The organism is Ponticaulis profundi (assembly GCF_042659465.1).
GTDB lineage: Bacteria > Pseudomonadota > Alphaproteobacteria > Caulobacterales > Hyphomonadaceae > Ponticaulis > Ponticaulis profundi.
The window spans coordinates 132,066-188,151 of record NZ_JBHSSW010000028.1 but is presented as its reverse complement, the minus strand read 5'-3'; the positions used below and the strand labels follow the sequence as shown (position 1 = coordinate 188,151).

General features: G+C 54.5%; 56 protein-coding genes and 1 other RNA gene (2 of these 57 only partly in view). 33 read left to right on the top strand and 24 right to left on the bottom strand.

Annotated features, from left to right (window positions below; translation table 11 throughout):
• The 3 genes from ruvC to ACFQDM_RS14670 form a co-directional block, all read right to left on the bottom strand.
• On the bottom strand, positions 1–26 hold the beginning of the coding sequence (ruvC, locus tag ACFQDM_RS14680; RefSeq protein WP_377380294.1) for a crossover junction endodeoxyribonuclease RuvC. It extends 475 nt beyond the left edge of the window; the window shows 26 of its 501 coding nt (coding positions 1–26); the start codon lies at positions 24–26; its stop codon lies off the left edge, out of view.
• A 110-nt stretch (positions 27–136) separates the two neighbouring features.
• Positions 137–427 (bottom strand): hypothetical protein, encoded by a 291-nt coding sequence (locus ACFQDM_RS14675; RefSeq protein WP_377380292.1) that lies wholly within the window; start codon positions 425–427, stop codon positions 137–139.
• 136 nt (positions 428–563) lie between these two features.
• On the bottom strand, positions 564–1,004 hold the full coding sequence (locus tag ACFQDM_RS14670; RefSeq protein ID WP_377380290.1) for a GNAT family N-acetyltransferase: 441 nt from the start codon (positions 1,002–1,004) through the stop codon (positions 564–566).
• A gap of 269 nt (positions 1,005–1,273) precedes the next feature.
• On the opposite strand from ACFQDM_RS14670, the gene ACFQDM_RS14665 reads away from it, so the two are divergent.
• Together ACFQDM_RS14665 and ACFQDM_RS14660 are read left to right on the top strand one after the other, a co-directional pair.
• On the top strand, positions 1,274–2,380 hold the full coding sequence (locus ACFQDM_RS14665) for a hypothetical protein (protein ID WP_377380288.1): 1,107 nt from the start codon (positions 1,274–1,276) through the stop codon (positions 2,378–2,380).
• Positions 2,381–2,458: 78 nt separating this feature from the next.
• Positions 2,459–3,382 (top strand): HNH endonuclease, encoded by a 924-nt coding sequence (locus tag ACFQDM_RS14660; RefSeq protein ID WP_377380286.1) that lies wholly within the window; start codon positions 2,459–2,461, stop codon positions 3,380–3,382.
• Between the two features lie 39 nt (positions 3,383–3,421).
• On the opposite strand, the gene typA is transcribed toward ACFQDM_RS14660, so the two are convergent.
• Positions 3,422–5,233 (bottom strand): translational GTPase TypA, encoded by a 1,812-nt coding sequence (gene typA / locus ACFQDM_RS14655; protein ID WP_377380284.1) that lies wholly within the window; start codon positions 5,231–5,233, stop codon positions 3,422–3,424.
• Between the two features lie 199 nt (positions 5,234–5,432).
• Here typA and ACFQDM_RS14650 point away from each other — a divergent pair, with 199 nt between their 5' ends.
• Both ACFQDM_RS14650 and ACFQDM_RS14645 read left to right on the top strand, forming a co-directional pair.
• On the top strand, positions 5,433–6,008 hold the full coding sequence (locus ACFQDM_RS14650) for a type 1 glutamine amidotransferase domain-containing protein (protein WP_377380282.1): 576 nt from the start codon (positions 5,433–5,435) through the stop codon (positions 6,006–6,008).
• A 108-nt stretch (positions 6,009–6,116) separates the two neighbouring features.
• A complete protein-coding gene (locus ACFQDM_RS14645) occupies positions 6,117–6,398 on the top strand; it encodes a metalloregulator ArsR/SmtB family transcription factor (RefSeq protein WP_377380280.1) in 282 nt (93 codons plus the stop codon).
• Positions 6,399–6,488: 90 nt separating this feature from the next.
• Here ACFQDM_RS14645 and ACFQDM_RS14640 read toward each other — a convergent pair whose 3' ends face one another.
• A complete protein-coding gene (locus ACFQDM_RS14640; protein WP_377380278.1) occupies positions 6,489–7,202 on the bottom strand; it encodes a dienelactone hydrolase family protein in 714 nt (237 codons plus the stop codon).
• Between the two features lie 186 nt (positions 7,203–7,388).
• On the opposite strand from ACFQDM_RS14640, the gene ACFQDM_RS14635 reads away from it, so the two are divergent.
• A complete protein-coding gene (locus ACFQDM_RS14635; protein ID WP_377380276.1) occupies positions 7,389–8,771 on the top strand; it encodes an NAD-dependent succinate-semialdehyde dehydrogenase in 1,383 nt (460 codons plus the stop codon).
• 57 nt (positions 8,772–8,828) lie between these two features.
• Here the strand turns inward: ACFQDM_RS14635 and ACFQDM_RS14630 are convergent, their stop codons facing one another.
• Positions 8,829–10,346: a S10 family peptidase gene (locus ACFQDM_RS14630; protein WP_377380274.1), complete on the bottom strand. Its 1,518-nt coding sequence runs from the start codon at positions 10,344–10,346 to the stop codon at positions 8,829–8,831.
• A gap of 182 nt (positions 10,347–10,528) precedes the next feature.
• Here ACFQDM_RS14630 and ACFQDM_RS14625 point away from each other — a divergent pair, with 182 nt between their 5' ends.
• The 6 genes from ACFQDM_RS14625 to ACFQDM_RS14600 all read left to right on the top strand — a co-directional run bounded on the left by ACFQDM_RS14625 (position 10,529) and on the right by ACFQDM_RS14600 (position 16,762).
• Complete coding sequence (locus tag ACFQDM_RS14625) at positions 10,529–13,366, top strand: helicase-related protein (RefSeq protein ID WP_377380272.1); 2,838 nt, start codon at positions 10,529–10,531, stop codon at positions 13,364–13,366.
• Positions 13,363–13,644: an RNA-binding S4 domain-containing protein gene (locus tag ACFQDM_RS14620; protein ID WP_377380270.1), complete on the top strand. Its 282-nt coding sequence runs from the start codon at positions 13,363–13,365 to the stop codon at positions 13,642–13,644. The genes ACFQDM_RS14625 and ACFQDM_RS14620 overlap by 4 nt, the downstream gene beginning before the upstream one ends.
• A gap of 54 nt (positions 13,645–13,698) precedes the next feature.
• Positions 13,699–14,157 (top strand): tellurite resistance TerB family protein, encoded by a 459-nt coding sequence (locus ACFQDM_RS14615; RefSeq protein WP_377380269.1) that lies wholly within the window; start codon positions 13,699–13,701, stop codon positions 14,155–14,157.
• A gap of 284 nt (positions 14,158–14,441) precedes the next feature.
• On the top strand, positions 14,442–14,783 hold the full coding sequence (gene fdxA / locus ACFQDM_RS14610; protein WP_377380267.1) for a ferredoxin FdxA: 342 nt from the start codon (positions 14,442–14,444) through the stop codon (positions 14,781–14,783).
• Between the two features lie 473 nt (positions 14,784–15,256).
• Positions 15,257–15,775, top strand: a complete 519-nt coding sequence (locus ACFQDM_RS14605; protein ID WP_377380266.1) for a CarD family transcriptional regulator — start codon at positions 15,257–15,259, stop codon at positions 15,773–15,775.
• A gap of 96 nt (positions 15,776–15,871) precedes the next feature.
• Positions 15,872–16,762 (top strand): RNA polymerase factor sigma-32, encoded by an 891-nt coding sequence (locus tag ACFQDM_RS14600; protein ID WP_377380264.1) that lies wholly within the window; start codon positions 15,872–15,874, stop codon positions 16,760–16,762.
• A gap of 3 nt (positions 16,763–16,765) precedes the next feature.
• Here the strand turns inward: ACFQDM_RS14600 and ACFQDM_RS14595 are convergent, their stop codons facing one another.
• Positions 16,766–17,506, bottom strand: coding sequence for a thermonuclease family protein (locus ACFQDM_RS14595; RefSeq protein WP_377380262.1), 741 nt, complete (start codon positions 17,504–17,506; stop codon positions 16,766–16,768).
• Positions 17,507–18,250, bottom strand: a complete 744-nt coding sequence (locus ACFQDM_RS14590) for a DUF6065 family protein (protein WP_377380260.1) — start codon at positions 18,248–18,250, stop codon at positions 17,507–17,509.
• Between the two features lie 74 nt (positions 18,251–18,324).
• Between ACFQDM_RS14590 and ACFQDM_RS14585 the strand changes: the two genes are divergently transcribed.
• The 5 genes from ACFQDM_RS14585 (at position 18,325) to ACFQDM_RS14565 (ending at position 21,043) form a co-directional block, all read left to right on the top strand.
• Complete coding sequence (locus tag ACFQDM_RS14585) at positions 18,325–18,825, top strand: prolyl-tRNA synthetase associated domain-containing protein (protein WP_377380259.1); 501 nt, start codon at positions 18,325–18,327, stop codon at positions 18,823–18,825.
• Positions 18,826–18,916: 91 nt separating this feature from the next.
• Positions 18,917–19,813, top strand: a complete 897-nt coding sequence (gene trxA, locus ACFQDM_RS14580) for a thioredoxin (RefSeq protein ID WP_377380257.1) — start codon at positions 18,917–18,919, stop codon at positions 19,811–19,813.
• Positions 19,814–19,869: 56 nt separating this feature from the next.
• Positions 19,870–20,529, top strand: coding sequence for an LON peptidase substrate-binding domain-containing protein (locus ACFQDM_RS14575; RefSeq protein ID WP_377380255.1), 660 nt, complete (start codon positions 19,870–19,872; stop codon positions 20,527–20,529).
• Positions 20,517–20,723 carry a Trm112 family protein gene (locus ACFQDM_RS14570; protein WP_377380253.1) on the top strand — a complete coding sequence of 69 codons (207 nt, stop codon included), beginning with the start codon at positions 20,517–20,519 and terminating at the stop codon, positions 20,721–20,723. The genes ACFQDM_RS14575 and ACFQDM_RS14570 overlap by 13 nt, the downstream gene beginning before the upstream one ends.
• The gene (locus ACFQDM_RS14565; RefSeq protein WP_377380251.1) at positions 20,720–21,043 is read left to right on the top strand and encodes a gamma-butyrobetaine hydroxylase-like domain-containing protein; all 324 of its coding nucleotides are present in this window, start codon (positions 20,720–20,722) and stop codon (positions 21,041–21,043) included. The genes ACFQDM_RS14570 and ACFQDM_RS14565 overlap by 4 nt, the downstream gene beginning before the upstream one ends.
• Here the strand turns inward: ACFQDM_RS14565 and ACFQDM_RS14560 are convergent.
• Both ACFQDM_RS14560 and phbB read right to left on the bottom strand, forming a co-directional pair.
• Complete coding sequence (locus ACFQDM_RS14560; RefSeq protein ID WP_377380249.1) at positions 21,040–21,768, bottom strand: DUF4908 domain-containing protein; 729 nt, start codon at positions 21,766–21,768, stop codon at positions 21,040–21,042. The two genes, ACFQDM_RS14565 and ACFQDM_RS14560, sit on opposite strands and share 4 nt — an antisense overlap.
• A gap of 112 nt (positions 21,769–21,880) precedes the next feature.
• Positions 21,881–22,606, bottom strand: coding sequence for an acetoacetyl-CoA reductase (gene phbB, locus ACFQDM_RS14555; protein WP_377380248.1), 726 nt, complete (start codon positions 22,604–22,606; stop codon positions 21,881–21,883).
• Between the two features lie 387 nt (positions 22,607–22,993).
• Here phbB and phaR point away from each other — a divergent pair, with 387 nt between their 5' ends.
• Positions 22,994–23,635, top strand: coding sequence for a polyhydroxyalkanoate synthesis repressor PhaR (gene phaR, locus ACFQDM_RS14550; protein WP_377380246.1), 642 nt, complete (start codon positions 22,994–22,996; stop codon positions 23,633–23,635).
• A gap of 54 nt (positions 23,636–23,689) precedes the next feature.
• On the opposite strand, the gene ACFQDM_RS14545 is transcribed toward phaR, so the two are convergent.
• The 4 genes from ACFQDM_RS14545 to ACFQDM_RS14530 form a co-directional block, all read right to left on the bottom strand.
• Entirely contained in the window at positions 23,690–24,385 is a 696-nt protein-coding gene (locus tag ACFQDM_RS14545) for a LolA family protein (RefSeq protein WP_377380244.1), read from the bottom strand.
• A 208-nt stretch (positions 24,386–24,593) separates the two neighbouring features.
• Complete coding sequence (locus ACFQDM_RS14540; RefSeq protein WP_377380242.1) at positions 24,594–24,995, bottom strand: hypothetical protein; 402 nt, start codon at positions 24,993–24,995, stop codon at positions 24,594–24,596.
• Positions 24,996–25,290: 295 nt separating this feature from the next.
• A complete protein-coding gene (locus ACFQDM_RS14535) occupies positions 25,291–27,732 on the bottom strand; it encodes a DNA translocase FtsK (protein ID WP_377380241.1) in 2,442 nt (813 codons plus the stop codon).
• 174 nt (positions 27,733–27,906) lie between these two features.
• Positions 27,907–29,214: an ammonium transporter gene (locus ACFQDM_RS14530; RefSeq protein ID WP_377380239.1), complete on the bottom strand. Its 1,308-nt coding sequence runs from the start codon at positions 29,212–29,214 to the stop codon at positions 27,907–27,909.
• Between the two features lie 231 nt (positions 29,215–29,445).
• Between ACFQDM_RS14530 and ACFQDM_RS14525 the strand changes: the two genes are divergently transcribed.
• Together ACFQDM_RS14525 and ACFQDM_RS14520 are read left to right on the top strand one after the other, a co-directional pair.
• Entirely contained in the window at positions 29,446–30,693 is a 1,248-nt protein-coding gene (locus ACFQDM_RS14525; RefSeq protein WP_377380237.1) for an FAD-dependent monooxygenase, read from the top strand.
• Positions 30,694–30,761: 68 nt separating this feature from the next.
• Complete coding sequence (locus tag ACFQDM_RS14520) at positions 30,762–31,604, top strand: GyrI-like domain-containing protein (RefSeq protein WP_377380235.1); 843 nt, start codon at positions 30,762–30,764, stop codon at positions 31,602–31,604.
• Here ACFQDM_RS14520 and ACFQDM_RS14515 read toward each other — a convergent pair.
• The 7 genes from ACFQDM_RS14515 to ACFQDM_RS14485 form a co-directional block, all read right to left on the bottom strand.
• Positions 31,601–32,452 (bottom strand): protein phosphatase 2C domain-containing protein, encoded by an 852-nt coding sequence (locus ACFQDM_RS14515; RefSeq protein ID WP_377380233.1) that lies wholly within the window; start codon positions 32,450–32,452, stop codon positions 31,601–31,603. The genes ACFQDM_RS14520 and ACFQDM_RS14515 overlap by 4 nt on opposite strands.
• Before the next feature lie 5 nt (positions 32,453–32,457).
• Complete coding sequence (locus ACFQDM_RS14510) at positions 32,458–33,207, bottom strand: YebC/PmpR family DNA-binding transcriptional regulator (protein ID WP_377380231.1); 750 nt, start codon at positions 33,205–33,207, stop codon at positions 32,458–32,460.
• 90 nt (positions 33,208–33,297) lie between these two features.
• On the bottom strand, positions 33,298–34,146 hold the full coding sequence (locus ACFQDM_RS14505; protein WP_377380229.1) for a DUF4328 domain-containing protein: 849 nt from the start codon (positions 34,144–34,146) through the stop codon (positions 33,298–33,300).
• 57 nt (positions 34,147–34,203) lie between these two features.
• Positions 34,204–35,022: a TIGR00282 family metallophosphoesterase gene (locus tag ACFQDM_RS14500; protein ID WP_377380227.1), complete on the bottom strand. Its 819-nt coding sequence runs from the start codon at positions 35,020–35,022 to the stop codon at positions 34,204–34,206.
• 88 nt (positions 35,023–35,110) lie between these two features.
• Positions 35,111–35,692, bottom strand: coding sequence for a 5-formyltetrahydrofolate cyclo-ligase (locus tag ACFQDM_RS14495; protein ID WP_377380225.1), 582 nt, complete (start codon positions 35,690–35,692; stop codon positions 35,111–35,113).
• A gap of 30 nt (positions 35,693–35,722) precedes the next feature.
• Positions 35,723–35,884: non-coding RNA, 6S RNA (ssrS, locus tag ACFQDM_RS14490), on the bottom strand.
• A 58-nt stretch (positions 35,885–35,942) separates the two neighbouring features.
• Complete coding sequence (locus ACFQDM_RS14485; RefSeq protein WP_377380223.1) at positions 35,943–36,926, bottom strand: zinc transporter ZntB; 984 nt, start codon at positions 36,924–36,926, stop codon at positions 35,943–35,945.
• Positions 36,927–36,996: 70 nt separating this feature from the next.
• On the opposite strand from ACFQDM_RS14485, the gene ACFQDM_RS14480 reads away from it, so the two are divergent.
• The 6 genes from ACFQDM_RS14480 (at position 36,997) to ACFQDM_RS14455 (ending at position 45,004) form a co-directional block, all read left to right on the top strand.
• Positions 36,997–39,384, top strand: coding sequence for a mechanosensitive ion channel domain-containing protein (locus tag ACFQDM_RS14480; RefSeq protein ID WP_377380221.1), 2,388 nt, complete (start codon positions 36,997–36,999; stop codon positions 39,382–39,384).
• Between the two features lie 337 nt (positions 39,385–39,721).
• Complete coding sequence (locus ACFQDM_RS14475) at positions 39,722–40,048, top strand: energy transducer TonB (protein ID WP_377380219.1); 327 nt, start codon at positions 39,722–39,724, stop codon at positions 40,046–40,048.
• A 149-nt stretch (positions 40,049–40,197) separates the two neighbouring features.
• Positions 40,198–42,237, top strand: coding sequence for a methyl-accepting chemotaxis protein (locus ACFQDM_RS14470; RefSeq protein WP_377380217.1), 2,040 nt, complete (start codon positions 40,198–40,200; stop codon positions 42,235–42,237).
• 208 nt (positions 42,238–42,445) lie between these two features.
• A complete protein-coding gene (locus tag ACFQDM_RS14465; protein ID WP_377380215.1) occupies positions 42,446–44,020 on the top strand; it encodes a flavin monoamine oxidase family protein in 1,575 nt (524 codons plus the stop codon).
• 8 nt (positions 44,021–44,028) lie between these two features.
• A complete protein-coding gene (locus ACFQDM_RS14460; protein ID WP_377380213.1) occupies positions 44,029–44,493 on the top strand; it encodes a c-type cytochrome in 465 nt (154 codons plus the stop codon).
• Between the two features lies 1 nt (position 44,494).
• A complete protein-coding gene (locus ACFQDM_RS14455) occupies positions 44,495–45,004 on the top strand; it encodes a RidA family protein (RefSeq protein WP_377380447.1) in 510 nt (169 codons plus the stop codon).
• A 14-nt stretch (positions 45,005–45,018) separates the two neighbouring features.
• Here ACFQDM_RS14455 and ACFQDM_RS14450 read toward each other — a convergent pair whose 3' ends face one another.
• Entirely contained in the window at positions 45,019–45,354 is a 336-nt protein-coding gene (locus tag ACFQDM_RS14450) for a cell division protein ZapA (RefSeq protein ID WP_377380211.1), read from the bottom strand.
• A 20-nt stretch (positions 45,355–45,374) separates the two neighbouring features.
• Positions 45,375–45,653 carry a DUF4164 family protein gene (locus ACFQDM_RS14445; protein WP_377380209.1) on the bottom strand — a complete coding sequence of 93 codons (279 nt, stop codon included), beginning with the start codon at positions 45,651–45,653 and terminating at the stop codon, positions 45,375–45,377.
• Positions 45,654–45,788: 135 nt separating this feature from the next.
• On the opposite strand from ACFQDM_RS14445, the gene tkt reads away from it, so the two are divergent.
• The 6 genes from tkt (at position 45,789) to ACFQDM_RS14415 (ending at position 54,100) form a co-directional block, all read left to right on the top strand.
• Entirely contained in the window at positions 45,789–47,768 is a 1,980-nt protein-coding gene (tkt, locus tag ACFQDM_RS14440) for a transketolase (protein ID WP_377380207.1), read from the top strand.
• Between the two features lie 312 nt (positions 47,769–48,080).
• Complete coding sequence (locus ACFQDM_RS14435; RefSeq protein ID WP_377380205.1) at positions 48,081–49,832, top strand: alpha/beta fold hydrolase; 1,752 nt, start codon at positions 48,081–48,083, stop codon at positions 49,830–49,832.
• A gap of 209 nt (positions 49,833–50,041) precedes the next feature.
• Entirely contained in the window at positions 50,042–51,049 is a 1,008-nt protein-coding gene (gap, locus tag ACFQDM_RS14430) for a type I glyceraldehyde-3-phosphate dehydrogenase (RefSeq protein ID WP_377380203.1), read from the top strand.
• A gap of 281 nt (positions 51,050–51,330) precedes the next feature.
• The gene (locus ACFQDM_RS14425; RefSeq protein WP_377380201.1) at positions 51,331–51,969 is read left to right on the top strand and encodes a class I SAM-dependent methyltransferase; all 639 of its coding nucleotides are present in this window, start codon (positions 51,331–51,333) and stop codon (positions 51,967–51,969) included.
• Entirely contained in the window at positions 51,969–53,171 is a 1,203-nt protein-coding gene (locus ACFQDM_RS14420; RefSeq protein WP_377380200.1) for a phosphoglycerate kinase, read from the top strand. The genes ACFQDM_RS14425 and ACFQDM_RS14420 overlap by 1 nt, the downstream gene beginning before the upstream one ends.
• Positions 53,172–53,206: 35 nt before the next feature.
• Entirely contained in the window at positions 53,207–54,100 is an 894-nt protein-coding gene (locus tag ACFQDM_RS14415; RefSeq protein ID WP_377380198.1) for a fructose bisphosphate aldolase, read from the top strand.
• A gap of 60 nt (positions 54,101–54,160) precedes the next feature.
• On the opposite strand, the gene ACFQDM_RS14410 is transcribed toward ACFQDM_RS14415, so the two are convergent.
• Positions 54,161–54,883: a hypothetical protein gene (locus ACFQDM_RS14410; protein WP_377380196.1), complete on the bottom strand. Its 723-nt coding sequence runs from the start codon at positions 54,881–54,883 to the stop codon at positions 54,161–54,163.
• Positions 54,884–55,100: 217 nt separating this feature from the next.
• On the opposite strand from ACFQDM_RS14410, the gene thiE reads away from it, so the two are divergent.
• Positions 55,101–55,766 (top strand): thiamine phosphate synthase, encoded by a 666-nt coding sequence (thiE, locus tag ACFQDM_RS14405; RefSeq protein WP_377380194.1) that lies wholly within the window; start codon positions 55,101–55,103, stop codon positions 55,764–55,766.
• Positions 55,763–56,086 carry the 5' portion of a YcgN family cysteine cluster protein gene (locus tag ACFQDM_RS14400; RefSeq protein WP_377380192.1) on the top strand. Its footprint extends 126 nt past the window's final position, so the window shows 324 of its 450 coding nt (coding positions 1–324); its start codon is at positions 55,763–55,765; the stop codon falls past the right edge of the window. The genes thiE and ACFQDM_RS14400 overlap by 4 nt, the downstream gene beginning before the upstream one ends.

Genomic DNA, 56,086 nt, shown 5'->3' with positions numbered 1-56,086 from the left:
CCGAGGATACGAAGAGGTGCTGCCATAAGCATGTTTCTGCGCCCGGAATGGTAAATTGCGACTTAATGTTTCTCGTTTTGTTCGCATGCCGGGTCAAGCTCGGAGCGCAATCGAATACCGATTTACCGGGGACTGATCAGGCGTGTGCCTTATTCATCGGGAAAAAGGCATAGCCTTCATCCTCAAAACTCGGTTCTTCCATTCGATAGATAAATTCGGGATAGATGCGGGGCGTCGGAAAACCAGCACGCGGCCGAGTATCGGCCCAGGGCTTGTCACGCATGACCATACGCACAGCCATCTGCTCAGCCTCTTCCATGGTTTCCGCCTCAACCTCACGTGAGGTGTGAAAGCCAAACAGCTTCCAACGACCATTCAGATGAAGCGCAAAATGCTCGCCTCTCATCATCACGCGATATACTGGCATGCTTTCCCCGGAATTTGAGCGCACATTTCGCGCGCAACCGAACCGATCCACTTCTATGCAACATCTGAGATGTAAAACAACCAATCAAGTCAGGCTTTGACTGATTTTCTGGTTACTGACGCTTATCCGGCTTCGTTTATGGGCCCGTCAAACGCCATTGAATGCCAAGGTTTGGTCCACCCGAAACGGTTTCTGTCCATCCCATGGCAGCATATGCGGCGAGCGCACCTGTGTTCTGCGTATCAAGATCAACCTGTAAAGGTCCGGACGACAAGGTCCGCCCCACATCCAGAAGACCACGCGCCACACCGCAAAAGCGCCAGTTCATATCCACGAACAGATGGGAGACATAACAACGCTCTGTCAGGAAAACGATAAACCCGATGACCCCCGCATCTTTCTCATGAGCGACAAGAACCGAGGAGTATTTCAGCGCATAACGCAATGTGTTGAGATCCGGCCCCGGCTCCGTTCGCCAAGGCAGCTCAGTGTGGCAGTCCAGAAAAACACGCTCAATCGCTGCACGGTCATTGCGCGAATGGGGCCTGATTTCCCAACCGGCCGAGGAGTGGGCCATAAGTGCCATAAATGGACGATATGACAGGAAAACTGTTTCGAAAAGGGCCTTTACGGGGTGTCGTTAAGGCAAGCAGAGCGCCTTTTGAGAAATAATTTCACAGCATATCGCACGACACCTTCCCCCAAACCGGGGAGGCGAACCGAATTGATTGGCAATAGCCTTAGGCAGCTGATTTCTTATAAAACCTGTTTGCAAAACAAATAGATAAGCACCTAAACTTGCGACCCTGGACTGCAGTTTTGCTCAGTAGTGGAGAACCTGTTTGCATGCCTAAAATGATCAAGGGAGCAGCCTTCGTCAGCTGCGCGATTTTTTTCCAATTCGCGCAGGCACAGGACAGCCCGCAGGTGCAGATTTTCAAGGCTTCAACGATTGCAAAAGCGGTTGATGAGCGCTGCGAAGTGCTGACCTACGGACAGTCCAGAGCGCTCGACTATCTGAACGATACAGTGTCGCAACTTCTGTCCCAACAGTTTGGCGGCGACGCGGTTAAGAGCACGCGCAGTCAGCTCATCAGCGAAGTTGAGGCCATGGGCGGGAGCTGCCTCCCCCGCGAAGGCAATGAAGGGCTGTGGGGCAATATCGATATTGCGCAGGTCATGGCAGACGCCGTTATTGCAGCGCCTGCCTCCATGCCGGCCGAGATTGAGAGCTGTAAAACCTTCGAGCACAGCCAGACCCCGATCACCCGCCAGGAGATGAGCGCAGCGAAAGCCGCGATCGACCCAAAATACGCAGCCTCGAGCTTCAAACCCATGTACGAACAAATGCGCGATTCCATCGTTGCCGACATCACCACCGGATGCTCAACGGAAGGCGTGTCGAAAATCCTGCAAGGAGTCTCGGGCTACACCTACCGGCAGTCCGCGATCAGCGATGAAGCAACGCCATTTGGGACCTGGCGAAACCGGGCCGAAATGTCGGATTTCTTCTCAGACTATTACCAGTTGGTAGCATATCGCACGGACGACTCTCCAAACGGCGAAACAGTTGTGCTCAATCTCAGAGCTAACGGAACCTTCAGCAATCACGGCAGCATGAAAATCAACCGGTCGGGCGAGTGGAAGGCAACTCTCTCCGGAAGCGTTGATACGCTACAGATCAAACCGAGCGGACAAGAGGGCTTTAACTTTACAAAAACCAGCCGCGAAGACGAAGGCGGCTTTCTTGGCGAAAGCCGGTTCACCCTGCCTGCTGAGGCGCGTGACGCATTGCTTGCCATGCCCGACGAAACAGAACTGGTTATGCTCTATCAGCCCCAGGGAGGTCGCTTCTATCAGTTTCTTAGCAGCGGAAGCGATCCGGGCAAGACGACCGTCGGTCTGTTGAAAAAAGCCATTGCCTGGTCTACCGCACCCCGCCCTGTGGAGTAGTACTTTCATCGCATCGTGGGACTTTACAGCTCCACATTCTTTCGTAGGTTGATTGTCGGGCGGAAGAGGACATCAGAGATGGTGAATGCGGTTTTGGTTCAGGGATCGCAATCTGACTATGATGATCAGCCCGGTATCTCCTATCATTTTCCAAAGCGCTATTTGCGCCGCATGGAGCAAACTGTCGGTGATTGGGTCGTGTTCTTTGCGCCCGTGAAAGACAACGGCTTTAGCAAAGATGGGCGCGGCGCTTACTATGCTGCGGCAAGAATTGATAGCATTGCCCGCGATCAAAAGCTGGATGAGCACTTTTATGCGTACTACACGCCCAACACTTACGCGAGTTTCGCCAGCGCGGTGCCAAGACAAATAGATGGCCGCTTTTTGGAGCCCTCCCTTCAAGGGCGAGACGGAAAGGCAAATTCTGGCGTTTCCCAGAATGCCGTGCGCCATATCCCGTTCGAGGCATTCCGCGAAATTCTAGCCCGCGGCTGGCGAGAAATCGAGATCGAACTGCCACGTTACGACCCAACAAACGATGTCCCCCACGGTTTGTCCGAGGCCGCCGCTGAATTCGAATTGGATTTCGAGCGACAGACGATCTCAGAACTTGTGAACCGCAAGGTTCGGGACGTTCGGTTCAGAGGCTCTGTCCTGTTAGCGTACGAGAAGCGTTGTGCTGTCACGGGCTGGCAGTTCGTAAATGGCGGAGGACGCGCTGAAGTCGAAGGCGCGCATATCAAGCCAGTTGCTCACCAGGGACCAGACACTATCGAAAACGGTTTAGCACTTTCAGGCACCGTGCATTGGATGTTTGACCGCGGCCTCATCTCAATCGCGGCAAATGATGAGATTCTTATTTCAAGGAAGGTGAACAATTCTGATGAAGTGCGGCGTATCATCAATCCAACTGGTAAGTTGATCCGACCAAAGCGACCAGAACATCAACCGCATCCAGCGTTTATTGCTTGGCATAGAGAACACTTCGGTTTTGCTGCTTAGCAATAAAAAAGGCGGGCCGAAGCCCGCCTTGAAAGCCTGTTAGCCTTCTTTTTTCTTCATGCGCTTACGCTCGTTCGGATCGAGATAGACCTTGCGCAGGCGAATGTTCTCCGGCGTGACTTCAACCAGTTCATCATCCTGAATATAGGCCAGCGCACGCTCGAGCGTGAGCTTCATTGGCGGCGTCAAACGCACGGCTTCATCGGTACCGGATGCACGGACGTTAGAGAGCTTCTTACCCTTCAGAACGTTCACTTCCAGGTCGTTGTCGCGTGAGTGCTCACCGACGATCATGCCGCCGTAAACCTTCTCGCCCGGATCGATCATGATCTTGCCGCGATCCTCAAGGTTCCACAGCGCAAATGCAACCGCATCGCCCTGCTCCATCGCGATCAGAACGCCTGTGTGACGGCCCGTGATCTTGCCCTTGTGAGGCTGATACTCAAAGAAGACGCGGTTCATGATGGCCGTGCCACGCGTATCGGACAGCAGCTCGCCTTGGTAACCGATCAGACCCCGTGTTGGCGCGTGGAAGACAAGACGTGTACGACCAACACCGGAAGGGCGCATCTCGACCATGTCTGCCTTACGCTCAGAAAGCTTCTGAACCACAGCGCCGGAGTGCTCATCATCGACGTCGATCACGACTTCTTCGACCGGCTCCAGCTTGTTGCCGTTCTCATCTTCCTTGAAGACAACCTGAGGACGGGACACACCCAGCTCAAAGCCTTCACGGCGCATGGTTTCAATCAGAACCGAAAGCTGAAGCTCGCCGCGGCCAGCCACTTCAAAGGCCTCAGCCTCCGTAGAGCGGGTCACTTTCAGAGCGACGTTACCTTCGGCCTCTTTCAAAAGGCGGTCCCAGATCATGCGGGACGTCACTTTGGAGCCTTCCGTACCGGCCAGCGGCGAGTCGTTCACGCGGAACGTCATGGCGATGGTCGGCGGATCAATCGGCTGAGCTTGCATCGGCTCGTCCACATCCAGCGCGCAGATCGTGTCAGCAACGGTTGCCTTGGTCAGACCAGAGATCGAAACGATGTCACCCGCAACGCCTTCTTCGATCGGGGTGCGCTCGAGTCCACGGAAAGCAAGCACCTTCGAAATCCGTCCCTGCTCAACCGTTTTGCCATCACGGGAGAGAGCCTTGATCGCCATGTTCGGTTTGACCGAACCGGATTCAACGCGCCCTGTGAGAATACGACCGAGGAAATTATCAGCGGAAATTGTGGTGGCCAGCAATTTGAATGGACCTTCGGAGACACGCGGCTCCGGAACGTGATCCATGACGAGCTGGAACAGCTTGTCCATATTGTCGCTTGGATTTTCATAATCGTCGCTCATCCAGCCATTCTTCGCCGATCCGTACAGGATCGGGAAATCAAGCTGCTCATCGTCAGCGTCCAGATTGGCGAACAGGTCGAAGACTTCATTGACAACTTCGTCCGGACGACGCTCTGGCTTGTCGATCTTGTTCAGCGCCACGATTGGACGCAAGCCAACTTTCAGAGCTTTCTGAACGACGAATTTCGTCTGTGGCATCGGACCTTCAGCCGCGTCGACCAGAACAATACAACCATCCACCATGTGCAGAATGCGCTCAACTTCGCCGCCGAAGTCGGCGTGGCCTGGCGTGTCCACAATGTTGATCCGGTGACCATTCCATTCGACAGATGTCGTTTTCGCCAGAATGGTGATGCCACGCTCTTTTTCCAGATCGTTGGAATCCATCATCCGGTCAGATGTTGCTTCGTTTTCGCGGAACGTGCCGGACTGTTTCAGCAGTTCATCAACCAGGGTCGTCTTGCCGTGGTCGACGTGCGCAATGATTGCGATATTTCGCATGGACATGATGTCAGAGCCTTGCGTGTGGGGAGATAAGTTGCGCCGCACATAAGCGAAAATGTCCCGCTTGGCTATGGCTGATCCGACTGGAAGCTGAATTCATGCGAATGTCGTCTCATTTATGTCGGAACACTTGAGCGATTTGCTTCGTTATTGCGGGTGACGGCGCTGCGACTGCAACGCCATCAAACGAAAGGAGTACCCCATGAGTAAACGAGCAGAAGGCAAGAAACTTGCCATCCTCGCCACAAACGGCTTCGAGCAAATCGAGCTGACATCGCCAAAGGACGCGATTCAAAACGCTGGGGGTCAGGCCTTTATTGTATCGCCGGAAAACGGACGCATTCAGGGCAATAACCACCGCGACCTCGGCGACTATTTCGATGTTGATACATCGCTCGACGACGCAAAAGCAGAAGATTATGACGCGCTGTTGATACCTGGCGGACTGTTCAGTCCGGATGCGCTTCGCACAAACCAGGCAGCGCTCGATTTCACATCGGCCTTCTTCGAGCAGAAAAAGCCGGTCTTTGCGATCTGTCACGGGCCACAGGTCCTGATTTCAGCAAACCTGGTCAATGGTCGCCATGTGACGTCGATTGAATCGGTGCAGCAGGACCTGAAAAATGCTGGCGCAAAGGTAACAGATTCACCGGTTGTGGTGGACAAGGGTCTTGTAACGTCCCGCAAGCCTGACGATCTGAGTCAGTTCAACGACAAGATCGTCGAAGAGATTTGTGAAGGCAAACACGATGGCCAACGTCAATCCGTCGCCGCATGAGCGCGGGTCCATCACCTGTCGACAACGACCTCTCAATCGGGGGGCGCCTCTCGGCGCCCCTTCTTTTATTTTGCTGAATTTCTAATTTTTCAGGTTGCGAATTATATCATGTCTGATGCGTTTAAAGCTCTGTCTCACCCCATTCGCCGCCAGATTCTTGGCTTGCTTAAAACAGACGCAAAATCGTCTGGCGACCTGACGGAGGCCTTCAGCGTAAGCTGGCCGACCATATCGAACCATCTCAGCGTGCTAAAAGAAGCACAGCTGGTGACGACTGAACGTCGCGGCACGACCATCCTTTATCATCTGAATCCATCAAAGATTGAACAGATCGGCTCGTGTCTGCTTGAACTGATTGGTCAGACCAAGGCGACATCAAAAGCAGGCTGAACCCCACACCGGTTTTCAGGCCTCCCAGCCATACAAAAAAGGCGTTACCCGCAAGCAACGCCTTCGAAATAGTATCATTTGCGTCACGGCTTAGCCAATGACTTCCTTCAGGAAATTTCCGAGTTCCGTCCAGCTACGCGCATCTGCCGACGGGCTGTACACAGTTCCGAAATCGGGATCATTTGCACCCTTGTTTGTGAAAGCGTGCATGGTGTTGCCATAAGCCACCAATTGCCAGTCCGCTTTCTTCTTCGTCATTTCATTGCAGACGCCAACCATGGCTTCCGGGTCAGCCATCGGGTCATCATACCCGTGCAAAATCAGAACCTTCGCCGTGATCTCTGTGTCATCAGGGAGATTATCAGCAGCCATGAACAGGCCGTGGAACGACGCCACACCAACGACATCCAATCCGGCACGCGCCTCGTCAAGCGCACACAGACCGCCGAAGCAATAACCGATGCCGACCGTCTTTTCCTTACCAATTCCGGTTTCTTTTTGCGCGGTCGCAATCGACGTTGCCAGGCGGCTCTGAAGCTTTGCGCGATCGGATGCCAGCGGGTTCATCAACGCCTGACATTCCTCAGTCGTTTCACCGCGCTCGCCCTTGCCATAAATGTCGTAGGCAAAGGCTGCATAGCCGAGACCAGACAGTCGATCACAAACTTCTCTCTCGTGATCGGACAGTCCACCCCATGCATGGCCAACCACCACCAGGCCGATCGGTGCGGCTTCGCCCGGAAGAGCGAGATAGCCTTCATAGGTTTTCTCGGAATCTGAATATTCAACGGTACGCGTGGCCATGTTGTGTGCCTCCCTCTGGCAAAAATTCCTCACCTCTCAGTTAGACCGGCCTTGAGGGTGTTTCAATGGCGAAAGCCCCCAGCTTCGGTAAACGCAAACGTGAAGAGCCATGCACAAAGTGAATGGAACATGACGTTTCCTCCTCTCGTTGAGTCCTCGTTGAACACGAGAAAACGAGAGAATGACATGAAGACCGAAATCGAAACCATCAATCCGGCTGATGGCAGCCAGCTCACAACTTATGAAATGATGAGTGACGACCAGATGAAGGCCGCGATCAACGCATGCCATGAAGCATTTCTGGAATGGCGCGAGCGCCCCCTCAAAGAGCGCGCTGAATTAATCGGAAAGATCGGCGAAGCACTCAGCGATGCCAAGGCCGAGCTGTCCGAACTCATGGTCAAGGAAATGGGGAAACTCTACAGCCAGGCCGAGGAAGAAATCGATCTGTGTGTCGGTATTTGCCAGTACACAGCAGAAAACGGACCGAAAGAACTCGAAGGTGAAGCCCGTGACATTCAGAACGGCGCGAAAGGCGAAATCGAGTATGCGCCCATCGGGGTCATTTACGGCATCCAACCGTGGAACTTCCCAGCTTATCAGGTCATCCGTTACTCGATCGCCAACCTGATGGCTGGCAATGGCGTACTTCTGAAACACGCCGAATCCGTCACCGGATCAGGTCTCAAATTGCAGGATATCTATCTAAAGGCAGGATTGCCTCAGAACCTCTTCAGTGTGCTGCGTATTACGCATGACCAGTCCGAGAAAGTCATCGAACATGATCTTGTACGCGGTGTGACACTGACCGGCTCCTCAGACGCAGGCCGCAAAATTGCCGAACAGGCTGGCCGCGTGCTGAAGAAAACCGTTCTCGAGCTGGGTTCCAACGACGCCTACCTCGTTCTTTCAGACGCCGATATCGATCTGGCCGTCGAAACCTCGGTCCAGGGCCGGATTTACAACAATGGTGAGACCTGTGTTGCCGCTAAACGATTTGTTGTCGTGAATGAGGTGTACGACGAGTTCGTCTCCAAGTTTGTCGCTGCCATGAAGGATCTGAAGATTGGCGATCCAATGGAGGATGGCGTCGATATCGGCCCTATGGCCCGCGCAGACCTTCGCGATACACTGCATGATCAGGTCCAGAAGAGTGTTGAAAAGGGCGCAAAAGTGCTCTGCGGTGGAGACATCCCAGAAAAGCCGGGCTTCTATTACCCAGCCACCGTGCTCACAGACGTCAGCGCCGGTCAGCCAGCCTATGACGATGAGCTTTTCGGTCCGGTGGCCTCTGTGATCCGCGCAAAGAATGATGAAGACGCGATGCGCATTGCCAATGACAGCCGCTTCGGACTTGGAGGTGGTATCTTCTCGCGCGATGTAGAGAAGGCAAAGGCGATGGCCAAAACGCATTTCGACACCGGCATGGTGTTCATTAACGGCTTTGGCCTTGCGACGCCGAGCATGCCGTTCGGCGGCGTCAAAAATTCCGGATATGGCCGCGAACATGGTGGATTTGGCATGAAGGAATTCGTCAACGCCAAATCAGTTTGCGTCATGGCCGCATAAAAATCTTAAAGAAAAGCCCGGCAAGTTCGCCGGGCTTTTTTTGATCAACAATCGATTTCACTCACCCTGAACGAAGGCGCGCATGTCTTCGCTCAACTGCTCAAGTGATCCAAGATCGAGATACATCATGTGACCGGCCGGATAATAGGTTTTGACCACACGATCCATTGGCACGCCCGGCGCCTGAAGGCTCAGCTCGGCCGCATAGAAGGGCGTTGCCTGGTCATAATAGCCTGAGGCCAACATGACCCGCATATCCTTGTTCTCACGCATGCCACGCGCAAGACCCGGCACTACATTCGTGTACCCAGGACCACCGGAACCGCCACCGTCGACGCTCTTCCATTTCATGTTCACGTCATAGGACAGGACCGTATAGTCACGATCCATTTTCACACCAAGTTGGCGCGTCATATAGTCGTTCATAGCGGCCGTGAACGCTGCGTCCATCGCATAGCCTGATGGGTCAGCTTCAGCCGTTTCACCAACGCCGTCTTCTTCTTCACCGGTATAGCGACCATCATACCGACCAACCGTCAGCCCCTGGTCGCGCAGTAATTCTTTCATATAACGCCCAACGCCGACACGCAGATTGGCGCGATCAGCATAGTCTTCAGACACCCCTGTAAAGGATGCAAACTCGCTGACAACGGCCGCTTCTTCATCCGCAGAAAGCCCCTGCCCCTTGATCAGCGCTGGCACGAGTTCATCAGACGCAAACGCGCGCGCATCGGCAATGAAGGCATCGAAATCGTTATTCCAGGCCGACCGATCGACGCGGTTGTGATACCAGGCGATCGCAGCCTGTGTCGGCATCAATCCAGCATAACCAAGCGCACCGCGCGCCGCTTCAAAGTCAAGTATTGCCGAAATCAGGATCACACCGTTGAAAGCGACATCATTATACCGGTCATTCAGTTCGGATACGAGCGCAGCGGCGCGGGTCGTACCATAGCTTTCTCCCGCCAGATATTTCGGGCTGGCCCAACGTTCGTTCTCTGTCAGCCAGCGACGAATAAAGCGACCAACCGATGCGGCATCTTCATCAACGCCCCAATGGTCTTCCCCTTTGCCATCCTCTAGCGGGCGCGAATAACCGGTTCCGACCGGGTCGATGAACACAAGATCGGCGACATCCAGCAAGGAATACTCATTGTTGATCACAGGATAAGGCGGTGCCCCGTCATCGGTCGGACTGTCCGTTGCCACATCGACACGCTTTGGGCCGATAACGCCCATATGAAGCCATAGAGACGCAGACCCCGGCCCACCATTAAAGACGAACATGACCGGTCGCTGAGACGGATCGGCAACATTCTTCTTCAGATACGAAAAGGAAAAAACAGACGCATTTGGCTGATCTTTGTCATTCAGCAGGAACGTCTCTCCGGCGACCACGTCATAGCTGATAGACTCACCATTCACCCGGGCGGTATCAGACGTCTCAAAGCGTGCAGGATCACCCGCCTCTGGTCCTGCTATCTCATCCTTCTTGCCAGCATCCTGAGCGAAAGCGCCAGCAGACAGCGACGCAACCGCCAGCGCTGCTCCAAGGGTCTTCATCCAGTTTTTCATCATGCATAGCCCGCTTGCTGTTATTCGATATTGTTTACCTGCGCCCTCATCTGCGCCTGGGTCAAGACGCTGAACATGAGAAGCCCCGCCTCACCAGTAATATCACTGCGGGTCTTGCCGATCTTCCATGACCTCGCTAGGGCTTGGCGCAGAACTGAACCCCCAGAGAAAGCCAGTTTCCAATGGGCAATCTGATTGCCGTCCTCGGCCCGACCAATACCGGCAAAACACACTACGCCCTCGAGCGCATGATGGCGCACCGGTCCGGCATGATCGGGCTGCCCTTGCGCCTTCTGGCACGCGAGATTTACGAAAAAGTCGTCGCCCAAAAAGGGGAAGCTGCCGTTGCCCTGGTCACGGGCGAAGAGCGTATCTGGCCAGAAAAAGCCCGCTATTTCATCGCGACCGTCGAAGCCATGCCACTCTCGCAGGAAGTGGACTTCATGGCAATCGACGAGATTCAGCTGGCCGCAGACCCGGATCGCGGGCACGTCTTTACGCATCGCATTTTGCATGCACGCGGAAATTCGGAAACACTTCTGCTTGGTTCTGAAACCATGCGACGTGCCCTGATAGAGCTCGGCCTGGATGTCTCAACTGACCATCGGGAGCGTTTTTCCGAGCTAACATATGTCGGCCCCATGAAGGCGACCAAACTTCCCAAGCGCTCTGCTATCGTGGCGTTTTCGGCAGAAGAAGTTTACGCGATCGCCGAGCTTCTGAAGCGCCAGAGGGGCGGATCTGCGGTCGTTATGGGCGCGCTGTCGCCCCGAACCCGCAACGCGCAGGTGGACCTTTATCAGTCCGGCGAGGTTGACTATCTGGTCGCCACTGACGCCATCGGCATGGGGCTGAATCTTGATGTCGAACACATCGCCTTCGCAAGCCGCGCTAAATTTGATGGACGTCGCCGCAGGCAACTGACCTCGGCAGAAGCCGGCCAGATTGCAGGTCGCGCAGGCCGCTTCCGCACAGACGGCACTTTTGGCGAAACAGGTGATTGTCCGCCTTTTGATGAAGACATGGTCCGGCGTATCGAAGCTCACAACTTTGAACCGCTAACATCGCTTCAATGGCGAAATTACGATCTCGACTATCGCTCGATCGACAATCTTTTGCTCACGCTTTCCAGGCCGAGCCCTGAGCGCATTCTGCGCCAAACGAGTGACGCACTGGACGAACTGACCTTGCGCCGTCTTGCCGAAGATCATGACGTCCGTGAAAAAACAACATCAGCATCTCGCGTGAAACGACTTTGGGATTTATGCTGTCTCCCGGACTTTCGTCGTTCGGGACCGGATGGCCATTTGCGGGTCGTTCAATCCCTGTTCGACGAGCTTGCTGATCCGGATGCGCGCCTGTCGTGTGACTGGATGGAAAAAGAGCTTTCCAAGCTTCGCGCGACCGAGGGAGACCTCGATGTCTTGCAAAACAGACTTGCCGCGATCAGAACCTGGACGTATGCCGCTAACCGCTCGGACTGGGTTGAGAAAGCAGAAATCTGGCGCGGCGCGGCGCGCGAAATCGAAGATTTGCTTTCAGATGCCCTCCACGAGCGACTGACGCAGAGATTTGTAGACAAACGGACCACAGCGCTGATGCGCGGCCTGAACGCTGGAGACACAATGGAAGCCGGTTTCGGAGATAACGGTGAGATCACAATCGAAGGCCACGTTGTTGGCAAGCTGGAAGGCCTTGTCTTTCAGCCCGTGACGGATGCCAAAACGATCGAGGGGAAAGCTGTCCGGAATGCGGCGCTTCAGGCCCTTCGCCCTATTCTCGCAAAACGTCTTCAGGACATCGCGACGGCGATGCCGCACGCCTTCAGTCTGAACGACTATGCGCAAGTCACTTTTGACGATCAACCGGTTGCACGGCTCACCAAGGGCCATGACTGGCTGTCACCTCGTGCCGAACTTATCGGCGCAGAAGACTCGCCGAATGATGCACGAGATCGCGCACGAAACCGCATTGATGAATGGCTGGCAGAACACACACAGAAGCAGCTGCCTGCTCTGACGGCGATGAAGAAACAGCTCAATACCATGGATCTGCCGGGCAATGCGCGCGGTCTGGCCTATCGGGTACTGGAAGCTGGCTCTGCGGTCGATCTGCGCGATGACGAGACACCTCCACGATTGACGCCGGAAGAACGCGAAGCGTTGAAAGGTTGGGGCATTCGCTCCGGACGTGTCGCGACCTATGCGCCGGAAACCACCAAACCGGCCCAACAGGCTTTCATCGCAAAACTCTTCTCGGTCTTCACGAGCGAAGAGCCCATGATTGCGCCGGCAGGCGCTGGCAGTTTCCCGATCGAACCTGGCTGGTCAGATCAGGCTCTGCACGCGCAGGGTTATCTTCGCTTTGGCCCACGCGCGATCCGCGCCGATCTGGCAGAGCGCCTTGCCTGGGAAATCGATAAGCGTCGTCGCGAAGCTGGAAAAAACCAATTCGAAATTCCAGCAGAGCTCGCGTCTGTGGTTTCCTGTCCAGGCGATGCGTTTCAGGAAGTGCTGAAATCCTATGGATTAGCTCCGGCTGAACATGACGCAGAAACCGGCGCTGTAAAGAACTGGCGCTTCAAGGCCCGCTCACGCCCGGAAGGAGCCCCACCACGCCACCCAAGACGCCCAAGACGCCCACAGGGCGAAGCGGGAGGTAATCGTCCCGAACGCGCGCGTCATGCTGACGGAAAGGGAGGCAAACGTCCGCCTCGTCAGGGCAAAGCTGGCCCAGGAAGCAAACCTCCTCAGCAACGCGCTGCCGAGCGCGCAGAGGCTCGCAAGAAAGATCCGGACAACCCGTTCGCTGCGCTCGCTTCCCTCTTGCCACCAGAGCCACCGCCTAAGTCGAAAAAGCCAAAGAAGGCCAAAAAGCCGAAGCCTGAGGCAAAGTCTGAAGAGGCAAAAGAAGCAACAGCGACGCCAGCCGTTGACATGTCACCGGAAACTCAGACGCAAGCACCGACGCAGGACACTACTGCTGTTGAGCCGAAAACTCAGGATGAGGACAAAGCTTGAGCGAGCCGGATCAGCGCCTGGACATCTGGCTCTGGCGCGCCCGGTTTTTCAAAACACGTACCGAAGCGGCAAAGCTTGTTAGCGATAAGGGCGTTCGCATTGATCGCACCGGCATGGTCCGAAAATCGAACAAACCCGGCGCAAGCGTTCAGATTGGTGATGTGCTGACATTCCGGAAAGCCGGTGAGGTTCGGACTGTACGCATTTTGGGCCTGCCGGAACGCAGAGGACCAGCCAGCGAAGCGCAGACACATTATCTCGACGAAGATGCAGACTGAGACTTGACCTTACCGTCCGCCTGAGGTGGCTTGAGGCAAATATAAGGACACACCATGTTGAATTGGCTGAAATCTTTGATGTCTCGCCCGGATGAAGATGTCGCTGAAACAGGACGGACTGACGACCCGAAAGTCGCAGCAGCTGCGCTTCTCGTTGAAACAGCGTTGAGCGATGGCATTTATGCCGACATTGAAGAAGCTCGAATCCTTCACGTGCTGACCAACACCTTCGCAATTGATGAAACCGAAGCACGTTCAATCCTGAGCGATGCCGAAGACCTGGCCGAACACGCTTCTGGCGCCCATCAGTATACCAAGATCGTGAAATCGCTGCCAGCAGATGCCTGCATCCGTTTCATCGAAGGGCTCTACTACGTTTCCTTTGCAGACGGAGAGAAATGCCCGATCGAAGACGCCTTTGTGCGCCATGTGGCATCACTTCTTCATGTAGAAGATCGCGACCGGGCAGAAGCGCGTCAACGTGCTGAAGAGAAATCTCAAACGGAAGCCTAATAGTCACCTTCTTTAGATAAACTGCGGCCACGCCTTACTGAGCCCCCCTTTTTTACAGCCGCCTTTGGCGCTATTGCCGGGGAGAATTCTTCAGTTGAGGCAGTGTGCTTAATCTGCTGAACAATTGGCGACAAAAATTAACCTGGTTTCAATTCGCGCAACGAATAAGACCATCCAACGAGTTTGCTCAGGCCGGCAGGAAACGGCATGCACGGCCTGCTGCCGCATTGACATTTGTGATCTTGCACGACATGTCGAACGCGCTGAGTTTCGGAGAAGTTTGAATGACATATATCGTCACCGACGCCTGTATTAAATGTAAATACATGGACTGTGTCGAAGTCTGTCCTGTTGATTGCTTTTATGAAGGCGAGAACTTCCTCGTCATTCACCCTGATGAATGTATCGACTGCGGCGTTTGTGAGCCCGAATGCCCGGTGGAAGCCATTGTTCCCGACACCGAAGACGAGCCGGATGGCAAGTGGCTGAAGATCAATTCCGAATATGCAGAGGTTTGGCCGAACATCACTGTGATGGGCGAGCCACCAGCTGATCGCGATAAATTCGCCGAGGAAAAAGGCAAGTTCGAGAAGTATTTCAGCCCGAAGCCGGGTAGCGGAAGCTAATCACCCACATAGCTTCAACAAGATATAGATAAGCGCGGCGCCCATCAGGAACAGCCGCGCTTTTTTGTGTCCTCTGTTGCTAATAGGCAGACGCACGACACACAGATCCGTCACTGCTACAGTCGTTAACGTTTCCCGGCTGTAAAAACCTCACAATTAGCCTGCATCGCAAAAAAATTACCAAGTATCCAATTTCTGATTAAAGAGCCGCTTCGCCATTCAGGCAAATCTACAGTAAAAATTTTCTGCTCGACTTCCTGTTTTTCTATATTAAAGAATAAGGCATCTTTCGCTGCTTGGTGCTGAATAGAAGGTTTTGCAACAAAACCTGTTCTTTAGCTCTTTTCTGTGCTATAAGCCCGTTTCGCGACTTGAAGCCTTAAAGAATCGTTAATCGCCGTCAACCATCCACTTGGTTGATGAGATTGAGGTTTTGAGCCGCTCTTTTCGTTGCGTTGAAAGGTAAAATAACAATGGTAAAACGTGCTCAAGACAAAAGTGCAGCGTTCGAGGTGGGCCAACATGTTGTGTATCCGGCGCATGGTGTCGGCACGATCACTGGTGTTGAAAAAGAATCCGTCGCTGGAATTGATCTTGAAGTCTACGTTGTTTCTTTCGAGCAGGACAAAATGATCCTTCGCGTTCCAACCGCCCGCGCAGCAGATTCCGGCATGCGCGCTCTGGCTGGCACGAAGCTGGTCGACGATGCCCTGAAAACTCTGGGCGGCCGCGCACGCGTTAAGCGCACCATGTGGAGCCGACGCGCCCAAGAGTATGAAGCGAAGATCAACTCAGGCGACCTGATTTCAATTGCAGAGGTTGTTCGCGATCTCCACCGTTTAGAAGATCAACCAGAACAGTCTTATTCTGAGCGCCAGCTCTATGAATCTGCACTCGACCGCATGGCGCGTGAACTTGCGGCGGTCGAAAACATTGATCGTGACGCTGCGATGGAGCGTCTGACAGTGTCTCTGGCGAAGAAAGCCGCATAGTCAGCTTTCAAAATTCAGCCTTCGAAGCGGGATAGAACTGATCCAGTTCTATCCCGTTTTCGTATGGACCTCCAAAGACGATAAGGAGGTCTGCACATGGTGTCTGGCAGTGTTGAGACTGCTGTTGCAGAAAAGCAATTTCTGAAGCGAGCCATGAGTTCGCCGCTACTCGAATCCGATATCGAGAAGAATCTGGCTCTTCGATGGCGTGATGAACAGGACGAAAAAGCTCTGCATGACCTGACATCTGCATATATTCGTCTCGTTGTATCGATGGCCTCCAAATTCCGCAATTATGGCCTGCCGATGAGTGATCTCATCCAGGAAGGCAATGTTGGCCTCATGCTCGCTGCATCGCGCTTTGACCCGGAAAGAGAAGTCCGCTTCTCGACGTATGCCTGCTGGTGGATCCGATCATCCATTCAGGATTACGTTCTTCGCAACTGGTCCATCGTCAGAACCGGCACAACAGCGGCACAGAAGTCCCTTTTCTTCAATCTGCGCAGGCTCAAGGCGCTCATCAATGACACAAGCGAAGCTGCAATCTCTCAGGAAAGCCTCGACTTCATCGCAACAGAACTCAACGTCAGCAAACGCGATGTCGAGCATATGAGCGCACGGATGTCGGCCAGCGATCGCTCCCTGAACGCGCCGATGACCCAGGATGGCGATAGCGGCGAGTGGATGGATACACTGCGCGATGAATCCGACACGCCTGAAGATCTCTATATGAACGAACACGACCGCCAGAAGCGTCATGCCTGGATCAGCGAAGCGCTCTCTTGCCTCAATCCACGCGAAATCATGATTATTGAGAAAAGACGGCTCTCCGAAAACACGATTACCCTCGAACGACTGGGCCAGCAGTTAGGTCTGTCAAAAGAACGGGTTCGTCAGATTGAACAGGCCGCTATGCTCAAGTTAAAGAAAGCACTGGTTGGCATTGTCGGCGACCCTGAAAAATCCGGGCTCGTCCCTTCGATCTGAACGTTAAAGGACGTTGCGGATGTTTTCCGCAGAATCCAGACGAAGTGTTTCACCGTTGAACCAGCCGCGATATTCCATCGTTGAGCCCTCACCATTGCGGCATTTATTCTCGCTGGCCGGAAACTGCACATTGATGCCGCGACGCTTCAACCGCGCAATACAGATGTTCTCCGACAATGTGGGGCGTGCGCTGACATCCTGAAGGATGACAAAGCGGTTCGCCTCAAGAACATCACCCATCGCGGCAATCGGGCTATCACCCGCCCACAAGCCTCGCTCTTCCAATCGCGCAGCCTCTTCATCTGCCCAGAGCTCTTCACTTCCGCCTGCGGTGTCGGGGTAAAGCCGAACCCAGGCATGTCCTGAACGGACCATGGCCTGATTGACCCAGATCTCACCGCCCTGCTCCTGCCGGACGTAGACCTGAGCGAGCGCACGGTCATAGCGGTCCCGCGTTAGTCCCGGATAAAGCAGGGAGACCTCACGCCCCAGAACGAGGTGCTCCAGTGCCTCTTTCGCCTCTTCTGCAAAAGGCATTTCTTCCCGACTACGATAGGCAAAGCTCGGCGCCTCAATGCTCACCATCCGGACGACCTGCCCGGTGTTCAGAGCGAATGTATCGCCATCCATTACGCGAACAACATATCCACGCTCGCCCTCGAGCCAGCCTGCTCGATCCGAGGCCCCGCATCCCGAAACAACCAACAGCCAGCAGACCGCCCATATGCAGGACAGTCCACGCACCTATTCTTTTTCGGAGATAGGCATTTTCAGGAGGCGTTTTGTTTTGTGATCGCTACTACCACTATCACCACCGGCGGTTTTTCCGCGCATATAGTGACGCTGCCAGCGATCGCGCATCGCTTCTGCCTCACGACTGGCAAGCCGGGTATTGAAGTCCGCCCGGCTATCGCGCCAGACCTCATACTCATGCTTGAGCTGCGAATGATCATCGAGCTGGCGGAGTGTTGGCTGCACATCCTCAAGGCGATGGTGTTCGACGAGCGTTATGAAGCAGAACGGCTCGTCCTTCTCAAACCGGACAATGCCCGGTCGCGTCATCTGCCAGTTCATCGTGAAGGGGAACGGCAACCAATCAGTCTCAACGAGGCCTGACAGACCAGAAATTCCATCCTTCGGCCAGTTAGGCGGCGCCGAGCAGGCAACAGCCCAACCTGGTGGCGTACGAAACAGATGCCCGGTATGCATGGTCACAATCCCATGACGGAAATGGCTGCCCGCAAAGGACCGGACCGCTTCAGTCCCCGCCGAGCTGCGCAGCTCAATTGCGTCCTCCATCATCTCACCTGACCATTCGATCTCAAGATCAATCGGACACAGAATTTCCCAGCCAGTCGAATTCGCCATCGTGAGTGGCAGGCAGCGATAAGGATGGCGGTCCATGAACTCATCCATCCAGGCGCGACGTGAACGGCCCGGCACAATTTCCGGCGCCACATCATAAATGCGATAACAATCGAGCTGCATGCCTTATCCGCCTCTTGCGATATCCCTCTCAGATCGTCTTAAACCTCGTTAGGAACACGAACAAGGCGCAGCTCATGACAATGCATTCAGATGATTTATTTGCTCTTTTTGAGGAACTGAACATCCCTGTCGTGACAAATCATCACGCACCCACCTTCACAGTTGAAGAGGGACGCGACCTCAAGGCCTCCATGCCGGGCGGGCATTCGAAGAACCTGTTCATGCGGGACAAAGCCGGTCAGATCGTTCTGATTTCCGCACATGCCGACGCAATACTGAAGCTCAACAAGCTCCACAAGGTCATCGGGACCGGGCGCCTGTCCTTTGCTCCTGCAGATCTGATGGAAGAGGTGCTCGGCGTTACACCGGGTTCAGTGACAGCCTTCGCGCTCGCCAATGAAACAGCAAAAAATGTTCGCTTCATTCTGGAGCGCACGCTCGCCGAAAGCGACCCGCTAAACTTTCATCCGCTGCGAAACGACATGACAACCACAATCGGGCGCGCTGACTTCGATCGCTTTCTGGCTCATACTGGCAGGACGCCGGAAGTCATTGATTTTTCGGCGTTGGTTTGAAAGAGAACTGGGCGTGTGAACTTGCCAATTTCAAGTTCAGCCCCATCTGAAAGCAAGACCGGGTGCTGCGCGCACCATAAGGGAGAGATGAATGGACCTCGGAACAAACCCAACGACAGATCTGATCACCGAAAGCACCGATCAGACATTCATGACGGATGTCGTCGAGGCTTCGAAGGATTCTGTGGTTCTGGTGGACTTTTGGGCGCCATGGTGCGGACCATGTAAACAGCTAACACCTGTGCTTGAGCGCGTCGTCCAACAGGCCGGCGGCAAGGTGAAGCTGGTCAAAATCAACATGGATGAAAACCAGGGTGTGGCAGGCCAGCTTGGCGTGCGATCCATTCCGGCCGTATTCGGTTTTGTCGACGGCCGCCCTGTCGATGCCTTCATGGGTGCCCTACCCGAACCTCAGGTCAAACAGTTCATTGACAAACTGATGTCCGGCACATCCGGCGCGAAACAGTTGGAAGAAGCCGTTGAGCAGGCTGGTGAGCTGTTCCGAAATGGCGATATTGGCGGCGCAGCGCAGATTTATGCTGCCGTCATCCGCGAAGATAATAGAAACATCCCGGCCATTGCCGGTCTTGCCCGCTGCTATCTGGCCAATGATGATGCTGACCGCGCACGCCAGACGCTCGACATGGTCCCGGAAGACATGCGCTCGCATCCGGAAGTCAAAGGCGTGTTGACAGCACTGGAACTGACGGCAGATAGTCCGGAGCCGGAAGAGTTCTCTGAACTCAAGGCCGCGACAGAAGCCAATCCAGACGACAAGGACGCCTGGTTCAAGCTGGCCGAAGCGCAGCTCGCAGCAAACCAGCACGATAACGCCTGCAACAGTCTGTTCGAGATTTTGTCCAAGGAACTCGACTGGAATGAAGGCGCTGCCAAAGAATTGCTGCTGAAACTCTTTGAAGCAGCTGGTCCGAAAGCGGAGGTAACGAAGAAAGGCCGTCGCCGCCTGTCTTCTCTGCTGTTTTCCTAGATCCCACAGCATCCTCCCCTAGATTGAAACGCAAACCCATGCGGGGAGGATGGCCTATGGCCCGATCCATTTACGAAAGCACGTCCGATCTACCGAAGTCTTTTCCGATTTTCCCGTTAGCTGGCGTTCTGCTTTTCCCGAGCGGCCTTCTACCACTGAACATATTCGAACCGCGCTATCTGAACATGCTGGATGACGCCATGGCCGGCGATGCCATGATTGGCATGGTTCAGAGCCTGGAAACAGGCCCGCGAGCGCATCCGGATATTGCACAAGTCGGCTGCCTTGGCCGCATCAGCAGTTATTCCGAAACAGAAGATGGACGATATCTGATCGCACTTGAAGGCATCTGCAGGTTCCGCATTACGCAGGAATTGCCGTTTGAGCGTCCATACCGTGAAGCCGAAGCAGACTGGTCGCCTTTCACACAAGATCTGAGCGCTCCGGATATGGAGCAGGTGCCGGGACGTGAGCAATTACTGAGCAGCCTGCAAACCTATCTGGAACGCAACCGCTTGCAAGCCGACTGGCGTGCCGCCGAAAATGCACCGCTCGAACAATTGATAAATTCACTTTGCGCAGCCTGCCCTTTTACCGTTATGGAAAAGCAAGCTTTGCTGGAAGCGCCGGATCTAAGGTCACGCGCTGAAAGCCTGATCACCCTTTTTCATATGGACCGGGACGGTCACGGAGGAAAACCCACATGGCTTCAGTAGATAATCAAGGCCTCGATCCACGCCTTCTGGAAGTTCTGGTCTGCCCGGTGACACGTGGCCCGCTGATTTATGATCCCGACGCCAAGGAGCTCGTGTCCCAGAAAGCAGGTCTCGCTTATCCAATCCGCGATGGCGTGCCCGTCATGCTGGCTGATGAAGCCCGCGAACTAGAGCCGAGTGAAGCACAGGCATGAGCCAGAAGATTGCTGAGCTACGATTTCAGCGCGAGGCCAGACAATTACGCCTTGTCTTTAAGGATATGACGACCGCTGACATTCCGTTTGAATTGCTGCGGCTGGATAGCCCATCTGCCGAAGTTCAGGGACATGGCGGCCAGCGCCCGACCATTCCAACCGGAAAAGAGACGATCGGAATTCTGGAAGCTACGCCGGTCGGACACTATGCGGTTCGCATCACCTTCGATGACGGACACGATTCTGGGCTCTTTACATGGACTTATCTAAAGGAATTGTCCGAGGAGCCTGAAGCCAGGCTCGCGCGCCTCAAAGCCTAGCTGCTGACCCTGTTGATCAGGAATCGGATCACACGATCTGAAGATGGGCGCCCAAAATAGCCTGACTTCGGGTCCACATAAATGGTCAGAACGCCCGCATCATTAAATTTGAAATCCGGCACATCACCGCGCAAAATCCGCACCTGGCGGACATTATCAGTGTGCTTTTCGGCTTTGACCATGGCTTTGGCGACAACACCGGCGGCATCCTGATACCATTTTGTTTCGGCCTCACCCGCGGGGAGCGCCTGAACCGAAATTTCCTTGCCGAGACGCAATGTAAGATACGCCGATAAGCGGCCTTCGAACCCCGCTTCTTCCGTATCCGGAGGAATGAGCGAAGCCGGTTTGACGTTCTCACGCGCGACAGGCTCACCACGCGGCGCATCCGCGTGGTAAAGAATCACTCCGCCAACCTCGGTCATGCGCAGGAACAAACGACCTGCATCATTCTTTAGGAATTCGTCACCACGTTGGCCGACGGTCGCCTTCAGTGCCCAGACTTCCTCGTCATTATCGAACTGCATATAGGCACGACTGCCGACACGTTCGAAGGTAAACCCTTCGCCAGCCAGATTCACATAACGGGCTGTACCGTTCTGAAAGTTGGGATTTACGCCAAAAAGCGGCGTCTGTTCGGTGGGCGCCTGCGCAGAAGCTGCCATTAAAGACAATGGCGCAAAAGCGATGGCCCCAGCAATCAATGCAGGGGCCAGTCTTAGCAATTTCACCCAAAAGATGTCTTTTCTCATCGTCTCAGTATGACCAATGAACTTGGCGGCAATAGGGCATCATAAAGATCAAGACAGCTATTGCCGGAAAAGACCTGATATAGGTTTAACTTGCGATATATTGTGCGCCGTTCACCGTCATGGTCGCGCCATTGACGAAAGCTGCCTCTTCACTTGCCAGATAAGCAACCATACTAGCGATCTCTTCGGCTTTACCAAGACGCCCAACCGGAATGGTAGAGATGATGCCTTCGAGCACTTCAGGCTTCACCGCCTGCAGCATTTCGGTGTCGATATAGCCCGGCGCAATCACATTAGACGTAATGCCCTTTTTGGCGCCCTCATAGGCAAGCGCGCGCGTAAAGCCGATCAGACCTGCCTTCGCCGCCGAATAGTTTGCCTGGGTGAACTGACCTTTCTGACCATTGATCGAAGAAATATTGATCACACGGCCGAAACCACGATCGCGCATGCCTTCCCAGACATTTCGGGTCATGTTGAAGGCAGAGTCGAGATCAACATTGATCACTTTCGACCAGGCTTCCTTGGACATTTTATGGAAAGGCGCATCCCAGGTGATGCCCGCATTGTTGACCAAAACCTCACACGGACCGAGGTCTGCCTCAATCTGTTTGATCCCTTCTGCGCAGGCATCGAAATCACCGACATCGAACTTGAAGCATTTGACACCGATCTCATCTGCGCAAAGCTTTGCGGCGTCATCATTCCCCGCATAGGTCGCAGCGACCTTATAGCCGTCTTTTGCCAGACGTTCGCTGATCGCACGTCCAATCCCTCGTGTACCACCGGTCACGATTGCTGTTTTACTCATGCTATTCTCCCCGAGCATGTACTTTATGTTAGGGCGCTATACCCAAGAAAGCTCTTATACGCTCCTGCACAAAAATGCGATGGAAATTGCAGATTTTTTCGCGCAGTCGCCTCAGGCTTCCCTTACGTCGATTAAGACGCATGATATCAGAAATGCAAGCACAGCGGGGCTTTTAGGATCTACACCTTTGGTGGTGCCTTGATTTCAGAGGATATTCGCATGCGCAGCACATACATGCGGTTTTTCCGGAATTGGTCTGGGAAATTGATATTTTGCTGCGGCAGCGAAAATGTGGTTTAAAGGGAATATCAAAATCTCGTTAGGATGAAATAAAACGAAGTCTTGGGAGGCCATCCTTCTAGACGAGAACAGAAAAGGCAATAAACGGTGGCGGACACATCAACACTTGATGAGCCAATCATTATAAAAAAATATGCGAATCGCAGGCTCTATGACACCTCTTCCAGCTCCTACGTCACGCTGGAACATCTGAGCGAACTGGTTCGTCAGGGGAAGGATTTCATCGTTCAGGATGCGAAGACCGGTGAAGATCTGACACGTACAGTTCTGACTCAGATCATTTTCGAGCAGGAAAACAAAGGCGGAAATGCACTGCCTCTGAACTTCCTGAGACAGGTTATCCGCTTTTACGGCGACAGCGTTTCATCAGCCCTGCCAACCTATCTGGATATGGCGATGAACAATTTCACCAAGAATCAGGAACGCTGGCGGGACCTCGTTTCGAACGGCATGGCCTCGAACCCGATGGCGTTGTTCGAGGAACAGGCGCGCCGGAATTTCGAAATGTTCGAACGCGGCATGAACCTCTTCACATCTGGTGTGCCATCACGCCCGCGCTCGGAAAGCGAAGACGCAGCACCATCGAGCGCCAGCCCGTCGACTGCCGCAAAGCCAAGCGCCAAAGAGACACCGCAGGAAACCGAGTCACTTGATACCCTGCGCAAACAAATGGCCGATATGCAGGCACAGCTGGCCAAGCTGACCAGCGGCTCACAAGACGACATCTGACAAGGAAAAGCCCGGCATTTGCCGGGCTTTTTTCTGTTCTCTGGAGCGCCGGGATTAGCGGCGGTCATCCTCGTCTTCTGGGTCTTCGACACGGAAGAGGCTCGGCAAGAGGCGCACGCCGGTTTCAGTATCAATCAGCTGAACCGTCGTCACAGCACCGTTCATATCAATGCTCTCCCACTGGCGCAGCTCATAGGTCGCTGGGTCGAAGAAAAGCTCCAGCTCACCTTCGGCATCGCCGGATTTGTCCGACATGCGGATCGCAACCAGACCACCCTTCTTCGAGACATCCAGAATATTGGCATGCGCTGCGAGATCTGTCTCACTGCGTAAAAGCATATTTAGCGGCGTGGAGGCGAGCGGAACGCGGTCGACCGTTTCCAGATCGCTGTCTTCAATAGCAACCGTTGTACCATCAGACACAATGAGCAGAGGGACCGGATCATCATACTCGAACCGCATGCGGCCCGGGCGGCTAAGATAGAAGTCACCCTGGCTGAACCGTCCTGCCTGGTCGATCTGTGTGAAGCGCCCCTGAGCGGTCTCAATCTTGCTGAGCCCCTTGTTCGCATTGGCGATAGCTTCGGTCACGTTGAGCGTACTCACGACCGCGGGCGGCTCCTGCGGTTCTGTCGCAGCCTGCGCCAGAACCGTCGGCGCGGGTTCGACCGTTTTACTCTGCGCCGCTGTGGTTGCGGCTGGCGCAAACAGCATGGCGCCTGAAATGATCCACTCAGTCAGATTAAACATGAGAGGCTCCTCTGTGGTTTACGCATTGTATGTAATGGCTGCGGGTAACAAGAATAGGGCCAGAGTTGGGCGCTTTGCCTCTATTTGTTGCCCTGCATTCAGCTTTCAGCAGCACCGCGTAAAGAAAAAGGCGCCTCATGAGAGACGCCAGATCTGAGTGCGAAGTCTGATAGCAAAAAGGGCAGTCACACGGACTGCCCTTTCTAAATTAGTTTGCGATATGCTCGGGCTGTTTCCAGCCGAATTTCGCCTCTTGATAATATGCGCGTTTCACGAGTTCGTGCGCCGCATAACCGTTCAACCAGCCAAGCACCACGATGAACGAGACTTCGAACAGAAGGAAGCCGAGCACCGTCATGCTGCCCGTGATAAAGGCACCAATGATCAGCATGTAAACCGGCAGCATCATGTAGAACGCCAGGTGACCAAAATAGCCACCAAGACGCGTCACAAGACGCCAGTCACCATCCTTCTGAAAGATGTGACTCTCATACAGGCAACGTTTTTCAACGAGCGTATCAGCAGGATTTGCGTCTTCGGGGACGGGGCCATTCCAGTCACTTTCGAACTGGCCGAAGTGCGCGTAATCCCAAAGGGACTTAATATTCATTTTCGCACTCCAAAAATTGTTATTTTTGTCTGTATTCGGACTATATCATAGTTATATGACCAAGTGCAATAGTCAGTTTCATGGTCTTTTTTCTTATTATTTTTCAATGGCTTGAAACTCTCTCCCCGGCATTTTTTACGAAATTCCTGCTCATTTATGTTTTGAGACAGTTTTGTAACGATCGTGTTACAATGCGCATAGGGCTGTCAAGTTCCCGACCAGGAGACAAAAAACACAAAAAAAGCAGGACGTGACACGCCCTGCTTTTTGAAGCCTCATCATTTGAGGTGTCGGATCAGTCTTCGTCAGGACGTTTTCGGAGGATTTCACGCTTACCGGCGTGGTTCGGCGCACTGATCACACCCTCATCTTCCATCTGTTCGATGAGAGATGCCGCGCGGTTATAACCAATCTTCAGTCGGCGCTGTACATAGCTCGTCGACGCGCGACCATCTCGCAGCACAACTGCGACGGCCTGCGCATATAGGTCAGCATCCTGGCCCCCACCATCACTGCCCAACATGGCATCCATCACCGGACTGTCAGAGGATTCATCCCGCTCTTCGGTGATCTCCGCCGAATAATCCGGCTCGCCAGTGGATTTGAGGTATTCGACGATATCGCCGACCTCCTCATCGCTGACAAACGGACCATGCAAACGCTGAACCTTGCCGCCACTCGCCATATAGAGAAGGTCACCCATACCAAGCAGCTGTTCCGCGCCCTGCTCACCCAGAATGGTTCGGGAGTCGATCTTTGACGAAACCGAATAGGACACACGAGTCGGGAAGTTCGCCTTGATCGTACCGGTGATAACGTCAACAGATGGACGCTGCGTCGCGGTGATAAGGTGGATACCAGCCGCACGCGCCATCTGAGCGAGCCGCTGAATACAGGCTTCAATCTCTTTACCGGCGACCATCATAAGGTCAGCCATCTCGTCGATCACAACAACAATCGCCGGCATTGGATCGAGGGGTATCTCTTCGGTCTCATAGACCGGACGGCCCGTATCAGCCTCAAAACCCGTCTGCACTTCGCGCGTCAGACGACCGCCCGTGCGGCGCAGTTCTTCGACCTTTTCGTTAAAGCCAGCCAGGTTCCGAACGCCCGCCTTAGACATCATCTCATAGCGGCTTTCCATCTCACGGACGGCCCATTTGAGCGCCGTGACGGCCTTCTTCGGATCAATCACAACCGGCGAAAGCAAATGTGGGACGCCTTCGTAAATGGAAAGTTCGAGCATTTTCGGGTCGACCATGATGAACCGGCACTTTTCTGGCGGCAGCTTGAACATCAATGACAGGATCATCGCGTTGATTCCAACCGACTTACCCGAGCCGGTCGTACCCGCGATCAACAGGTGGGGCATTTTTGCGAGATCGGCACAAACCGGCTCACCACCAATATCCTCACCAAGAGCAAGCGGCAGCGCCTGCTTGTTTGACGTGAAAGACGGGCTCTCAAGCAGTTTGCGCAGATACACGGTTTCGCGATGTTTGTTCGGGAGCTCGATACCAATGGCGTTCTTGCCCGGCACAACAGCGATACGAGCACTAATGGCGCTCATGGAACGCGCCACATCATCTGCCAGCGCGATAACGCGAGACGATTTCACACCCGCCGCAGGCTCAAGCTCAAACAGTGTTACGACTGGCCCCGGGCGCACATGAGTGATCCGACCTTTGACACCGAATTCATTCAGGATTCGCATCAGCTGATCTGCGCGTTCCAGCAACACATCCTCATCAACAGCGGATGAGCGTGGCGGCGGTGTTACAAGAAGGTCAAGTGACGGCAGCCCCTCCCCCATGGCCGCATTGCGGCTTGGTTTGCGAGGACGGGTCGCAGTTTTCTCTTCCGGCTCTGCCGGCTTGGTATGCGGGAAAAGGTCCGGTTGGCGCGGCTTGCTCTTTGCCTTCTCTGCCGTCGGCGCTTCAGGCTCTTTATACTCGAAATAGGAGAAATCATCATCCTTCGGACGCCCATCCTCGGTCACATAAGGATTAGATGCCTTTGGTGACGAACGAAGCGCGCCGGTTGCGCCATCCTTCAGCTTGTGGACGCCAGCAACCAGGCCCTGCCCCGCCATGCGGCCAAGCGGCCTCAATGGCCAGATCAATAGGCGGGCGAGTTTTTTCAGATTCACCCAAAGAAGATGACCGATCATCGCAAAATCGCGATTGCCCAGATTGGCCGCGTTGGAAATCAACAGAAAGCTTGCAATGCCGAGCGCAACGCCTGCAATGATGTTGGCGATCGGAATCTGCAGCGCAACGAATGGCAGGCGCGCAAGCGCAAAGATGACATCGCCGACAAGACCACCCAGCGACACACGAAGCGGCCAGTCGCTCGGGATCGGCCAGCTTGCAAGGCAAGCTGTCGCCGCGACAATACCGAGCGCACCAATCATCCATTTGTGTCCGTTCGGATGCCCGATCAGCAGCATTCGCTTAACCCCGCCAGACATGACGAGAAAAGCGAGCATGACGCCGCCCCAGCCGAGTAATTGGTGAAGGAGATCGGCGATGATGGCCCCAGCAGCACCAAACAGATTGCTAACCTCGAGATCCGTTGCCGCATTCCAGCTCGGATCCTGAGGTTGGTAGGTCAGAACAGCTCCGCACAGGAACACACCAAGCGCAAAAATGGCAAAGCCCGTCAGGATACGCCAGACAGGTTCAGTGGAGATGGAGCTCTGGTCAGAAGCAGATTGTGCAGGGTTGGCAGATGTCATTCTGGCATTCTCAATCGGCACGGTGGCGAAGTTTGGGCGACACTGAGTTTCACCCGCCATGCTTAATGAGCAGAAAACAGAAAGCAGAAATTTGCAGAAAAAATGCCATTATCTGTTAAAAAACCCCGAGCTGAAGCCAGCTCGGGGTTAATTGTTCGGGATGGGTAATCCGTCTTACTTGGTGAATTCCGGATAAGCTTCCAGACCAAGCTCGGCTTTGTCGATGCCTTCCAGCTCTTCTTCTTCAGAGCAGCGGATACCGATCGTGAACTTCAGGATCGCCCAGACGATGGCAGACGTGACGCAGACGAAGGCACCGATAGAAACGACACCAATGAACTGCCAGACAATATCGCCGCCATTCCAAGCGACAACGAGCGTACCGAAGATACCAGCGATGAGGTGAGCTGGGATCGCACCAACAACGTCGTCGATTTTCAGTTTGTCGAGCAGTGGTACGAAGAACACGATGATCGCGCCACCCACAGCACCGATGATGATCGCTTCCCAAAGCGCTGGAGCGAGCGGCTCAGCCGTGATCGCGACGAGGCCACCGATTGCGCCGTTAAAGACGATGGTCGGGTCCATTTTCTTGAAGACGAGCGGTGTGAGGATCGCCGCAGCAACAACACCACCAGCAGCAGCAAGGTTTGTGTTCGCAAAGATGATCGCCACTGCGTTGATGTCTTCAGCTGTGCCAGCTGCGAGCTGAGAGCCGCCGTTGAAGCCGAACCAACCGAGCCAGAGAATGAATGTACCAAGCGCTGCAAGCGGGATGTTGGAACCTGGCATTGGGTTTACTTTGCCATCAACATACTTGCCCGTACGTGGACCGAGGAAGAACGCACCAACCAGAGCAGCCCAGCCGCCTGTTGAGTGCACAAGCGTCGAACCAGCAAAGTCAGAGAAGCCATTCTCAGCCAGCCAGCCGCCGCCCCACTGCCAACTTGCCTGGATTGGGTAGATGAAGCCGGTCAGGACAGCAACGAAGATCATGAAAGGCAGGATCTTGATGCGTTCAGCCAGTGTACCAGAAACGATGGAGGCAGCGGTCGCCACGAACACCATCTGGAAATACCAGTCTGACGCTGGTGCATAACCCGCACCATCAAGAGCAGCACGATCGCCTTCACCCCAGACCGTCGGGAGCGAAAGCACACCCTCAATCGCCCAGCCATCCTTTGGATAAATCATGTGATAGCCGACGAGATACACCATGATACCGGCGATCGAGTACAGCATGACGTTCTTAACTGCCTGAGTCGCAGCGTTCTTGCCGCGAACAAGGCCGACTTCCAGCATGCAGAAACCTGCCGCCATGAACATTACGACCATGCCTGAAATCAGGAAGAGATAAGAGTTATCAACGTACGCGCCGACTTCTGACGCTTCCTGTGCGAAAGCCGCTCCCTGAAGGAGCAACCCGCTCAGAACGGCAAGGCCCGTCGATCGGCCCGCCCATTTCCAAACTGAGTTATTCATTTGTTTCCCCAATCTTTAATAATGGAGAAGCAGGCCCCCGGCCCACTTGCTCGGCCCCCAATCTGGCAAAGGCGGGTTCTGCATCGAAGTGTCTCATTTGTATCAGGACACGATGCTGCAAATCTGATCAACGCTTAAGCAGGCTGCGACAGAAACGCCCAAAACCGTTGCAACATTGGACCTTCGTCCAAGTTGGGTTAATCAGACACGAAAGAAATCCGGATCATTTCCATGAACACACGAAACGAAATTCTGGTTGTCGGTGGTGGCTCCAGCGGCGGCGTTCTCGCTATCCTTCTCTCAGAGCTCGGATTTGATGTCGCGCTGGTTGATACCCGCGATCCGAAACTGCCTTTCGAACCCGATAGCCGGGCTTTCGCAATCGTCCGGGGCGGATGGCATGTTCTGGAAGCGGCTGGTGTTGCAGATGCCCTGCTCGCAGATGCCGGCCCATTGCTCGGCATGGAAGCGCATGATCAGAACGGCGTTTTACCGCCAGCATTCTCCATGTTCGACACGACGGACCTACCACAGGCACGGCCAGGAGAGCCGCTTGGCTATATGATTGAAGTAGACCGCCTGAATCTCGCAATCCGTGATCGCGTCGAACAATGCGCCAATATCACACGCTATGCGCCAGACACGGTCAAACGGCTCGAATATACAAATCATGGAGTGCAGGTCGAACTAGACTCCGGCAATAGGATTGAAGCTGAACTTGTTGTCGGCGCGGATGGTGTCGGCTCCATGGTTCGCGAACTTGCCGACATACGTACGATTGGCTGGTCCTATGGTCAGGCCGTTGTCGCCGCGACGGTTCAATTAGAACAGCCCCATCACAGTCATGCGCGACAATGGTTTCAGGATGAGGGCCCTTTTGCCGTCCTTCCCCTCACCGGCAATCGCGGCAATCTCGCCTGGTTCCGCAAGGAAGAGGCCGGCATCGCGACAGCCAAACTTTCCCGCGAAGCACTGGAATCAGAAATCAACAAACGGTTTAGTCATCTAACTGGCCCCATGACCGTTCTGCGCGATCCACTCGCTTACCCATTACGATTGCGTATGGCCGAAAAGCTGATCGCCAATCGGATTGCGCTGGTGGGGGATGCGGTGCGACGCGTCAATCCACTGGCTGGGCAAGGCTTTAATCTCGGCCTGAAAGATGTGGCGGCGCTGACCGAAATTCTGATAGAGTCGCGCCGTGCCGGGCTATCGCTGGCCGACGGCGCACAGTTGGAAGCCTATCAGCAATGGCGCCGCTTTGATGGCGTAGCTACCGCGCTTGCGATGGACGGCATCAACCGCGTCTTTTCCAATGACAACAAACTGCTATCGCCTTTCAAGCGGCTGGCTCTGACCGTTGGAAACAAAGTCGACCCGCTTCGCAAGGCACTTGCGCGTCAAGCCAGCGCCGACCACCCGGGACTACCTGCACTCGTGCGAGGGGAACCATTGGGCAGGCTGCTGGAAACGGCCTGAGCAATTTCGATCAATATCGATGCGCTAAAGTGAGGTAGTCTGCTGTCGGCAGCTGACTGGAGCCCACAATGCACCTGACGAAAAAAGCTCTCTGGTTTCTAGAAAGTCATTTGCGAGAGTCAGTCTCGCTTGATGACGTAGCAAGCTTTGTCGGTGTATCTCGCTTTCATCTCATACGCACATTTGGGCTGACGCAAGGCCAAAGTGTCATGCGATACCATCGTGGCCGCCGTCTCACCGAGGCGGCACGCCAATTGAAGCATGGCAAAAACGATATTCTTTCGCTAGCTCTTGAGTATGGATACGCTTCACAACAAGCCTTCACCAGAGCGTTCAAAGATCAGTTCGGGATAACACCGGGGGCATTCCGAAAATCACCGGAGTTGAGCAAGCTACTGCTGGTCGAACCACGACACATGACCCCATCGCTGTCGGGAACGATTATGCCAAACCGTTTTGAAACGACTGATATCCTGAAACTGGCATGCATCAGCCAAGCTTACGATACGGGAACGGAGTTGGTGGGAATCCCCGACCAATGGCAAACCGCCATGTCTTATGCAAGTGCATTCCCATATCTGCTTTCGGGTCCCAGATATGGGGTCTGTGACATGAATGAAGAGACGGGGATCATGACGTACAGCTGCGGCTTCGCAATCGATAAAGGGATGGACATCCCGCCCGAGATGGACGCGCAGACCATTCAACCCGCCGAATACGCCGTATTCAGACACAACGGCCATGTATCACTTATCAGCGAAACCTTCGAAGCCATTTTTGAGCTATGGCTGCCGAATTCTCCCTATGAACCAACGGGGGCGCCTGAACTTGAGGTTTATTCTGAGGACTTTAACCCATTCAGTGAAACGGGTATTGTCGAAGTCTGGGTTCCCGTAAAGGAGAGAGTTTAAAAGGTTAAAAGAATTGCGCAGGCGTCATCAGCTGACTTGATGCGAATACTGGCGTCATGCTGTGCCTTGCGCTCATGCGTGCGCATTTCCTTCGCCAGCGCTTCAACGCCCGTTTCGATGGCGCGCTCGATCAAACTCTCCGGCGTGTAGAGCGCGTAAACATCGACCAGTCGATAAAGACCATCTGACATTAATAGCACATGCGTGTCCGGCATATTTGGGAAAGATGTAACATTCAGATGTGAAGCAATGTCAGGATTAAGCCCGAAAATCGGGTAGTTCTGAAGCGTGTTCTGCTGCGCACGGATACGGCGCAAACCATTCATCTTTTCGTCATCGGAAAGCGCGTTCAGCTCTTTGGACGTTTCCGACTCCCGTCCGTGCTGTTCTTCGTGAAGAACCGTCGAGACATTTCCGTCAGGCGTTCGTAGTATCGCCCCGCAATCGCCCATTCGAACGATGGTCGCGGTCTCACCGTCATTCCAGAACCAGATGCCCGACGCAATGGGCATGGCCGATTTGTCAGCTTTCGTCAGATCAACGCGTGAGGCTTTCTCGGCCTTGCGCCGCACGGCCAAAATGGCATCACGAAACAAATGCTCAAGGCTGTCAAAACTGGCAGGTGCGCGTTGTATCAGCGCGCGATTGAGCTGCTCTGCATACCAGGCGGCATCGCTTTCTTCGCGTCGGAACAGTCGATACGGCCCGACATCGGTCGCGCCGTCCAGAACCCAGGCGGTTCCGGCAGCTTCATCGAAGCCAAACCGGTCATCGCCCGTGCCGCGCTTTGGCTTGCCATCAATCCCCGAGCCCGGCCAGTTCAGCGTTTCGAGGATTGCCAGAGACATGCGACCTACTCTGCGGCTTCGAGGGCTTCTTCAGAAATATCACCGGAGTGATAGACGTTCTGAACATCGTCCAGATCTTCCAGCGCATCGATGAGCTTGATCAGCGTCAGGGCCGGATCACCATCGATCTCGATATAGTTTTGCGGCTTCCAGACCAGCTTGGTCGATTTCGCTTCATGATCTGGGAAAGCCGCATCCAGATTGCCGGCAACTTCCATGAAGTCGTCACGCTCTGTGTAGATGACATAGACTTCTTCTTCGACTTCGACGTCTGTGGCGCCGGCCTCAATGGCCGCCTCCATGACAGATTCTTCGTCGCCGACTGCACGCTCGAAGACGATCTCGCCGACCTGATCGAAACCAAAGGAAACAGAACCGGTCTCGCCAAGATTTCCGCCGTTCTTCCCGAAGGTTGAACGCACATCACCTGCGGTACGGTTCTTGTTGTCGGTTGAGCACTCGACAATAACGCCAACGCCGCCCGGACCGAAGCCTTCATAGCGGATATCGAAGTAATCACCGGAATCGCCGCCTGCACCTTTATCAATGGCGCGCTGGATATTGTCTTTCGGCATCGATTCTGCGCGAGCGTTCTTCACTGCCAGACGCAGACGCGGGTTGCCTTCGATATCCCCGCCGCCGAGCTTGGCAGCAATGGTGATTTCCTTGGACAGCTTGGCAAAGGCAGCTGCGCGTTTCTTGTCCTGCGCGCCTTTGCGGTGCTGGATGTTAGCCCATTTACTGTGGCCAGCCATGAGATCTCCTGAGAGGCTGTTAAATCGATCAGAATTCTGAATGGTCTCCTCTATCGCATGGCAGGCGAAAGGTGAAGGCCTGCCAGACGCCTAGTCGAAGACACGGGCTGTGAGTTCGGTTTGCTCATGAGACTGAAGCTGATAGATGCGGTGCACGATAATGAGCAAAGTAATCGCGCTAGCAATCATCCCAAGCGATCCGACATAATAGAGCATGAGGGAGGAATCCCCAGTGAAACGATCGAAGACGAGATCGAAATTCTCAACCACGAATACGCTGCCGATCCAGAACACCCACCAGGCAATCAGAACACCCTGAGGCGGTTCGGCGCGTCCTGCATTGTGATGACTGCCGAACCAGATCTGACGCATGGCCTGAAACGGTTTGAAGAGATTGAAGAGCGGAACAAAGTGCCAGAGCCACGCCATAACCGGCTTCATGCGTGCCTCCCGGGCTCCAAGGTGACGCAGATTGGCCATGGCCTGATGCACGAACCCGCAATATCCAAATATACTGAGGATGAAGGTGGCAGCATAAGCGGGTGGCAGAATAGCTGAGGCGAGCATAAACCGGCTCATCTGTCCTGCATCGCTGCGAAACATCCCAAACTGCATGGCCAGAGTTCCCATGACGCTGGTTGCTGCGACTGCGATGTAAAGGGCAAGCCCGGCATACAGGGTATAATACCCCGCCTTGAGAGGACGGACGCGCGACGGATTGACGGTGAGGATCTCACCATCTTCTGTCTCTGCCGTCTCGACGAAATCGCCGACCGCACGACCGATGTCGGTTGCATTCAATTGCTGCCAGATCGGACTATCAGCGGCCCGGATGAGCGTCTTACTCGTTATCTCACCGGCCTGATACAATGCGATGAGCTGCTCGCTTGGTAGCGGACCGAGGTCCTGATGGTTCTGCCTGTAAAACCAGTTCGTCATGCACACTCGCTGCAGTTCCGCTCAAGAACCGAGCTTCACACAGCAATCGATGCGCGGCTAGTCCGGCAATGTCTCTTTCAGACGTCCGCCAACGCGGATGGGATCAATGCGGACAGCCAGACCGGTTTTGTCATCAGTCTCTACCATGACCCCGCATGCGGTCGCGGGACCTTCAGCCGGCCCCATGCGCTCGGTCGGAAGACGCGTTGAAAAACGCTTCACCGAGCCTTCTTTTTTCATACCGATGACGCTGTCATAATCACCGCACATGCCAGCATCTGTCTGGTAAGCGGTGCCGCCAGGAAGAATCTGAGCATCAGCGGTCGGAATATGCGTATGCGTTCCGACGACGAAACTTGCCCGTCCATCACAGAAATGGCCCATAGCCATTTTCTCAGACGTGGCTTCAGCATGCACATCCACGAGGACAGCGTCCGCGACCATGCCGAGCGGAACATTGTTCAATTCACGCTCAACCGCTTGAAACGGATCATCAAGAGAGTCCATGAACAAACGCCCCAGAACAGAGATCACTGCGACGCGGCGCCCATCTGGCAAGGTAAAAAGATTTGCCCCTTTGCCCGGCGCCTCCACGGCTGGCGGGTAATTGCAAGGCCGCAGAAGACGATCTTCGCGCGTGATATAGGTCAGCGCATCACGCTGATCCCAGCTGTGATTGCCGAGCGTGATGCAGTCCGCACCGTTTTGAAAAATGTCGTCGGCAATGGCTTCGGTGATACCAAATCCACCAGCCGCATTCTCGGCGTTCACCACAACGAAATCGAGCGAAAGCTCGAGTTTCAGTCGCGGCAAATGATCTTCGAGTGCCCGGCGCCCTGCGCGACCGACAACATCTCCAAAAAAAGCTAAGCGCATACATGTCTCCTGAGGGCGGGGATATGAAGCAAAACCTCCGCCTTGGAAACCTGTACGCGATAGAAAAGAGCCGTTACGACGTTTGCTGTCAGCCGACCACGCGTCCGAAAAACAATGGCAGCGATGCCTTGGGAGTCATCAGCCAGTCGAGCGGAACGTCGGTTTCCTCTGCAGGAATTTTGAGAACTTCCTGTTCCGCATAGGCCAGACCGCAGACAAATGTGCGCCCATCAGAACGAAGCTTCGAGAGCGCGCGATCATAATGACCCTTGCCATATCCAAGCCGATTACCAGCCGCATCGAATGCAAGAAGCGGCGCCAGAACCAGTGTTGGATGGGCGCGTTCTGCTTCTGCTGACGGCTGGGTCAGACCTAAGGGACCTGCTTCCAGATCGCGTTCATCTGCAACGCGTCGAAACGTCATGGAATCGTCGGCCTCGACCCTTGGCAGACAGATCTCAGCACCGGCCTTCTTCAGTCGGTCGAGCAAGGGCGCCGGGTCGAGCTCACTGCCAATAGCAAGATAACCGGCCACTGTTGGACCAAAACGTTCAAACAGTTTGATGGGAAAACGGCCCGCGAGTTCGCGCGATGCATTCGGGTTGGATGCGTTTGCGTGATCACGCAATTGACGCGCCGAGATTCGAAGGGAGGCTTTGTCGATGGCCATTGTACGGGATTCCCCTCGCTCTCCTAAATTCGTGCAACCGCGGGCGCCGTGCAGGTGTATCTATTCCCGTCGACCCAGCAAGCTAGGTGGGCACCGGAGTATCTGGACCACGGTCCAGACAGTTCTGCCAGTTCCCTGACGTGAATGTAAGGTCGCCGGAATATTGGTCCTGCTCGAACGCCGCAGCCGCATCTCTGCAGATAGGCGCCTTTCACGGTTCCGAAAAGGGGGCGACAAAAGTTTTCAGCGGCTACATCCAACCGGTTCTGCGAAACAGGAGAATAAGCCCAACAGAGAGCCCGACTAGACCGCCGCAAAGCGCACCGAATGCCCAATTGGAATCGACGCCAGGCATGCCTCCGACATTCACGCCAAACAGTCCGGTCACAAAGCCAAGCGGCAGGAATATTGCCGAAATGATTGCTAGAATGAACAGGCGCTGGTTCATGTTCTCGGCGCGCAGCTCTGTCACCTGATCCTGAACAATCTGCGCCCGGTCGCGTACGCTTTCGAGATCTTCTGTCAGTCGGATCAGAGCGTCATTGGTCTCACGAATTTCTCGTCGACTGGCATCATCAAACACAGGGCCGTTTTCAAGAAACAGTACATTCAACGCCTCTTTCTGCGGAAGCATGTAACGTCTCAGCGAAATCGCTTTACGGCGCGTCTCTGCGAGCTCGCTTTTGGAAATCTGCGCATTCTCACCGGCGAGCCGCTCATCCAGCTCATCAACACTATCACTCAGAGCATCAATGGCAGGTTCGATACGAGCAACCAATCGATTGGCCAGATGAGCGACGAGATGGCCGTTGGATACGGGCGGCGCGCCATCCAGGAATGTCTGGGCGAGATCTTCTGCTGCCTTGATTTTGTATGCGCGTGTCGAGATGACGACAGAATCTGTCACCCACATGCGCAAGGCAATCATGGTTTCTTTCTGGGGCGCGTCATTGAAATTCACACCGCGCAAATTGATCAGCCAGCCAGCCTCGTGCTGGAAAGACCTTGGCCGGGTATCCTCGCGGAACAGGGCGTCCACAATAATCGGGTCGGCTTTGAAGACATTCTGAACCCAGACTTTCGATTCCGGAACAAGACGATTGAGGTGCAACCAGACCCGCCCATCTTTCCAGCGCGACAGCCCTCCGGCCAGGTCGGCCCATTCCAGCTTTTGGACTTCATTGTTTTCATTGACAGCGAAGCCAAATATTAAGGGTGCAGACTGTGTCGCCATATGAATCAACCTCTCTGGTTATTCTGCGCCACCAACTACGCCGCTTCAAGCTGATTGGACAGAACTCGACATGCCCTTTTTGCGTCTCGCTCAAGTCACCATACTTCTGATCTGCCTCGCTCTGTTCACGCAGGCAGGCTTTGCAGACGTTACCGGACTGACCAATCAGGTTGAACAGCAGACAGAGCGCATTTCTGAGCAGGCGGGCAATCTGACCGAAGAAGAAGCCGACCTGACGGCGATCAGCAATCGGTTGGTGAAGGAACGCTCGACAGCCCAATCCCTGGAAAAAGAGCTTCGTCAGCGACATTTGGAGCTACGGGAAAATCTAAGTTGGCTGGGCGATGAAAGCGAAGGCGAGGCGGACCGGATCACCCGCCAGCGAGAAACGCTGACTGCAGACATAGATGCCCTGAAAACAGCGATTGATCAGGTGGACCGAAACCTGGCTGAAACCAACAGGCTGATTTCAGTCATCAGCGAAATCCGGCATAGAAATCAGTTTCGACGCCTTCTGGAACGCAACAGTCTGCCGATCAGTCCTAGCGTTTGGTCGATCGCGACAGAAGAGCTCGGCCGTGTCATTCAAATCAGCTCAAATGACATCAGGAGCTGGTGGCAGGCCCGGCTGGAAAGTGCCGGACTGGCACGTACGTTACTGACCCTGCTGGGCGGTCTCGCTTTCGGGATCATCATGATCATACCCGTTCGAAACTGGGTACACCGCCGCTTCGTCTCCCGTCTTTCGACCTTCAAGCCGACGCCCGCGCGCAAGCTCCGAATGGCCGCCTTTCGGATCATTCTGAAGTCACTGCCCGCACTGATCGGCGGCTTCGTAATCTATCAGATCCTTTCCATGTCCGGGGCAATCCCGGTCACGGCACAGTCGTTCGCACTCAGCATCTGGTACGGCTTTATCTTCATCATGCTTGTCGATGGCGCGAGTGTGGCCGTCTTTTCGCCGGCCGATCCCGAATGGCGTATTCTGAATATCAACTCGTCAAACGCACGCTTGGTGCGCATGCTTCTGCTGACGATTGCCGTCGTGATTGCACTCGACAATGCGCTCTCCATAGCCGGACAGGTGCTGTTCGGGCTGCCCGAAGCTCTGCACTCTCTTCGGCTTGCCATCACGAGTTGGATCCTTGCTGGCCTGACGCTTCTACTCATTCGAAAGCCGCTCTGGAGCGCCGGAAAATCAGAAGATGGAACGGTCACCTATGCTGCAAACGGTGGCATGCTGCGCGTTGCGCGCTTCATCATGTTTGTTGCTGCCGCTGGTGCCATTCTCGTTGCTCTGTTCGGTTATACCGATCTGGCGCATTTCATTCAGCTCCAGCAGTACAAGATTGCCATTCTGATCGTCCTGATCTTCGCGGTTCGCATGATCCTCCGCGAAGCCGCCCAATGGACAATGTCACGCTTTGCCTCATCGAAGCATGAGTCTACGGAGACGATTACAGATCCGGACAGCACCACGTCTGAAGAGCCATCGCTCTGGCTTGATCTGTCCATCGACACGATCGTCTTCCTCTGTGCGATCCCGCTCCTGATGCTGGTCATCGGCTTTAACGCTCTTGATCTGATGACCATGGGCAGCCGTTTCGCCGATGGATTTGAAATCGCCGGACAGCGGTTCTCGCCGGTTCAGATCGGCATCGCGATCCTTGCCTTCACCCTGCTGATGACGCTGACACGCTTTGTCCAACGCTTGATGGACAAACGCATCTTCTCGCGCACGCGGCTCGATATTGGCGTTGAGAATTCACTGAAGACGCTGATTGGTTATGTCGGCCTTGTCATTGCTTTCATGACCGGCGTTTCGATGCTTGGGTTTGACCTGTCCAATCTGGCCCTGGTCGCAGGTGCGCTCTCGGTCGGTATCGGCTTCGGTTTGCAAAGTATCGTCAACAATTTCGTCTCCGGCCTGATCCTGCTGTTTGAACGTCCGATCAAGGTAGGAGACTGGGTCATTACCAATTCCGGCGAAGGCATTGTGAAGAAGATTTCGGTCCGGTCCACAGAGATCGAGACCTTTGATCGGTCCTCCATCCTGGTTCCGAACTCCGAACTCATTTCATCAAGCGTGACCAACTGGACCCACAAGAACACGCTGGGACGCGTTACCGTGCCGGTTGGCGTTGCCTATAAGGAAGACCCTGAGCGCATAATGGAGATCCTGAGCGGCATTCCTGAAATGGTCGATATCGTGCTGAATGAACCGCCCGCTGTGATCGTTTTCAACGGCTTCGGCGACAGTTCGCTCGATTTCGAAATCCGCGCCTACATCCCTGATGTAAGCCAGAGTCTGAAAGCCAGAACCGCCATTCGCGTTGCCATTTTCAAGGCCTTCCGCGACGCAGAAGTGGAAATTCCTTTCCCACAAAGAGACCTTCATTTGCGTGATGTCGACCGCAGCGTGGGCACAATGTTTAACAAAAAGCCGGAAGACGACTGAAATCCCGGCTTTTTCTGCGCCAATTCCTAATTTTAAGAAATCCCTGCCTGAACAAGGACAGCCTCGAGATTCAAAGACGAATTTCGCTACGCTTCCTCGTGAAGCAAGTATTAATTGCTCCCGGTAAAATAAAAATTCGCTGTCGCGCCGTCACTTTCTCTTAACCTTCCCTAATATTCGCCGAAAGTCTTATTCGTGAAGAAATGACGAACCCAAATTAACGTCGTTTTCACGCAAATATAATTAAGTACAACCACATGCATAGAAGCGCCCTAAGAATATAGGTCGTCAATGCATGGCCGTGGTGAATGAAAATAATAAGTGAAGGTGTGAACCGATGACATTCAAGAAAGTCTTGCTGGCTGCAGCGACTGCAATCTCAACTCTGGGCATGGGTACGCTGCCAGCAATGGCGGAAGGTCCTGTCCTCGTTAAGCAAGTACCACCGGAATATCCACGTGGCGCAGAACGCCGCAACCTGGAAGGTACAGTCGACCTCGGATTCGAAGTCGATGCTGATGGCAAAGTTACAAACGTCGAAGTTGTTGGCGCTTCCATGCCTGGCGTCTTTGACTCAGCCGCTGTCAAAGCGCTCGAGCAGTGGAAATTTGAAGCAGGCCAACCAGGCCCTGGTGAAATCACCATCGTCTTCAAGCTGGGTTAATCCACCCCATTCCGTCTCATGACGGATATGACTTGGCACTGGCCTTCGCCTGAAGGCCAGACGTCGACACGTAGAAAACGTCTCGGGGCGCACCCGAGCGCAGAATGACCGACCTGATCCCGGTGGGGGGTCCTGGAGGAGCGCGGAAAATGCCGAAATTTAATATGAATTTGATCAGCTTCAGACTGCCTGCCGCCTTTGCTGGCGCATGCGCAGTTGTGCTGACGCTGGCTGCGGTCAGTATTTTTATCCTGACATCATCCAGCAATGCGCTGAAGACTGTGTCCAGTAAAACACTTCCAGCGATGACCATCGCCAGTAATCTTGAAGAATTTGCGGGCGCGATCACGTCTGACACCAAGCGTTTTGCGAATGTAGACGAAGAAGCTCAGCGTGTATCTGTTCTCGACGATCTCATGGGGGAAGTCGACGAGATTGATAGCAATCTGACGACTCTGAGCTCAATGATGAAGTCTGACCGACTCACAACAATTGATAACGCCGTCGAGAAAGTCGACGTCGCCATCAATGACATGAACTCAGTCGTTGAAAAGCGCATTGCGGCCGAAACCGGTCTAAGCAGCGCGCTGCGAATGGCGCAACAGTATCGCGCCGCCGTCGAAACCGCCGTCGAAGCACAACTTGATGCCGCGGATGAAGGCGACGTTGAAACTCTGCTTCGCGTGAGCCTGACGGCCAACCTGCTGAACTCGCTGTATGCCGAACTTGATCTTCTGGAAGAGGCAGAAGGCATTGCCGCGCTTGAAGACGAAATGCTCTTCCAGATGGACGAGATGCTCGTGAACATCGCCATTCTCGGAAACGCTGCAAGCTCTCAGCTCCAGACAGCTGCAACCGATCTGACAAGCTTTGTTGAAGGCGACGAATCCATCGCCAATCTGAAGCGCGCTTCGCTTGGTTTCGCTGAAGAAGCTGCAGGCCTCGCTGCTACGGCGAACACGGCCGCGAACACGCTCCAGACAAATATCTCCGAGCTCGCACAATCGCTGAAAGAAAATGCAGAGAGCGATTCCTCTTCTGCTGTGACGATGTCTTTCTATGGCTCGATCTTCCTGGTGATCGTTGCGCTTTTCTCTCTGACTAGCGCTGGCGGTGTCGCGTATTTCTACGTGAACCGAAATATTTCGCGCCGCCTGACAAAACTCAACGACGCAATGGCCCGTCTTGCGAATGGCGAGTTTGACGTCGACATGAGCGGCACAGACGGTCCGGACGAAGTGGGACAGATGGCGAAAACTCTGCGTATTTTCGAAGAGAACGGCCGTGAGCGCATTCGCCTCGAAGAAATGCAGCATGCCGAGCAGGAAGAACGTGCGAAACGTGCTGCTGCCATTGAAGCGATGATTTCAGACTTCGACGCTGCCATGCATGACGCACTGGGTACGATGAGCAGCGCTACGGCCGAGCTGGAAAGCACAGCCAAGGTAATGAAATCATCCGCCGAAAACGCTGCAGGTCAGACCGGCTCTGCTGCTCAGTCTGCCGACAACGCCTCTCATAACGTTGGTACGGTTGCATCTGCTGCAGAAGAACTGTCAGCCTCAATCATCGAAATCACACAGCAGATCCACGAATCTTCGAACATTGCGAGCGAAGCCGTGAAAGAGATGCAGGTGTCGTCTGAAAGCGTAAAAGGCCTCGATAAGGAAGCTGAAGCCATCGGCGCCGTTGTTGAGCTGATCAACAACATTGCTGGTCAGACCAACCTCCTCGCGCTCAACGCAACGATTGAGGCAGCTCGCGCTGGTGAAGCAGGCAAAGGCTTTGCGGTTGTCGCAAGCGAGGTCAAGGAATTGTCCAGCCAGACAAGCCGCGCGACTGAACAGATTGCCCAGCAGATTTCTTCCATCCAGAACGCTTCTGGCGCTGCCGTGACCGTGATGGACAAGATCTCGACGCTGATCAGCAATATCGACAACATCTCCGCCTCGATCTTCGCGGCCATGGAGCAACAACGCGCTGCGATCTCTGAGATCTCTCGCTCCGCTCAGGATGCGGCAACAGGCGCCCGTTCGGTCAGCGAGCACGTCCAGTCGCTCAGCGTCACAACGTCCGAAACAGGCGAATGTGCGCAGCAAGTGGAGGGTGCAACAACCGGGATTGTCCGCGAATCTGATCGCATCAAGGGATCGGTCACAAACTTCCTCAGCAGCGTTCGCGCAGCCTAGCGAACAGCTCCCCACCATTCTTCAAAAGCCCCGGTTTCGCCGGGGCTTTTTTATTTATTGCAATGCCCAATCTGTGATCGCCACATCTGTTCGCCTGATGAATATGCAGGCCACGGCAAACGTGAACCGAAGGGTTCCCCCTCACCCGCTATCTTCGCCGCGCGCTTTAATTCTACCTGAAGTCAGTACGGCTTTTGGGGAGTTGCGTATGGGCAAAACGACAAGACGGGCGTTTCTCGGCGGCCTGGGAGTAGCCGCGGGAGGCACCGCACTTTACACAACAATGCGGATGATGGGGGATGTTCCGGCATCGGAATACAAAGGCCCCGTCAAACTGGATGGAAATCCGAACGGCGCCAAAGTACTTGTGCTTGGCGCCGGGCTCGCAGGCATGGTTGCCGCGCTCGAGCTGAGATCAGCCGGATACGAAGTCGAGATTCTCGAATATCGTGAAAAGGCAGGCGGACGCTGCTGGACCTTGCGTGGTGGCGATACTTATACCGAACTCGGTGGCGCGAAACAGAATGTCAGCTTTGCAGACGGCAATTACTTCAATCCGGGGCCATGGCGCATTCCTTATGATCATCACGGCGTCATTGATTACTGCCAGAGACTGGGCGTGCAGCTCGAACCGTTCATTCAAAAGAATTTCAATGCGTATCTGCACACATCACAGGGCTTTGACGGCACGCCAAAGCGATATCGGGAAATTTCAGCCGATTACCGGGGGCAGATTTCCGAATTGTTGGCGAAAGCCGTCAATCAGGGACGGCTCGATGACCTGGTGACAGCCGATGATCGCGACATTCTGATTGAGTCCCTACGCGCCACCGGCATTCTGAACGATGAGCTGACCTATGAAATGAGCATGGCGACGAGCCGTTACAGAGGTTTTGGGAAATTGCCTGGCGCGGGATTTGAAGGTGCGCCAGATGCGTCTGAACCCATCGATCTATCACCGCTGCTGCAATCAAAAATCTGGGCACGTCTTGCCGAACCGGACATGATCGATCACCAGACACCCATGTTTCAGCCGGTCGGCGGGATGGATATGATTGCGCAGGCACTTGCCCGCGAAGTCGGCGATCTGACCCGATACAATTCAAAGGTCCTGTCATTGCAGCAGGATGAAGAACAGGTGACCGTCACCTATGAGGACACTTTGACGGGCGAAAAGGCGTCGACCACCGCTGACTGGTGCGTTTGCACCATTCCGTTTTCAATTCTGGGACAGATCGATCACAATTTGTCCAGCGGTCTTTCTCAGGCGATTGATGGCGTCTGGTATCGTTCATCGGCCAAATGGGGGCTCGAATTCAATCGACGCTTCTGGGAGGAGGATGAAGGCATTTATGGCGGCATCAGCTATACTGACCTTCCAATTGATCTGATCAGCTATCCATCGGGCGACATGTTCTCGAAGGGCCCTGGTGTCCTTCTGGGTGGTTATGTCTGGCGAGATGATCTGGCTTATGAATTTACGGCCATGCAGCCAGACGAGCGCATCAAATGGGCGCTTGAATATGGATCGCGTATTCACCCGCAATACCTCGAGGAGTACAAATCAGGCGTCAGCGTTGCCTGGCACAAAGTGCCCTGGGTTCTCGGCTGCTTCGGGATCTGGCGTGACAAGGAACGCGATTATGCGAACGCAGTCGACATCGACAACCGGGTCGTCTGCGCGGGCGAACATGTCTCATATCTGGGCGCATGGATGGAAGGAGCGGTCCTTTCGGCCGTGGATGCCGTATCGCGACTTCATGACAAGGTGATCAACGGATGAGCTGCTTCATGAAACAATCCAAATATGCCTGTTTTGCCGTTGCGCTGAGTGGCGTTGCGGCTGCCTCCGCCATCGCACAGGATACGCGCCCGGTCACAAGCTTTGAGCCCAGCGAACTGCAGGCTGAGGCCATGGCGAACCCCGGTGTCGCTTTTGAATCCGGAGAGAAGATCTACAAAACAATTTGTGCCGCCTGTCACATGCCAGATGGCGAAGGCGCGGTAGGCGGCGGCACGTATCCAGCTCTGAGCGGCAATGAAAAGCTCGAATATCCGGATTATGCCATCTTCATCATCACAAATGGATACAAAGCCATGCCGTCCTTTGGACATTTGCTGGATGATGATCAGGTTGCAGCCCTGGTCAATTATCTCCAGTCTGGTCTGGGTGAGAACACCTATGAACCAACAGCTGATGCAGAAACCGTCGCGCTGGTGCGCCCACTTGAAGAGAAAAATGAGGGAGAGGAATAAGATGAAATCCATCACCACACTACTGGCGGCCGGAAGCCTGCTTTTGGCAACCGCATGTGCAACAGCAACAGCCGAACCTGACGAAACGAGCGTCAAAAGGCACAAAACCCCGGGCTCAGATTTCCCGATCCTGATGGCCGTTGAAGTTCCCGCCGATGCGACACTGGTTTATTTGAGCGGAACTGTTCCACAACGCATCAATCCCGATGCAGAGGAAGGCACGCCCGCCGAATACGGCGACACGAAAGCACAAACCGAAACCACCCTTAAGGCGATCGAAGCCAAACTGGAATCACTGGACCTTTCGATGAGTGATGTCATCAAAATGCAGGTCTATCTTGTGGCACCAGAGGGCTCTGATTCCATGGATTTTGCCGGCTTTATGGAAGGATATGTCCAATTCTTCGGGACAGAGGAGCAACCTAATCTTCCAACACGCTCTGTATTTGAAGTTGCAGGCCTTGCGCACCCGGATTGGGTGGTGGAAATAGAAGTTGCGGCGGTTCGCTGATCAGCAGAACGATTTTATCCCGCCTCATCAATGCGGGATGAAATCGCATTGATACGGCCCGCGGCATCCGACAAGGCTGCCGCTGCCGTACGCTCGATCAATGTAATACGGTTATCGAGATCGTCGATCTCTTGCTTGTCCATCATGGATTGGGCCGCTTCCAGATCATCAACGAGCGAAAGCCCGGCAGCAATCAACAGCCGCCCATCCCCGACATCACCAATTGTTTCTTCCAAGGCCTTGATACGCGCATTGAATTTCTCCCCCAAAGCGACCAGACGCGCCTCCTGCCCTTCTGCGCAGGCAATCGAATAGGTCTTTCCGCGAATGACGATATCAGCTTTGGACATGTGCGCGCTCTTTCAACCGATCAATGTTCTGTACTGGTCGCGGCCATAGCGGCACGAACCTCTGCAATGGCTGTACCCAATGCCTGCGATGCTTCATCGGCCAGCGCTTCAAGTTCCTGTTCCCGCGCACGCGATGCATCCAGATCCATAGCGAGTTGCGCCCGATCACGTCTGAGCGCCTCAGCTTCCGCGTGAATGATACGAGACATTCTATTCTTCTCGCACAGCGCATCGACACTGTTCTCCAGCCGGGACAATGCCTGATCAAGCTCTTCCGAGGCTGTCTTCAAATCTTTCATGGCGCTTTGCTTGGACCTCAATACGGAAGAATCACAATAAATATCGCAAATTCGAAAAGAAACGCAAACTGCACACTTGACGCTGAGTATCGGTCTACTGTTGATCACGCCAAGTCGGAAACAAGGACAGTTTCAATGAATTTTGACAAAGCGTCATTGAAAGACATGGCCAACGCCATTCGCGCTCTCTCCATGGATGCTGTGGAAAAAGCTGCCAGCGGACACGTCGGTATGCCACTTGGCATGGCTGATGTGGCAACCACGCTGTTCACGTCTCACCTCAAATATGATCCGCAGAAGCCAGACTGGAAAGACCGGGACCGCTTTGTGCTGTCAGCTGGCCATGGCTCAATGCTGATCTACTCCCTACTCCATCTGACGGGTTATGAGAGCGTCTCCCTCTCCGATATCGAGAACTTCCGCCAACTTGGTGCCCAGACGCCAGGCCACCCGGAAAACTTCATTACTCAGGGTGTCGAAACCACAACGGGCCCGCTTGGCCAGGGGATCGCGACAGCCGTTGGCATGGCACTGGCGGAGCGCCATCTGAACGCGCGCTTCGGCAACGATCTGGTTGATCACTACACTTACGTCCTTGCAGGCGATGGCTGCCTAATGGAAGGCGTCAGCCAGGAAGCTATTACGCTCGCAGGCCATTTGAACCTGAACCGCATGATCGTGCTCTGGGACGACAACTCCGTCACCATTGATGGCGGCACAAACATGTCGGATTCCACAGATCAGATCAAACGCTTTGAAGCTGCAGGCTGGATGACCGCCGCGATTGACGGGCACGATCCGGAAGCCATTGATCAGGCACTGACCTGGGCTAAAAGCTGCGATAAGCCCGTCATGATCGCGTGCAAAACCCGCATCGGTTATGGCGCACCGAATATCGAAGGCACCGGTAAGGCGCATGGCGGCCCATATGGCGCTGAAGAAATAGCCGGCATCCGCAAATATATCGGCTGGGACCACGAGCCCTTTGTTCTGCCGGAAGATGTCGTCGCAAACTGGCGCGCAGCAGGCGCACGCGGCGCGGAAGCGCGCGAAACCTGGGAAAAGCGCCTTGCCGGGGCTCAGGAACGAGACGCTTTTGAAGAGGCATTCAACACAGAACTGCCGCCAGCCTTCGCTGATGCGATGGCGGCGCACAAGCAGAGCGTGTCTGACGGCCAGGACAAGAAGGCGACACGTCAATGGTCTGGCGCAGCGCTGGAAGTCGCGACAAAAATACTGCCGACCATGATTGGCGGCTCCGCCGACCTGACCGGCTCGAACAACACCAAGACAAGCTCGACCGGCCCACTGACGGCAACCGACTATTCCGGTCGCTATGTCTACTACGGCATTCGTGAGCATGGCATGGCGGCATGCATGAATGGCATGGCGCTGCACGGCGGCATTATCCCTTATTCCGGCACGTTCTTTGTCTTTGGCGATTATTCTCGCCCGGCCATTCGCCTTGGCGCATTGATGGGAACACCGGTCATTCATGTCATGACACACGATTCCATTGGTCTTGGTGAGGACGGCCCGACCCACCAACCGGTTGAGCATCTGGCCAGCTTCCGTGCCATGCCAAACATTCACGTCTTCCGTCCTGCGGACGGCGTAGAGACAGCAGAGTGCTGGGAACTGGCTCTCGCTCGTACAACCGGTCCGTCTATCATGGCGCTCACACGTCAGGGGGTTGCCCCTGCGCGGTCTGGCAAGATCACGGAAAACCTGTCCGCCAAAGGTGGTTATGTCCTGAAAGAAGCCGAGGGCGATCCACAGGTCGTTCTTCTGGCAACCGGCTCTGAGGTTGAACTTGCGCTCGCGGCACAGGAAAGCCTGAAGTCTGATGGCATCGCAGCTCGCGTTGTATCTCTGCCGTGCTGGGAACTTTTCACCGAACAGGACGAAGCCTATATTGAAGATGTTCTGGGCGGAGACCTGCCGAAAGTCGCTGTCGAAGCAGGCGTTCGTCTGGGATGGGATCAGTGGATTGGCCGCAAGGGTAAATTCGTTGGCATGTCCAGCTTTGGCGCCAGCGCCCCATACAAGGATCTCTTCACGCATTTCGGCATTACGGCAGAGAATGTGGCATCAACGGCCAAGTCTCTCGTCTGATTTTCAGGCATTCCGATAAAGTGAACGTCTTCGAGCCCCTATTGTGACCAATAGGGGCTTTTCTTTTGGGGATGGCTTTGTATTTTCCGCGGCCTGTGAGGCTGGGAGATGGTCATTGTTGAGTTGGGTGAGCTCGGACAAAAAAGAAGCGCGTTCCGTCCGGAACGCGCTTGTTAAGTCCTCAAACCATCTGGGCGAAGACGGTCTGGTTGAAAGGTGTGTGTCCCCCGGGGCCGCCAACCTCTCTTGCGCCCTTCAATCATATGCTCTGGCCCCTCGTCATATGTCATCCATCATACGGAACAGAAATTCATGAGCGATCTGATCGAAGAAGATTTTGACATCGTCGCTCAGAGCTACCGCGTTGTCAGTGATGCTGACGCGTTTGATGCGCTCGTCTCCGCCTGGCAAAAGCGCATGGCACGCAGTGACCACGCTACAGACCAGAATTTTTCTACGCATTTGCGCCAGCATGTAGCCAAAGCCGATCAGCTGGTCGCAGAGAAACCGCTCTGGAGCCTCAACGACCCAGTCGATAAAGCTCTCTCCGAAACGACCAGTCCGACCCTCGTCATTTCACCGGATTACTATGTCCTTGGCGCAAATGAAGGCTGGACACGCCTGTTTGGTCACACTCAGGGGCAAAAGGCCGACGAAAGCTGGGTGTCAGCGGAGTCAACGGAAGCCTTTCGATCTGTCTGCCGGACAGCGCGGGAACGCGGCAATCTTCAGCACGGTATTTTGCGGGTCGAGACGCAAGCACTTGAAGACCGGATCGCTGAAATTTTTCCGATTTCATCCGAAACCGCGACGTCTGGAAACCTTGTTATCCGCCTGCTTGATCCAGAATGGACCCCCGCTGTCAAAAGCGGCATGATGGAAGCCTTCGGCCTGACAAAGGCCGAAGCCGACATCTGTCATGCACTGTTCCGCCTGCGCGATACAAACGCCATTGCAGAAGAGCGCAACACGTCCTCCCGGACAGTTCGCCTGCAGTTGACGTCAATCTTCAACAAGACAGGCGCGAACTCGCAGGTCGATCTCGTCCGCTTGCTTGCGCTTTTGTGCGTCCGGATGGAAAGCTCTCAGAATCAGAAAATTCCGGCCTGGAGCGATCCATATGGTCGCGAGCGCATTTTCACGGACCGGACCGGACGAAAGCTAGCCTATTCCTGGCTTGGCGCGCCGCGTGGAAAAGTTTTCGTGCTGCTGCACGGAAATGCTGTTGGTATAACTCTTCCAGAGGACGCCGACCGTCTGTTTCGAGCCAAAGGCATCTGCCTGATGACCTTGTCCCGCCCCGGTTTCGGCAACAGCGAATTGCGTAAAGACAAATCCGTCATCGACGACACCATGAGCGCGCTGGAGGAGTTCCATCACCATCTGGGCGGGACGCCACTCCATCTGGTCGGCCACACGCTCACAGGTCTCGCTATTGCCCGCTTTGCCCGTCTCAACCCGCAGAAAGTCAAAAGCTTTATTTCCGTCGGTGGCTTTTTCCCAATGCACGATCGAAGTCGGCGCAAGCATTTGCCGCTTGTGCACAACACCTTTCTCGACCTTGCTCACCGGGCGCCTTGGGCCTGCCGCATGCTTGCCCGAACTGGCCAGCGCATCCTGCGCGAGAAAGGCACGGACTGGTATCTGAGCCAGGCATACGCACATTCGGTCCCGGATCAGGAAGTACTGAGCCACCCCGTCTATCGCGCCTTGTTACGAAACGCCTGCGCACATTCGCTCTCTCAGGGCGCAGAAGTGTTCGCTCGCGAATTCGAGCTTTGCCACTATGATGGCTTCCGTGATCTCGCAGAGCTCACCTGCCCCATCCATCTGATCGTCGGCGCAGAAGATCCTCAAATGACGGGCGAACGCATATCAGAACTGATGGACGTACAACCGAACACCAGACTGACATTGATTGCGGATTGCGGGGAGCTCGTCTTCTACAAAGCCTGGCGGAAACTCGCAGACATCATTACTCAGATGGCGGGGAATGAGAAGGATGAAGAAGGCGGAGCATGCGTCCCCCCAGACACTCCAACCCTCTTCGAGGGCCGTGTGTAAGCATCCACCTGAAGACTGTCATATGTCATCTGACATACACTTTGAAATCTTCGCCACTTTTTTTGAACACACAGCTTTTTCTGGAAAAGAACGTCAGTTCAATTTCCTGTTTTGCCTTACGGCATCTGGACGACTTGGCTTGTCCGGTCTAGGAAAGCCCGGAACTCAGCCTGTGTATGAGGGCCGGTGGGCCTATTGAGGAGGTAACTATGGCAGTGCGTGTCGCTATTAACGGTTTTGGTCGGATTGGACGTCTGGTTCTTCGCTCGATCATCGAGCACAACCGTGATGACGTTCAGGTCGTCGCGATTAACGATTTGGGTCCGGTCGCAACCAATGCGCACCTGCTTCAGTACGACTCCGTACACGGCAAGCTTCCTGTGGAAGTGACCGTCGACGGCGACAAGATCAAAGCTGGCAATCAGGAATTCCTCTGCACAGCTGTTCGTGACCCTGCTGAACTGCCCTGGCGTGAACTCGACATCGATATCGCGATGGAATGCACCGGCATCTTTGCCAGCAAGGAAAAAGCATCTGCGCACCTGACGGCTGGCGCCAAGCGCGTTCTGGTTTCTGCTCCGGCCTCCGGCGCTGACAAAACCATCGTTTACGGCGTGAACCATGACGTTCTGACCTCTGACGACCTCGTTGTATCGAACGCATCTTGCACAACGAACTGCCTGTCTCCGGTCGCAAAAGTCCTCAACGATGTCATCGGCATCGAAAAAGGCATCATGACGACCATTCACTCTTACACGGGTGACCAGCCTACGCTCGACCGCATGCATGGCGATCTCTACCGTGCACGCGCAGCGGCCATGTCCATGATCCCGACATCGACGGGTGCAGCAAAAGCTGTCGGTCTGGTTCTTCCAGAACTCAATGGCAAGCTGGACGGTTTCGCGATGCGCGTTCCGACGCCGAACGTCTCTGTGGTTGACCTGAAGTTCATCTCCAAGAAGTCCACGACGACTGAAGAAGTGAACGAAGCGATCAAAGCAGCTGCTGATGGTCCGCTGAAAGGCGTTCTGGGCTATACAACGAACCAGCTTGTTTCGACTGACTTCAACCATGACAGCCACTCGTCCATCTTCCACATGGACCAGACAAAAGTCATGGACGGCAACATGGTCTCTATCCTGTCATGGTATGACAACGAATGGGGCTTTGCGACACGTATGTCTGATACGGCTGTCGCTCTGTCGAAGCACATCTAACAGCGTCGTATAGCGGCCTGATTGGCGGCGATACACTCGAGATAAGAGAACCCGGGAAGTCATCTTCTCGGGTTCTTTTCAATAGCTCTTTTGCTTGAATCGGCCGGTAAGAGCTTTGGTCAATGCTCCTCTCATCCAGGGGCATGGCACTTTCTCGAGAGCAGAGTGCGTAAAAGTCATGAAACACCCGATCTGCGGGTGGTCACGTTATGGACATTACAGACGAGCACGCTAAACCTCTTGTGGGTTTGCACTGTCTGCGTTGCGTTCGGGGGATGGGATTGTCACAAGGCATTCCAAAAGAGTTTTGGGATACGCGCTTTGGTCAGGACGAATACGTCTATGGCACACGAGCGAGTCGCCTGCTCCATGCCTGGGCTGACACCATTTCCGCCAATTGCAGGACAGCACTCATCCCGGCCTGCGGCGAGGGACGTGACGCGGTATTTCTGGCGCAATTGGGACTTGATGTAACAGCTGTCGATATTTCTGCGGAAGGATTGGCCAAAACCCAGAAGCTTGCACAGGAAAAGCAGGTCAACGTTACCACCGTCGAAGCTGATCTTTTCCAATGGGAATGGCCAGTCGCAACGTTTGATCTGGTGGCGACCATGTTTGGACACATGCCGCACGACGTCCGAAAACCACTCCACAAGTTTTATACGCAGGCCCTCAAACCAGACGGCCTGCTTTTTCTTGAAGGTTTCACCCAGGACCAAATCGACTTTCAGAAAAAGTATAATTCTGGCGGGCCACCCGATGCCAACATGCTCTACGTCGCAGACACGCTTGCTGACGAATTTGAAAATGTTGTGCCACTCAGCATGATGTCAGGCGTTGAAACGCTTGAAGAAGGTAGTTTCCATTCCGGCCCTGCGGCGCTCATCCGCGCGGTCTTTCGAAAAACGGGGAATAAGTAATGGCGGATTTCAAACGGATCGAAGATGCAGGAGACCTCTCCGGTAAAACGGCACTGGTCCGCGTCGATTTCAACGTGCCAATGAATGATGAAGGCAAAGTCTCCGACGACACCCGTCTGGTAGCAGCTGTCGCCACCGTCAACGCGCTTCGAAATGCAGGTGCGAAAGTGGCTCTGCTCGCACATTTCGGTCGTCCAAAGGGCGAGCGAGTTCCGGAAATGAGCCTTGAGCCCGTAGCTTCAGCCTTTGCCAAAGTGGTCGGACACCCGGTTGCTTTCGCCAGCGACTGCAAGGGTGACGAAGCAAAAGCGGCAATCGAAGCGCTGGAACCAACCGGCATCATCCTGCTGGAAAATACACGCTATTACAAAGGCGAAGAAAAGAATGATGGCGAGCTGGCTGACGAGATTGCCAAGCTCGGCGACCTTTACGTCAATGATGCGTTCTCAGCGGCTCACCGCGCACACGTGTCCACAGTCGGTCTGGCCGAGCGCCTTCCTGCGTTTGCTGGCAAGTCCATGGAAAAGGAGCTGGATGCCCTGAACGCAGCTCTGGGCGAACCGAAACGCCCTGTGCTTGCCGTTGTTGGCGGCGCAAAAGTGTCCTCGAAGATCGACCTTCTGAAGAACCTCGTTTCCAAGGTTGATGCGCTGGCAATCGGCGGCGGTATGGCAAACACCTTCCTTGCCGCGCGCGGTCACAATGTCGGCAAATCTCTTTGTGAACACGACCTTGCTGATACGGCAAAGCAGATCGAAGCCAATGCGAAAGCCTCTGGCTGTGATATTCTTCTGCCACTGGACGTTGTCGTTACGAAAGAGTTTGCAGCCAATGCCGCGAACCGCACATGCGGGCTGGACGACGTTGCAGAAGACGAGATGATCCTGGACGCTGGCACGCAGACAGTTGTGCAACTGGCAACGGCTATGGACGTCGCAAAGACACTGATCTGGAACGGCCCGCTCGGGGCATTCGAGATGGAGCCTTTCGATGCAGCAACTGTCGCTGCCGCAAAAGCGGCTGGCGCACGCGCAGCAAAAGGCGAACTGATCGCCGTTGCCGGTGGCGGCGATACCGTCGCTGCTCTCAATCACGCCAAGGCTGCAGAAGACTTTACGTTTATCTCAACAGCTGGCGGCGCTTTCCTCGAATGGATGGAAGGCAAACCCCTGCCGGGCGTGGAAGCGCTCAAGGGTAAGTAAGACAACAAAAAACTATGGGAAAAGGGACAGTACTGATGGCAAACCCAGAAATGACCAAACAAGCCGCCGAAAAAGACGGCTTCATCGCAGCGCTTGACCAGTCCGGTGGTTCTACACCGAAAGCGCTTCGCCTCTATGGTATCGAAGAGAATGAATATTCCGGCGATGAGGAAATGTTTGCCCTCATTCATGAGATGCGGTCCCGCATCATCAAGTCGCCTGCCTTTAATGGCGAGAAAGTCATGGGTGCCATTCTGTTCGAACGCACCATGGACGGCGACATCGATGGAACGCCAACGGCAGAATATCTCTGGAATGAGTGCGGCGTGGTTCCGTTCCTGAAGATCGACAAGGGTCTCGCCGACGAGGAAAACGGCGCGCAGGTCATGAAGCCGAACCCAGGTCTCGACGCTCTGCTGGAGAAAGCTGTCTCTAAAGGCATTTTCGGCACAAAAATGCGCTCCAACATCAATGCCGCCAATCAGGCTGGTATTGCTGCAGTGGTTGAGCAGCAGTTCGAAGTCGCCAAGCAAATCCTCGCGCACGGCCTCGTTCCGATCATCGAGCCAGAAGTGAACATCAAGATTTCTGATAAAGCTCAGGCAGAAGACATTCTGCTCGCAGAGATCATGAAAAATCTGGAAACGATCCCAGCTGACAAGCAAGTCATGCTGAAACTGTCGCTCCCGACAAAAGCAAACCTTTACACGCCAGCGATCGAGCATCCGCGCGTCATGCGTGTTGTCGCCCTGTCTGGTGGGTATTCCCGCGAAGAGGCGAATGCTATGCTCGCGCAGAACAGCGGCATGATCGCCAGCTTCTCACGCGCACTGACCGAAGGTCTTTCTGCGAAACAAAGTGATGAAGAATTCGACGCGAAACTCGCTGAGGCGATCGATTCCATCTATGAAGCCTCCAAAGCTGGCTGATCTCTACGATCATACGAAATCAGAGAACCCCTTGCTTCGCAGCAAGGGGTTTTTCTTTGCTCAGCTGTGCCAGCGGCAGGCCGTTCCCACTCCCGGAAGCAAATAGGACAACCGTTCCAGCGAAAAATCGGTTTCGAGACTTTCTCCGTCAGCCTGAGGAATACTGATTTTCATATACTGCGCATGTTCAATGTCGTGCAGGAATGAAATGGCATCCCTCTGATCCCAAAGACCGATGGATTTCTGATCAGATGAGACACTCATCTGCACCATACGAAATGGTCCGGAATCGAGCTGAACCTGAACGCTGATATCGCGGTCCGGTAAAACTTCATCGAGCATCCAGACAACAGATGTCCTTCGCTCCGAAGAACACCGGACGACAAAGGCAGGTTCAACCAGTCGGCCATAACGCCCCCTGAAGGTCTTCCCGATTGTCATCAGGTGAACACCGTCTTCATTTGCAAACTTCTGAACCCCCTCCGGAGCAGACTTCGAAACAGCAAATGCCTGCCAGTCCTGTTCACGCAGACGTCCGGTTCGCTCGTCAAGGGACCAATCTTTCGTATCGATGACCTCTGTCGCCTCGTCCGTGCAGGACAGTTGCCTCAACTCCTCGCCAGGGGACATAGGAAAACGGTGCTCAGCGATTCCACCGAGGTCTTGCGCACAGTCGACCTGAACGGATACAAGATTGGTTGCCTCGGCCTCAAGCCGTCGGCGTTCTGCGCACATGTCCTGCATGCTGACCGCAGCCAAAGACGTAAGGGCAAGCGCGCTCACGCCTCCTGCAATATACCCGATCCGTCTCACGATTCCCCCGAATACAACTTTCCCTCTTCCTAAACCTAAGGTCGCAAAAATTTCTTAATGCATGTTGAACACGTTTTATAGAATTGCGTGGGATGTTAACGATTTCCGCGCGCTCGCCATTTGTCAGCGGGGCTACCGTGCGCAGGAATGACTTGACGAATGAGCCGCTTTTACGTCCAAGACGTGTATGCAACATCGAGCCAGACTTTACCTGATCACACCGCCTGCCATAGACGACATCCAGGCGTTCGAATCACAGCTGCTTCATGCGCTGGATGGCGGAGATGTCGCCTGTCTTCAAATACGGATGAAGGAACAGGATGGGGTCACGGTCGACGCCGACGCCACGCGTCGCCTGTCCGAACGGATCACCGAGAAAGTTCAGGACCGAGATATTGCGGTTCTCATCAATGACCGAGCCGACCTGGCGGCCGAACTTGCTGCCGACGGTGTGCATATCGGTCAATCTGATATGTCCTATCAGGAAGCCCGAAAATGGGTTGGACCAAACGGCATTGTCGGGGTGACCTGTCATGATAGCCGACACCTCGCCATGGTCGCGGGCGAACAGGGCGCGGACTATGTGGCGTTTGGCGCTTTCTTTCCAACCGAAACCAAAAAAGCACCGACAGAAGCCACTCCGGAGCTCCTGACATGGTGGCAGGAAATGATGGAGCTTCCATGCGTTGCAATTGGCGGCATCACACCAGACAATGCTGAAGCACTCGTTCGGGCTGGTGCTGACTTTCTGGCTCTATCATCAGGGGTCTGGAACTTTGCCGATGGTCCAAAAGCCGCCATTGAGCGCCTGAACATGATTTTTGACACCGTCTCAAACGAAGCCGCATCATGACGAAGCCATGGTGGGAAACAACCCCATTGTCGGACATGAGCAATGAGCAGTGGGAAGCGCTTTGCGATGGCTGCGCAAAATGCTGTCTGCTTAAGCTGGAGGATGAAGATACAGGCGAGATCGCGTATACGCGTCTGCACTGCAAACTTCTCGATCCGGACACTTGCCGATGTTCGAATTATGAGAACCGAAAAGCCTTCGTTCCAGATTGCGTAAAGCTGACACCGGATAATCTGAGCGCTTTGAAATGGATGCCCAGGACATGCGCCTATCGGCGACTTAATGAGGGCAAGCCGCTTTTTGATTGGCACCCACTGATC

Bases quoted from the DNA above. Each gene is read 5' to 3' on its own strand.
- ACFQDM_RS14435 (WP_377380205.1), top strand. From the start codon at position 48,081: ATGAGCGATCTGATCGAAGAAGATTTTGACATCGTCGCTCAGAGCTAC.
- ACFQDM_RS14520 (WP_377380235.1), top strand. From the start codon at position 30,762: ATGCACCTGACGAAAAAAGCTCTCTGGTTTCTAGAAAGTCATTTGCGA.
- ACFQDM_RS14515 (WP_377380233.1), bottom strand. From the start codon at position 32,452: ATGTCTCTGGCAATCCTCGAAACGCTGAACTGGCCGGGCTCGGGGATT.
- ACFQDM_RS14470 (WP_377380217.1), top strand. From the start codon at position 40,198: ATGCCGAAATTTAATATGAATTTGATCAGCTTCAGACTGCCTGCCGCC.
- ACFQDM_RS14455 (WP_377380447.1), top strand. From the start codon at position 44,495: ATGAAATCCATCACCACACTACTGGCGGCCGGAAGCCTGCTTTTGGCA.
- ACFQDM_RS14640 (WP_377380278.1), bottom strand. From the start codon at position 7,202: ATGGCCACGCGTACCGTTGAATATTCAGATTCCGAGAAAACCTATGAA.
- ACFQDM_RS14625 (WP_377380272.1), top strand. From the start codon at position 10,529: ATGGGCAATCTGATTGCCGTCCTCGGCCCGACCAATACCGGCAAAACA.
- ACFQDM_RS14445 (WP_377380209.1), bottom strand. From the start codon at position 45,653: ATGAAAGATTTGAAGACAGCCTCGGAAGAGCTTGATCAGGCATTGTCC.
- ACFQDM_RS14570 (WP_377380253.1), top strand. From the start codon at position 20,517: ATGGCTTCAGTAGATAATCAAGGCCTCGATCCACGCCTTCTGGAAGTT.
- ACFQDM_RS14475 (WP_377380219.1), top strand. From the start codon at position 39,722: ATGACATTCAAGAAAGTCTTGCTGGCTGCAGCGACTGCAATCTCAACT.
- thiE (WP_377380194.1), top strand. From the start codon at position 55,101: ATGCAACATCGAGCCAGACTTTACCTGATCACACCGCCTGCCATAGAC.
- ACFQDM_RS14500 (WP_377380227.1), bottom strand. From the start codon at position 35,022: ATGCGCTTAGCTTTTTTTGGAGATGTTGTCGGTCGCGCAGGGCGCCGG.
- ACFQDM_RS14510 (WP_377380231.1), bottom strand. From the start codon at position 33,207: ATGGCTGGCCACAGTAAATGGGCTAACATCCAGCACCGCAAAGGCGCG.
- ACFQDM_RS14660 (WP_377380286.1), top strand. From the start codon at position 2,459: ATGGTGAATGCGGTTTTGGTTCAGGGATCGCAATCTGACTATGATGAT.
- ACFQDM_RS14665 (WP_377380288.1), top strand. From the start codon at position 1,274: ATGCCTAAAATGATCAAGGGAGCAGCCTTCGTCAGCTGCGCGATTTTT.
- ACFQDM_RS14465 (WP_377380215.1), top strand. From the start codon at position 42,446: ATGGGCAAAACGACAAGACGGGCGTTTCTCGGCGGCCTGGGAGTAGCC.
- ACFQDM_RS14675 (WP_377380292.1), bottom strand. From the start codon at position 427: ATGCCAGTATATCGCGTGATGATGAGAGGCGAGCATTTTGCGCTTCAT.
- ACFQDM_RS14460 (WP_377380213.1), top strand. From the start codon at position 44,029: ATGAAACAATCCAAATATGCCTGTTTTGCCGTTGCGCTGAGTGGCGTT.
- ACFQDM_RS14540 (WP_377380242.1), bottom strand. From the start codon at position 24,995: ATGAATATTAAGTCCCTTTGGGATTACGCGCACTTCGGCCAGTTCGAA.
- ACFQDM_RS14565 (WP_377380251.1), top strand. From the start codon at position 20,720: ATGAGCCAGAAGATTGCTGAGCTACGATTTCAGCGCGAGGCCAGACAA.
- typA (WP_377380284.1), bottom strand. From the start codon at position 5,233: ATGTCCATGCGAAATATCGCAATCATTGCGCACGTCGACCACGGCAAG.
- ACFQDM_RS14650 (WP_377380282.1), top strand. From the start codon at position 5,433: ATGAGTAAACGAGCAGAAGGCAAGAAACTTGCCATCCTCGCCACAAAC.
- ACFQDM_RS14480 (WP_377380221.1), top strand. From the start codon at position 36,997: ATGCCCTTTTTGCGTCTCGCTCAAGTCACCATACTTCTGATCTGCCTC.
- ACFQDM_RS14525 (WP_377380237.1), top strand. From the start codon at position 29,446: ATGAACACACGAAACGAAATTCTGGTTGTCGGTGGTGGCTCCAGCGGC.
- ACFQDM_RS14420 (WP_377380200.1), top strand. From the start codon at position 51,969: ATGGCGGATTTCAAACGGATCGAAGATGCAGGAGACCTCTCCGGTAAA.
- ACFQDM_RS14415 (WP_377380198.1), top strand. From the start codon at position 53,207: ATGGCAAACCCAGAAATGACCAAACAAGCCGCCGAAAAAGACGGCTTC.
- ACFQDM_RS14530 (WP_377380239.1), bottom strand. From the start codon at position 29,214: ATGAATAACTCAGTTTGGAAATGGGCGGGCCGATCGACGGGCCTTGCC.
- ACFQDM_RS14585 (WP_377380259.1), top strand. From the start codon at position 18,325: ATGACAATGCATTCAGATGATTTATTTGCTCTTTTTGAGGAACTGAAC.
- ACFQDM_RS14495 (WP_377380225.1), bottom strand. From the start codon at position 35,692: ATGGCCATCGACAAAGCCTCCCTTCGAATCTCGGCGCGTCAATTGCGT.
- tkt (WP_377380207.1), top strand. From the start codon at position 45,789: ATGAATTTTGACAAAGCGTCATTGAAAGACATGGCCAACGCCATTCGC.
- ACFQDM_RS14600 (WP_377380264.1), top strand. From the start codon at position 15,872: ATGGTGTCTGGCAGTGTTGAGACTGCTGTTGCAGAAAAGCAATTTCTG.
- ACFQDM_RS14535 (WP_377380241.1), bottom strand. From the start codon at position 27,732: ATGACATCTGCCAACCCTGCACAATCTGCTTCTGACCAGAGCTCCATC.
- ACFQDM_RS14545 (WP_377380244.1), bottom strand. From the start codon at position 24,385: ATGTTTAATCTGACTGAGTGGATCATTTCAGGCGCCATGCTGTTTGCG.
- phbB (WP_377380248.1), bottom strand. From the start codon at position 22,606: ATGAGTAAAACAGCAATCGTGACCGGTGGTACACGAGGGATTGGACGT.
- ACFQDM_RS14630 (WP_377380274.1), bottom strand. From the start codon at position 10,346: ATGAAAAACTGGATGAAGACCCTTGGAGCAGCGCTGGCGGTTGCGTCG.
- ACFQDM_RS14645 (WP_377380280.1), top strand. From the start codon at position 6,117: ATGTCTGATGCGTTTAAAGCTCTGTCTCACCCCATTCGCCGCCAGATT.
- ACFQDM_RS14505 (WP_377380229.1), bottom strand. From the start codon at position 34,146: ATGACGAACTGGTTTTACAGGCAGAACCATCAGGACCTCGGTCCGCTA.
- fdxA (WP_377380267.1), top strand. From the start codon at position 14,442: ATGACATATATCGTCACCGACGCCTGTATTAAATGTAAATACATGGAC.
- ACFQDM_RS14575 (WP_377380255.1), top strand. From the start codon at position 19,870: ATGGCCCGATCCATTTACGAAAGCACGTCCGATCTACCGAAGTCTTTT.
- ACFQDM_RS14615 (WP_377380269.1), top strand. From the start codon at position 13,699: ATGTTGAATTGGCTGAAATCTTTGATGTCTCGCCCGGATGAAGATGTC.
- ACFQDM_RS14605 (WP_377380266.1), top strand. From the start codon at position 15,257: ATGGTAAAACGTGCTCAAGACAAAAGTGCAGCGTTCGAGGTGGGCCAA.
- ACFQDM_RS14485 (WP_377380223.1), bottom strand. From the start codon at position 36,926: ATGGCGACACAGTCTGCACCCTTAATATTTGGCTTCGCTGTCAATGAA.
- ACFQDM_RS14590 (WP_377380260.1), bottom strand. From the start codon at position 18,250: ATGCAGCTCGATTGTTATCGCATTTATGATGTGGCGCCGGAAATTGTG.
- ACFQDM_RS14635 (WP_377380276.1), top strand. From the start codon at position 7,389: ATGAAGACCGAAATCGAAACCATCAATCCGGCTGATGGCAGCCAGCTC.
- ACFQDM_RS14450 (WP_377380211.1), bottom strand. From the start codon at position 45,354: ATGTCCAAAGCTGATATCGTCATTCGCGGAAAGACCTATTCGATTGCC.
- ACFQDM_RS14670 (WP_377380290.1), bottom strand. From the start codon at position 1,004: ATGGCCCACTCCTCGGCCGGTTGGGAAATCAGGCCCCATTCGCGCAAT.
- gap (WP_377380203.1), top strand. From the start codon at position 50,042: ATGGCAGTGCGTGTCGCTATTAACGGTTTTGGTCGGATTGGACGTCTG.
- trxA (WP_377380257.1), top strand. From the start codon at position 18,917: ATGGACCTCGGAACAAACCCAACGACAGATCTGATCACCGAAAGCACC.